This is a genomic window from Peribacillus sp. NPDC101480 (assembly GCF_050277335.1).
GTDB lineage: Bacteria > Bacillota > Bacilli > Bacillales > DSM-1321 > Peribacillus.
This window is the reverse complement of sequence record NZ_JBNNSB010000002.1, coordinates 519,045-576,715: the sequence shown is the minus strand read 5'-3', so window position 1 is coordinate 576,715 and position 57,671 is coordinate 519,045. Positions and strand designations below refer to the sequence as shown.

Here is a 57,671-nt window from a genome sequence, read left to right as displayed (position 1 = left end):
CAGAAGGTAATGACGTCACTCCTCAAAAGATAAAAAATATAAAAGAAAAAAGAAACTTACATTAATGCTTGGATCCTTCTGATAAAACATTCCGCTTGAGTATCCTGTTAGCATTTAGGAGTAAAAAGGGAGTGCATGCATGTATGTATTCTCCTATTTAGTTTAATCTAAATAGGGGACTTCTGTTATTATAGAAAATTGTAATATTGAGGCAGTAAATAGTGATTTTAGTTGTGATATTATGCTTGTCACTATAATATAAAGAGGTACATTACAGGAAGGGATGTTTTTACAATATGTTAGATAAATTAGATGCACTTTCTATCAATACGATTCGTACATTATCAATTGATGCAATTGAAAAGGCTAATTCCGGCCATCCAGGTATGCCAATGGGTGCTGCGCCGATGGCGTATAAACTATGGACCGAATATATGAACCATAACCCGAAAAATCCCGATTGGTTTAATAGAGATCGCTTTGTTCTTTCAGCTGGACATGGTTCTATGCTGTTATACAGCCTTCTTCATTTATCGGGCTATGGCTTATCTATCGATGATTTGAAAAGCTTCCGTCAATGGGGCAGTAAAACTCCAGGACATCCTGAATACGGTCATACGGCTGGTGTTGATGCAACAACCGGGCCGCTTGGACAAGGTATCGCAATGGCAGTAGGAATGGCAATGGCTGAACGTCACTTGGCAGAAAGCTATAACCGCGATTCTTATAATGTGGTCGATCACTATACATATGGCATTTGTGGAGATGGAGATTTAATGGAAGGTGTTTCTGCAGAAGCCGCTTCATTAGCTGGACATCTACAACTCGGAAGACTCGTTGTTTTATATGATTCTAATGATATTTCTCTTGACGGCGACTTAAGCCAATCATTTAGTGAAAGCGTAGCAGACCGGTTCAAATCTTATGGATGGCAATATATCCGCGTTGAGGATGGGAATGATCTTCAGGAAATTGCTAAAGCGATTGAAGAAGCGAAAACCGACGATGCACACCCAACATTAATCGAAGTGAAAACGGTTATTGGTTACGGTTCACCAAACCGTTCAGGTAAATCTGCTGTTCACGGCGCTCCGCTTGGTGCAGATGAGCTGAAATTGACAAAAGAAGCATATAAATGGACATTTGAAGAGGACTTCCATGTTCCGGAAGAAGTGTATTCACACTTTAATGAATCTGTTGTTAATGCAGGCGCTCAAAAAGAAGAAGCTTGGAATGAATTGTTCAAAAATTACAAAGAAGCACATCCTGAGTTAGCACAGCAATTGGAGTTGGCCATCAAAGGTGAACTGCCTGCTGATTGGGATCAGGAAATTCCGGTCTATGAAGAAGGTAAAACATTAGCTTCCCGTGCTTCAAGTGGGGAAGTGCTAAATGCTATTGCCAAAAGGGTCCCTAGCTTCATTGGGGGTTCTGCGGATTTAGCCGGATCTAATAATACTGCCATCAAAGGTGAGACTGATCTATTACCTGGTAATTACAGTGGCCGTAATATATGGTTCGGTGTACGTGAATTCGCTATGGGTGCGGCTTTAAATGGAATGGCACTTCATGGTGGATTAAAAGTATACGGAGGAACATTCTTCGTATTCTCTGATTATCTACGTCCTGCCATTAGAATGGCAGCACTAATGGGACTGCCTGTAAACTATGTATTCACTCATGACAGCATTGCTGTAGGAGAAGACGGACCGACTCATGAGCCAATCGAACAATTGGCATCATTGCGTGCAATGCCTAACCTAGGGGTAATCCGTCCAGCTGATGGCAATGAAACGGCAGCAGCCTGGAAAGTGGCTATGGAGTCTACAAATAAACCAACTGCCCTTGTACTGACTCGTCAAGGATTGCCAACAATTAAAGATACTTCCGAAACTGCGTATGAAGGTGTTTCAAAAGGAGCTTACATCATCTCTGCTTCTAAGAAAGAAGTAGCCGATGCATTACTTCTTGCGACTGGTTCCGAAGTGAACTTGGCTGTGGAAGCACAGAAAGCTTTGGCGAACGAAGGAATTGATGTTTCTGTTATCAGCATGCCATCATGGGATCGATTTGAAACTCAATCTAAAGAATATAAACAAAGCGTAATCAATCCGGCAGTGAAAAAACGTCTAGCTATCGAAGTGGCTTCACCGTTTGGTTGGGATCGTTATGCAGGTGATGAGGGTGAAATATTGGCCATCAATCATTTTGGAGCTTCTGCACCAGGCGGAAAGATCATGGAGGAATTCGGTTTTACTGTAGAAAATGTAGTTGCTCGTGTTAAGGAAATGCTTAACTAATAGTAATGGAGAACTGACACCAACTAGTTTGGTGTCAGTTTTTTTATCAAAAACAATCCTGATTTATATTGTGTGCTTCTATTCTAAGGGAAATCTTCCATTCGACAAAAAAAGAAGAAAATTTCTCCAGCAAACAACATATCTTTTTAGTTTGTCAATATATAATGAGAATAAATAAATTTCGTTTAAATGTGTCAGTTAAAGGGGAAAGTTATTAATAGTGGAAAATAGTGGAGAATGTCCTGGTGGTTAGTTATTTTCGTGACCAAAATAGGAAAGCTAGGAGGCATTGGCTGATGAGAACCTATCAAATTTATTTAATCGAAGATGAATTTGCCCATCATTATTATGGAAGAGAAAGGCTATTTTTCAATTTGTTTTTGGAGTATATTCAAGCAAAGGGCAGACTGAAGAGTATTTTGCAAAAACAAATCGAATATGTCACCAAAACAGTCCCGATTATCCAGTTGCAGTTAGCCATTGAACAACGTTTGCAAAAAAAGATGAATTATTGGACTCAAAATGGAAAATACTATTTAGAAAAAACAAACGGATCAAGTAAGGCCGTTTTAATCATTCAGCATGATTCCATTATTCTAAAAGCTGAAGGAGACTATGAAGCGGAGACGGCTTTCTTTGAAAGTATTCGAAAATATGAAGCGAGCTTTCTGGCCATTGATTTTGAACATGAAAAATACGGTTGGTTAAAACCGATAAAAGAAAGAAAATTTGTCTAAATGGGGGACTTTTCAGTAGCGGGTATTGTATAATAACCTTTGGTCTAGTACACTGATGTTAGACAACACGAAGGAGGAAATAGTATGTGGGTTTACATTCTAGTTGGCGTACTGGCATTGATTGCTGGAGTAGTGCTGGGATTTTTCATCGCTCGTAAATACATGATGGATTACTTAAAGAAAAATCCGCCAATTAACGAACAGATGCTGAAAATGATGATGATGCAAATGGGTATGAAACCATCCCAAAAGAAAATTAATCAAATGATGAGCGCCATGAATAAACAACAAACAAAATAAGATAGCAATTATAAGATAAGCAAATCATAACTACCGTGAAGAGTGAATCTTTCATCATAAATTTTTCTTGTTTTTGCTTTATCTTTCGTTACTAATCCGAAACTTCTTTCTCTGGTGGAAACTAAATCAGAGAGAGGGGTTTTTTGTGTTGTAAGGAGATAAGCAAGAGGGCAATCATGGGCTTGAAAGGTTTCATATAGAGGGAATCTAGTTCATGTGACTTTCAAACTACTACACAGGATTCATCAAATTCAGAAACTTACTATAATTCATGTATCGTTTCTGAATTTGAATGCCTGGCCATTCAATTTTCTATATAATACTTACGGTTTTAACACCACTTTAATGCATCCGTCTGTCCTTGTATCGAATACTTGGTAACCATGTTTAGCTTGATCAAATGGTAGTACGTGGGTTACGACATCGCCAGAATCAACTTTTCCTTCAGATATTAGATTATAGAGATATGGAATATAATGGATAACGGGAGCTTGTCCGGTCTTGATATCCACGTTTCTTTGAAATATATCTCCTAGCGGAAAGCCATTATAACGCCCTCCGTAAGCACCAGTTATTTGAATGGTTCCTGCTTTACGGACCGCTTGTGAGGAGATTACAATACCACCCATTGCACCGCCATGAAGCTTCAGCCCCGTTGCAAGATATTCCATGGGAGTCATTTTACCACTCATGCCTGAACAGTCAATTACAATATCGGCTCCGCCTTTAGTTATGTCTTTGAGATAATCCCCTACGTTTTCATATTGTTCGAAATTTACGATTTCGACTTTATTTGTCCTTTTTGCATGTTCCAGACGATAGTTGAGATGATCGACGGCAATGACCCTTTTCGCTCCTTTGAACCAAGCGAAATTTTTGTACGAGTAATCCAACGGGACCGCAGCCTAAGACGATTACAGTATCACCTGGTTTTACTCCTGCATGATCAACGCTCCAAAATGCGGTTGAAGCTGCATCGGCGAGTAATATCAATTTTTCATCTTCAATCTCACAGTCTTCTGGAATCTTAAAAGGAGTGAAATTCCCATAAGGGACCCGCATATATTCTGCTTGTCCTCCAGCATAACCGCCAGTTGTTTCTGAATATCCAAAAAACCCGCCCATTTCTCCATGTGACTACATGTTGTTTTCCAAATGGTTTTAACCTTCTAAAAAAATGAAAAGGAATGAATAAGAGCTTTTGAACAACGAAAGATAAGTAAGTGATTGTTACTGAAAGGAGAGATACTTCTTGTGGAAAAGTTGGGACTGCATGAAACGTTAGAACTGCATGAAATATTGAACTTCAAAAGCCTTTGTCTATCAAAAGCTTCTACAATGAATGGGTTAGTCCAAGACACGGAATTAAAAAACATTCTTTTACAAGACATGAGCAGCGGAAGAGAGCATATTAAAAAATTACAGGAAATCCTGGTAAACCAAGGCGAGGGAAGACAATGACTAACTTTTTGCAAAATATGGCGGGGATGGGTGGTATGACCGATCAGGTTATTGCTACTGACTTTCTGAATTCTGCCAAATCAGGAATAAGAAATACGACTTTCGCCATAACAGAAACAGCTTCCCCTGAATTGAGGGCTGCATTACGGGAACAGCTGAGGTATGCTGTAGAAACACATGGGCTAATAAGTGATTACATGGTTTCAAAAGGTTATTATCATCCTCAGGATATAATTGAGCAATCGAAAGTTAATCTAAAAGCGGCTAGTACGGCTTTGAATCTTTCTCAACGATGATATTATCGGTTTGTAAAATTAGCTGAATGAAATTCCCTCTATCCTTTGTGTATAGGAGGGAATTTCATAGCAATCATAAAGTAATCAACAAAGTTGAGAACTCTGTTGAGTTTTTTGAGTTGACTTTACCAACTGTAAACATTAAAATTACAGTAATCTCCTTGAGGAGGATGCGAAAAGTGAATAGTGATTTTACAATAGCTGTGCATAGTTTGGTCTATTTAGCTTATCTACCAGATCATATGGCAAGCAGTGAGTCTATCGCAGAAAACGTTTGTACAAACTCGGCAAGGATTCGGAAAATGATGAGTTGCTTAAGAAAAAAGGGATTTGTTAAAACGAAAGAAGGTGTGGGCGGAGGTTATATTCTAGACTGTAATCCTGAAGAGGTAAGTTTGGCAGATATTTATATAACGGTCTCACATGGAACCTTGAAACCGAAATGGTGTACAGGCGATCCGGAGAAAAAATGTGTCATATCCTCCAATACCCAGGTAGTCATGGATCAAATATTCGATGAAGCAGAATTGTATTTTGAAAAATATTTGGAAGATATAACTCTCAGCACTTTTTTGGAAAAAATTAAACAATGTCCGTGATATTGATTTAGTTTTTTCTTTGCACAAAATGTATATTTTATTAATACAGTTAATAACTATAGTTTTAATATTAAATGAATATAAAAGGGGTGTTAAGGAAATGGTTGAAAACAATCTGTTCAAAAATGGGGATTGGGTACAGGGAAAATCAAGAGATGGAGAACTTATCCATGGTTTCGTTGAAAACGTGAGCGATAATCGTGAAATTGTTAAAGTGAATGTGGTGGAAAGTGACAATGAAAAAGCGGTTGGGAAATCTATTTGGATTCCAAGTAGATGGACTGAAAAGCTGCCGGATCTAGAAATCAGTAACGAAACACATCTTTTGGCCTTAATTGATTTGGCTTTACTTTCTAAAGATGAAACATGGTTCATGGAGTTATCCGGTAAATTGGAATCCATCAAAATCCATCCGAAAATAAATGCCAGGAAATCAGAGGCTTTTATCCCGGGAAATAGAATCGCAAAACTTGATTTTAAATAGATGGTGAGTAAAGACCATAAATATTTCGGATAATACAAGGAGGAAATGATCATGACAATAGAACATGTTACAGATGATAATTTTGCTAGTGAAATCAAGGAAGGTTTAGTATTGGTTGATTTTTGGGCACCGTGGTGCGGTCCGTGCAAAATGATTGCCCCAGTTCTTAATGAAATCGATGAGGAAATGGGTGATCAGGTTAAGATCGTAAAACTTAATGTGGATGAAAATTCAAATACGACAAGCGAATATGGAGTGATGGGAATTCCAGCACTTATTCTATTCAAAGATGGAGAAAAGGTAGATCAAGCTATTGGCTTCCAGCCAAAAGAAGCCATTTCGGCATTAATCGTAAAGTATGCATGATATTTAAATTAGTTTGCGGATTTGATTTATTATACAAACCAGTGGGTTACAAAATGGAGGATTACTAAATGAATTCTAAATATACACCATTATTTGAATCGTTCAATTTAGGAAAGGGAATGGAATTGAAAAATCGATTGGTGATGGCACCTATGACAAATTTCTCTTCTAATTCTGACGGTACCGTTACCGACGCAGAAGTTAATTATTATGAACGCCGGTCAAGCGGTGTAGGCATGGTTATAACGGCTTGTACTTACGTGTCGGCTAATGGAAAAGGTTTTCATGGGGAATTTGGCGGAGATAAGGATGAATTGATACCTAGTCTAAATCGATTGGCATCAGCGATTAAAGCGAAAGGGGCAAAGGCAATTCTCCAGATTTTTCATGGCGGCCGAGAGGTTCCACCGGAATTAGTAGATGGTGATGTAGTCAGCGCAAGCAATATCCCGTCGGAAGGCGAAGGGAAAGCAGTTCCGCGTCCACTTTCTGAAAAGGAAATAGAATCGATCATTCTCGACTTTGGTGAAACCACCCGACGTGCCATTGAAGCGGGATTTGACGGTGTAGAAATTCACGGTGCTAATGGGTACTTGCTTCAGCAATTCTTTTCTCCTCATTCAAACCGTCGTGAAGACAAGTGGGGCGGTTCCCTTGAAAAGCGCCTGACTTTTCCATTATCGGTTGTGGATGAAGTGAAAAAGGCTGTTGCTGAACATGCAAAGGATCCCTTCATCGTAGGATATCGTTTTTCACCGGAGGAGCCGGAAACTCCAGGAATAACCATGGATGATACACTTGCATTGATTGATGGACTTGTAACAAAGGATTTGGATTATCTTCATGTTTCATTAATGGAATTCTGGTCGAAAGCAAGACGGGGAGCCGACGTTGACCGACCTCGGATAGAAATTATAAAAGAACGTATCGGAGATCAAGTTCCCGTCATTGGAGTTGGTTCCATCTATACAGCGGATGATGCGATTAAAGCACTGCAATCCGGGATTCCATTAATCGCATTAGGCCGTGAAATCATAATCGATCCTGAATGGGTACAAAAAGTGGAGCAAGGCAGGGAAGCAGAAATCGTGACAAAAATAAACAAAGATAATCAGCTGCAACTAGATATTCCAGATCCATTATGGCAAGCGATCATCCACTCTCCAGGATGGTTCCCAGGGGTAGAATAAAGTAAAAAATGCATTCTGGTTTTCAATAACCCCTGATAAGGATAAAAGTGTTCCTTATCAGGGGTTTTTATGTTTATGGAGATACCACTTATAGGAGTGAGAATCTATTAAGTGAATTTCAAATTGAATCCTTAAACTGAGTATTCTATTTCTAAGCTGTTTCGGAAAATAAAACAGGGGAAAGATTTAGAATTTTCATTGACTAGAAATTAAGTCTCATCGGCAGATGCATTCGGAAATTTTGGTGAGGAAAGGGGCTTTCTTTACGGAACACTTGAAAAAGGTTAGGAAGGACGTTAGGTAACACCAGAAGAGCAACCATTAATTAATGGTTGCTCTTCTGGTGTTACATTCTTTTTAACAGAATAGCTAATATCAAAGATATTTGCAGAGAAATGATAAGTAAAAGAGACAATATAAAATGTTCATCTAAAGAAGCATCATAGCTAAAGATAAAAAATAAAATCACTGATATTATTAGAATGCAAATGAAATTAATAATGACTTGCCTCATGGGGCCCCCATTCTAACAACAGATTAATAACACCCGGAGATAAAAGAACATGAGGTTATGATCATTCTCATTATTACTGTACTCTATTTTTCCTGATTATGAGTCTTGGTTTTTAGACATGATATTTCAAATTAGGAACAATTGTTTGCAGGAACATAAAGAATAGGATTCGAATTTAATGGCATTATTCCAACTCATTTGTAAAAATTACTGTACAGCAGTGATTTCACAGGTAGTTTGCATTTCAATATTGAAACCATCTTATTTAAATATGGGACAACCTATGTTCCTATTTCCTCAACACAATAATCGAAGTATCCATTACTCGATTTTTAAGCTTTAATAACCAAGATGAAAATTTCTGAGCAATGGGGAAAAAGAAAAAACACGGAGTGGATTAAACCCACTCCGTGTTATCCGTAATGTAGGGATTTAGCAAACCCACCGATTTCCTTAAAATAGAAAGGAATCAAGTGAGTATGGGCCAGCTCCCGTTAACGCTATGCCAATCGCCACTGCAAGGATGGCAAGATTATATTCATAACCGTTTTGAGTTGCCCAATAGCCATTTGCTCCATGGACTTTAACGATCGCAACGAGCATTGTAAGTGCAATCAATATACCTGCAAAGGGTGTAAAGAGACCTAATGCAAACAAAGCTCCGCCAATAAGCTCTGATAGACCAGCAAATAGGGCCATGGTAACTCCTGGCTTCATGCCAATCGAATCAAACCAGCCTCCTGTACCTTTCAAGCCATGACCGCCAAACCAACCAAATAATTTTTGTGCCCCATGACCTACAAACGATAAACCGATAACTACACGTATAACTAATAAGCCTATACCAATCATTTATGATTCCTCCTGGAATTTAATTTGAATTTAGATATCTTTAATTCGAGATTTGTGATTTTAAAAAAAGATGTTATCTCGAATTAATTTATCTTTAATTAAAGATAATCTTATTTTAGTGATTTGTCAAACATAATTTAATCTCTTATGGCTTATTTCAACAGGAGGGTTTTTGGAAAACAGATGAACTTAGCCTGGAGCAAAACAATAAGTCAGAACCGTAACACATTCCTTTTTCCTACTGTAGGTTAGCTTCAGTTTGAATTTCATAGTCGCAATAAAGGTCTTCAAACGGATACCCTACTGCTATATCTATCTTACTCGTAAATTTCACACTTTTACTCGTGAGGTTTGCTCATTTACTCGAGAATTTTGCTGATTTACTCGTGAGTTTGGCTCGTTTACTCGTGAATTACACTTTACTCATGCGTTTTACGCAATTACTCGTGAATTTTGCTGATTTACTCGTGAAATATGTTGATTTACTCTTAAGTTTTATACTTTTACTCGTAAATTACTCAATTTTCCTCATGATTAGTATATGAAATTCAATTTCAATTTTATTTAATTTAGGAATCGTTTAGGAACAGGCCGCTCATTTAAATAATGAACATTTGCAAAATGATTGGTGTACCTTTTATTGGGATATCAATCGTATTCAATTTAAGTTTTCCTTTTTCAACGGTGTAATTATCGTGGGGCTGCAATACACCATTTATGAATAAATTCATATAGGATACATTTGATGGATCAAGTATTGTCTATGTCAGCTATTCCGTCTTTTTCTTTCATAAATCCGTTGGCACCCATTTGCAATAGCATAAAATTCATAAGAAATGATTCTTTTTGGGATCCTCGTGCGAACTTCGTTGGGAGAGCACTTAGGGAAAAACAACAAAGGTCTCGGGATAGCTGTATCTTCTTTAATGAAACGGAAATATTTACTGTGCATTTCTAAAACTCTCCCCTTTTTCTTATCTCCTTATACATTTATATAAAGTACAGTTTATCGTGAGGACCATTTTTGGAAATTGTCTATACAATTCCTTTTGCAAAAGTCATAGCATGGAGAGAAGAGAGGTGAATTTTTTGCCGTTAAAAATAATGAAATTAGCGATAGCGGCTACCTCGGTGATCAATGTGAATCCATTGGTCACCCGATTATTTTATGAGGTGCCGTGCCTGCCGCATCGACTGGTCCAACCACGCTTTCAATTGATCCAGCAAGCTTTTTCTCGGATACTGGTGACCCTGCGACTGTACTGCCTGTATTAAGTACTGAAAACAGTTCATATGAGGTGTTTATTAATGGGGTGCTGCAAATGGAGGATTTAACAACATACACACCAGGTGCCACTGGGGTAGGAAGTCTTGTGATCACTGTTCCGGACGGTTCTTCCATCTTAGCTGGATCTCCTATCGTTCTTGTTGTGACAAACTATGCACCGACATCCGATGTTGATATTGCTACATGATTTTTAAGCATTATTTTAAATGAAAAAACAGGAAAACAGGCAGCGCCCATAGTGCTTGCCTGTTTTTTAATATAGCAAATGTCATGCCTATGTATTCAAATTGTGAAAGAATGAAAAAGGGGAGATTGACAGCAAAATAAATCATATAATAATATATGTGGTTATCAATGGGAGAGGTACTGGGTTAAAAATTTGTACCTGTTTTATAAAAAAGTTCATTATATTTATTTAATAATTGATCAAGTTGCTGGCTGTATTCAACGGCAACATTTGAGTTCAAACCATCTTTAGCGACAATCTTGATAAGTTCATTTCTCTTCAATTCAATCTGTTCGAGAAATTCATTCTTTTTAGCCATTATATTTCCTTTCTGGCCCAACATTTTTTCATGGTACCATTAATTTATGTGTTCGTTGTAAAATCTGTATGAATATAACAATTATATCGGCTTGGACTAATGAATTCAAATAAGTTATCTTATTGAAAATTAAACCGTCGCCCCATTCTGTTTTTAGGCAATTGGCTGTCATGAAATATTCACAGTTCCATAAATGTATTTTTTTATCTTATTTGTTACAATGTTTATAGGTTGACATACATAGGAGTGAGCTTATTTGAATGATATTAATATGTTTTTAGCATTTGGGGCGGGATTCCTGAGTTTTATTTCGCCATGCTGCTTACCGTTATATCCGGCCTTTTTATCTTATATCACTGGTATGAGTGTTGGTGAAATCAAATCCGAGAACGCCATGCTCCAAAGAAGGAGCATGCTGCATACCTTATTCTTCCTGCTTGGGTTTTCTCTGGTTTTTATCGCAATAGGTTTTAGCACATCATACCTAGGTTCTTTTTTCGCGGATTACAAAGAATTAATTCGTCAGATTGGCGCCATCCTGATAATCATTTTTGGTTTATTCATTGTAGGAATCTTTCAGCCGAAATCTTTGATGAAAGACAGCCGCTTTGAATTCAAGAACCGACCTAGCGGATATATAGGTTCCATTCTTATCGGACTGGCCTTTGCCGCTGGATGGACCCCTTGTGCAGGTCCGCTATTAGGCGCTGTCATTTCACTGGGTGCAACAAATCCTAGTGCCGCCATGAGCTATATGACTGCCTATATTTTAGGATTTGCCATACCGTTTTTCATATTATCCTTCTTTGTCGGAAAATTGAAATGGATCAAAAAGTACAGCCAATACATCATGAAGATTGGCGGATATTTAATGATTGTAATGGGTGTGATTTTGTTTTTTAATTGGATGACCAAAATAATTGCAGTCCTGTCTAGACTATTCGGTGGCTTCACGGGTTTTTAGTCCATAATAAGTTATTTTTTCAATATTCTAGTTGATTGCCTGCTATTAGGTCTTATGGTATCAATTTCGTTTATTTTGGGTCTAAGGTCATTCACTGAATTGTCGGTATATCAAAATTAAATCCTGACCTAAGAAATTAAAAAGGAATTTCATGCCGCAAAGGTTATAATAAGCTCTGCTATAGGTGGTCAGCAAAAATATGGTTATCAAAGGCTATAGTAAGCCAGGGTGCAAGATTTTTTTCTTCAAGCCTTTGGACGAAGGCGGGGCATTGGAAGCATCAAATGATAGCTTATTCAATAACACCTCCTTGTTTATCTCAAATAGGTAATATATACTTTGTTTATAAATTGAAGTCATATATAATTTTTAATGGTACTTACCTATTTTTAGTTTAAAGGGATGGTTAAGAGATGATATATATATCAACAGGTATAGCGATCGTGATGGCTATAGGTGTTTTCATATTACGGATGAAGGAAACGAAAAAACCAGTGAATGAAAAGAAAATCATCTTACCGCCGCTGTTTATGAGTACGGGTGCTTTAATGTTTATTTTCCCGATGTTCCGTGTAACTCGATACGAATTGCTGGAGGCTATTGTTGCAGGGATGTTATTTTCCATCTTATTGATTAAAACATCTAAATTTGAAGTAAGAGATGAAAAAATTTATATTCTGCGCTCTAAAGCGTTCATATTCATATTGATTGGTCTCATGGTGATTCGACTGGTGGCAAAACTGATGCTTGGAAGCACGATTGAAATCGGTGTATTGAGCGGAATGTTTTTCTTACTTGCTTTCGCGATGATCGTTCCGTGGAGAATTGCCATGCTTTACCAATATAAAAAAGTTAAAGCAGCCAGTTTCGGCAGAAGCAGTATGGTGTGATAATCAAAAAAACCTGAGTCGATATTCATGATGACTCGGGTTTTTCATTTGCCTGGAACTTTTCATGAGTAAAAAAAATAATCCAAAAACCTAGTAATTTCATCCGGATTATATTATATTAGTATTATTATTATTATTATTATTTTACTTAAGGAGGAAACGGTACATGTTACAAATGATTGTGTTCGGGATTATTTGTGGTTTATTGCTTGGATTTGTGCTTCAAAGAGGCCGTTTCTGTGTTGTTGGTGCATATCGTGATTTGATTTTAGCTAAAGATGGACGGATGTTTTTGGCTACATTTGTTGTTATAGCGATACAAAGTATTGGTGTTTATGCATTGAATGATACAGGGGTCATTCAGTTTGGAAATGATGGTTTTCCATGGTTGGGAACAATCGTGGGTGGCTTTATTTTTGGTATTGGTATGGTTCTGGCAGGAGGTTGCGCCACTGGAACATGGTATCGTGCCGGAGAGGGCATGATCGGAAGTTGGGTTGCCCTTTTTGGATATATGCTAGGGGCAGCAATGACGAAATATGGTATATGGAAAGTGGCTGGAGATAATCTATTATCATATCGTACAAATGATACGTATATTCATGAAACGTTAAATGTTTCGCCTTGGGTGCTTGTGATTATTGTGACACTCTTGGTTGGCATATTGGTGATTCGTGAATTGAGAAAGCCGAAACTGCCAATTTTTAAAATGAAGCCGAAAAAGACGGGATTGGCCCACATCTTATTCGAGAAACGTTGGCATCCTTTTGTTACAGCATTATTGGTTGGCCTTATTGCAATCATGGCATGGCCGCTAAGTGCAATGACAGGCCGAATGTTCGGACTGGGAATTACAGCGCCTTCCGCGAACATTTTAACTTTCCTTATAACCGGAGATGATGCGTTAATCGATTGGGGTACGTTTTTAGTATTGGGCATTTTCCTTGGTGCTTTCATTGCAGCCAAAGGGAGCGGGGAATTCCGTTGGCGTTTGCCTGATATGAAAACGTTACGTAACAATGCAATTGGCGGTGTAACCATGGGATTCGGCGCAAGTGTTGCCGGAGGATGCACAATCGGAAATGGTCTGGTGAACTCGGCGTTATTTGCTTGGCAAGGTTGGATCGCGATTGTCTTTTTCCTGCTGGGTACATGGGTAGCAACTTATTTCACGATTATCCGTAAGCAAAAGCAGACAGCTGCTGCATCCAAAGCGGCTTAAGATACGAGCCGAAAATTTTTGATCAAGGAGTGGAATATAAATGGCAAAGGTATTGGAAACGACTGGGATGGTATGTCCATTCCCTTTAGTGGAAGCGAAAGAAGCAATAGTGGACATGGCAAAAGGAGAGGAATTGATCATTAATTTCGATTGCACACAAGCAACGGAGAGCATTCCCCGTTGGGCTGCTACCGAAGGTCATGAGATCACGGAGTTTGAGCAAATCGATGATGCTAAATGGAGAATAATCGTCAAAAAGGGAAAGTAAATTGATTGGAAAAAAACGTGCGCGGGTTTCCTGTGCACGTTTTTTCATTTTTTCAAGGTTGAATGATTGGCGCTGAAAGCTCCTAGTGATAACATGTCTTTAACCACTTTTTTAAGGAGATGTTGATAATGGTAGACGAGGTCATTTTAAACGATGTTCCAATTCATGTTACTGATTTTCATGCTGAAAATGTAAAGGATTCTGAAGGTAAGGAAATCAGGAAAATCAGTTTTAACTTTAAGGTTACACATAGTGAATATCATGATATTACAACATTGCTTTATCAAATGGTATTTGATATAAAGATTCCACAGTCAAACGAGGAGTTTCGTGCAGAGATCTTTAACTATGCAACTTCGGTCACGAATCTATATGAAGAAAATGCGGTGGGGGATTTTTCGCTTGTCTTGCTGGAAGTGAACGGTCAAGAATGATTGCATTGCCAGTCTTGTAAAGATATGGGTTACTGTCTATAATAATAGTGACGATCATTCTATACATATGAGGTGGTACTTTGCTTAGCGGATGGTTTTTATGGTTTATTCTATTTTGGGTAGCCCTTTTAATTATATTGATGAGCATAGGTGGCTTTTTCATGTTTCGAAAGTTCCTGAAAAGATTTCCCAAAGAAGATGGGAAATCCGATATGGATTGGGAAGAATACTATTTGGAACAAACAAAGCACTTATGGTCAAAGCAGCAAAAGGAATTACTAGAAGATTTAGTGAGCCCTGTGCCAGAACTTTTTCGTGATGTTGCACGACATAAAATCGCAGGGAAAATCGGAGAGTTGGCGTTAAAGGAAAAAGCGGGCGATATTACGGAAGATTTAGTGATACGCGGCTATATCATTGCCACACCAAAACGTGATCATAAATTTTTACAAAAAAAATTAGCTGAAAGAAAGGTGAATATGGGTCCATATGAACACTTATTCAGCTAATGATGAAAAAAGCAGACTCTTTTGGAGTTTGCTTTTTTTATTCTGAATAATTCAAAAGAATGGTGCGGTGTGGTAAAAATTAGAACGTCTGTACCCAAACCATGCTATTCGTAAAATTTTTGATATAATAATAGTAAGTAAAAATTAGGACGGAGTGAAACTATGAAATTTATCCATACGGCTGATTGGCATTTAGGGAAAATCGTTCACGGGGTACATATGACAGATGACCAAAGGCATGCGCTCTTGCAATTCATAGAAATTGTCGAAGAGGAAAAACCGGATGCGGTTGTGATCGCCGGTGATCTATATGATCGTTCCGTTCCGCCGACTGAAGCGGTGGAGCTGCTTGATGAAATCCTTTATACGATTAATGTGAAAATGAATACACCGATCGTTGCGATATCGGGAAACCATGATTCTGCGGAAAGACTGGCATTCGGTTCATCATGGTATCGTCATAGCCAGTTATACATTCATGGGAAATTGACGAAAACATGTGAGCCGGTTCGCATCAAGGGAGTGAACTTTTATTGTGTTCCATATGCAGAACCCGGGACGGTTCGCCATCTTTTTGAAGATGATAGTATCCATTCCCATCAAGAAGCTATGAAGCGGATAACCGGAACGATTGCTGAGAATTTCAATAAGGATGAGCCGAATGTCTTCGTAGGACATGCTTTTGTATTAGGCGGAAAAACGAGCGATTCGGAAAGGATCTTGTCGGTAGGTGGTTCTGGTTGTGTTTCATCCGACTTATTCGATGCGTTCGATTATACGGCACTTGGGCATTTACATAGTCCAGACGCGATACGTCATCCTAAGGTGTTTTACTCTGGATCACTATTAAAATATTCTTTTTCCGAGGCCAAGCAGAATAAGTCGCTTTCGATCGTCGATATGCAAGAAGATGGAAGCTTTGATATTCGCTATCGTTCTTTGGCACCCAAGTTCGATATGAGGGAAATATCCGGATCGATGGAAGAGTTGCTTGATCCCGTTTTTTATCAATCGCAAAAAAAGGATGACTATTTAAAAATAACACTAAATGATGAGGGGGCACTCATCGATCCCATAAATCGCTTGCGCCAGATTTATCCGAACGTACTACATTTAGAACGTAAATGGGATTTGACCGACCTTAGGAGAAAAAATTCCTTCTCTTCAGTAAAAGATGAACGGAAATCGGAATTGGACCTGTTCGAGACGTTTTATCAAGAAATGACAGATCGGGCCTTTGATTCCAAAAAGCAGGATTTGATGGTTTCGGTAATTGAAGCTGTTAAGAAAGAGGAGGCTTTGAAATGAGACCGGATATTTTAACGATGCAGGCATTCGGACCATATGCAGGAAGGGAAACCATTGATTTTAATTCCCTAGGAGAACGGACCATGTTTGTCATTTCTGGAAAGACAGGCGCAGGGAAAACAACGATATTTGATGGGATTAGTTTTGCGATATATGGTAAAGCCAGCGGTGAAGATCGCAGCGGGCAAGATTTGCGAAGTCAGTTTGCAGAAGATGATATGTTGACGGAAGTTTCATTACAATTTACCCTGCGAGGAAAAACGTATTTGGTGACCCGGTCGCCGCAGCAGGAACGCAAGAAAAAAGCAGGTGAAGGAACAACAACGGTTGGAGCAAAGGCTGAGTTATATGAGATATTGGCCGAAGGAAAAAAATTGCTGGGTGCAAATGTACGAGAAGTTGAAGAAAAAATAAAAGTGCTCATTGGACTTGATGCGAATCAATTTCGGCAAATCCTGATGATTCCTCAAAATGAATTCCGAAAACTGTTAACTTCCGACAGCAAGGATAAGGAACAGATTCTTCAGAAATTATTTCATACTGAACTTTATAAACGAATAGAAGAAAAGTTAAAAGAAGAGGCTTCGATCCTAAGAAAGCAAAGTGAAAAAAGTGCTCAGCGGAGAATCGAATTAATGAAAGGCATCCAGCCTGGCAATCATGAAAAATTGCAGGCGCAATTACAAGGGGAAGAGCCTAATGAACAGCAGGTCTTGCCCTTGTTACAGGAAGTCATTTTGCAAGCAACAGAAAAAAATGAGTATATAAATAAACAAATACAGGAAAAGCAAAAAGCCCGTGATCAAGTAAATCAAGAACTTTCAAAAGCTGTCGATTTATTAAATCGATTTTCGGAAAAAGAAACACTGCGAAAAGAAAAGGAAAACCTTGAAGCAAAGCTGCCAGAAATGGAACTAGTGAAAGTCCAAATAAAAATGGCACACAAAGCGGCATCGCTTGAAAAGCAGGAACAATACTATTTGCGTATCGGCAAACAAGTACAAGATGCTAGTACCGAACTTCAAAAGTTAAGTGAGCAATCCGAGAAGTTACGGGCTGAGCGCATTGAGAAGCAGGATTCCTATGATAAGGAAATGTTGAAGGGAAATGAAAGAGAGCAGGCAGTCCGAACTGTTCATCAGCTTGAGCAGGTAAAAGAGGCTGTCAGGACTTTTGCAAGCTTAAAAGCACAGGTTACTTTAGACGAAAAAGAGTGGCAAACGAGTAAACGACTTCGTGAAAATACTGTTTCGGAACATCTGGCGATTGAAGCGGAAGCAGAGAAAGTCGCTCAAGAAAAAACAGAAGCGGAAAAAGCAGCTGCCCTTTATCGTGATCAGGAAATTGAAGCAGAAAGAAATAATTCTTCGTTATCGAAAATTAAAAAGCTTCAAGAAGTTCTTAATGAAATAACTAATACGAAACGGGTTCTGGATGAAAAGAATATTCGGTTCCATGAGTTACAAAGAATACAAACTCAGGAGAAGGAAAAACTGGAAACCCTGAATCGGAAATGGAGATCAGGCCAAGCGGGTATGCTTGCCTCCATGCTGCACTCAGGAGAAAATTGTCCTGTTTGCGGTTCGCAAAGCCATCCAAAACCTGCGCAAATGCATGAGCATATGCCGACGGATTTGGAACTGAAAGAGCAAGAAAACAAACTGAAATCTGCGGAACAACAAAAAAGCCAAGCGGAAAGTGAATATTATCAAGCGAAATCCAAATATGATGCACTGGCAGAGTCTTCACAAGATAAGCTTTGTGACTTACAAAATGACTTGCCGGAGTTTAGGTTTGAGGATATTGAAGAGCATTTGACACAGTTTGTACAAAACGGCAAAGTGATGCAAGAGCAGCTAAAAGAATTGATGCGGAAAAAGTCTGTATTCAATGATCTGGAAAAAAGGTTACTTGATTTAAAAGACCAGGCAACCCAGCTAAAGGAGAATCTGATCTCTTTAGAAAGAAAAGAGGACGAAGGGAAAACCAGGTATATTGAAAACTCTACAAAACTAACAGGATTAACCGATTCCCTGCCTGACGGAATAAGGACAGAGGAAGAATATAATGCTGTTTATCAAATGGCTGTAAAAACACAGAAACGCTTACAATCGGCCTTGGAAGATGCACAAAAAAACCTTCAACTGGTGAAGGAAAGAGAATCGGCCATCATTGCAAAAACAGAATCCTTAAGTGGAAATATAGAGGCTTTCAAGACAGAATTGAAAGAGGAGCGGGAAAAGTTAATTACGGAAATGACCAATCAGGGCTTTTCCAATTATAAAGAATATACGGCGGCAAAAAAATCGGAAGCTGCTCTTGGAAATATGGAAGATCAAGTTCAGCAGTATAATCAAAATTGGCAAAGTGTTTTAAGTCTGTTTCATGACTTGGAAATGAAATTAAAAGATGTGACCAAACCGGATCTTGAAGGATTGAAAAAGACTTTCGATTTCATAGATGGAGAATTGGAGTCTTTACGCCTAAATCAGAATGAGTTGCAGGCTGAAAAACGGACTAATGAAGAAATCGATAGGAAATTGGCGCAAATCAGGGAAGAACAGAAAAGTTTGGATGAAAGGTACAGTATCGTCGGTCATCTGTCTGAGATTTCCAAAGGTCAAAACTCCTTCAAAATAACTTTTGAACGTTATGTATTGGCAGCCTTTTTAGATGATATTCTAAAAGAAGCCAATTCAAGGCTGCTGAAAATGACAAGCGGAAGATATCAGTTATTGCGAAAGCTTGATCCTACACGCAGGAATATCCAGAGCGGTCTGGAGTTATCTGTGTATGATCAATATACAGGACAAGAGAGGCATGTCAAAACCCTTTCGGGAGGAGAGAGCTTTAAGGCTTCCCTTGCACTTGCCTTGGGTCTTGCGGATGTTGTCCAGCAGAATGCTGGCGGAATTTCACTTGAAACGATGTTCATCGATGAAGGTTTCGGTACGCTCGACCCTGAATCTCTTGATCATGCAATTGAAGCATTAATGGATATACAAAGCACCGGGAGATTGGTCGGGATAATATCCCATGTCCCGGAATTGAAAGAAAGAATCGATGCCCAGCTTCAAGTCATTTCGACACAAAAAGGAAGTCGGACGTCCTTTTATTTTGCTGGGTAATCAAGAAAAAAGAATGGCTAAGGGGAATTCCCCTGGCCATTCTTTTTATTTTTAATGAACGGACTACTCAATGTTAATATCTTCTGCTGTTTTTCCGGGGGAAAACTTATGGATGCGAATCACCAAGATCGGATTCGAGAATTCAGCGGTAATTCTGCGTGAGCAAATCGAAAAGGGGAAAGGGATTTTTCTCTGTGTGGGTAGTTTATCTTCTTTTTTATCAAGAAATGGCTTATGGGTATCGTCAACGATGATCGATAGCTCATTATCACTTAGGCATACTTTAATATCTTTCACATCATGATCTTCCAAAACCGCCTCCACCATATACTCATCGTCACTTTCGTATATATCAATTGAAAAAAGTTGATGATCCAACGCACAAGTTTCCGGATCCAGAAAAAAACTTTTTACCCATTCATCAAACTTTTCAACCTCATTCATTTGCGATCCATGTTGATTGTCTTGCATGTTGATACCCCCGGTTTTCCTTTGAGGTATTATATGTTGGGGCATGAGGAATGGTGAATGAAAAAGTGAAATTGATGATGATAATAAGTTCTCCGAAAACGTGGTTGAAAAAAAGGAAAAAGCACCCAATGCAAAGGAACGATGGGTATGTGGGTATAAAAGAGAATCAAAAAGTAGAAGGAATTCAATAAAAAAGTGATGACCAATTTTAATTGAGTTGGTGATTTTTTTATAAACAATCAAGTTGATCGATCATGCTATTAAAGTTAATACAACTACAAATGTCATATTAAATGTATTTTTTATATAATTTACCAAAAATAATTGCGATTCTGAAGATACTCGATCTGTTTCCTCTTAAGCAATCTATGTTATAAATTCAGCAGAAACGTATATTTCAGTTGAAACTTAGTTTATTATGGATTCACTAGATATATAGTTAGAATGTAATGATAATGGCAAAAAAATCAACGAGATCCTTCCTGTAAATAGTAATCTAGTGATTCGCGTCGTAACTTTTAGGGGAATTTTGCTTTGAAAAAAGGATTACACAAATTAGTCCTGACTAATTTGTGTAATCCTTTTACATCTTTTCAATAAACACGCCTTATATTCAGTAGCAGCTACAAGATTTTGATAGAATGCTTTTATTCTTGTGTATGTACATTCTGCGTATATTTGTGTTGCAGTGAAATGGAAGATATTTGTTTCAATCAAGCTCTTATAAGGACTTTTTTTCTATATCGGCAATGCCCCGGTTAATGTATAAACAACTAGGTATATAAGTATGATGGGCCAAGCATAAATTACATACTTTATTTGAAAGTCTATAAAGTTTGTCTCCGTAGAATCAACTAACATATATAGAGCTGGAATAACTGGTGAAATTAGACGGAATGCTTGTCCCACCATGGAAGCTACAGCTGCTTCGCTAGCAGAAATTCCATATTGGCCCATAACATCTGACATAACGCCGGCAATCCCAAAATAGAAAGCATCTTGCGGTAAAAATGTAATTGCAGGTGCTGCAATTAATGCGTAGATTGGTGCCATATTTGAGCCTAGTGATTCTGGGATCATAGCTGTAATAGATGTTGCTAAAGCGGTTGACATCCCGCTACCTGTTAAAACGCCAGAGAAAACCCCGGCAGCCAAAGTTGCCAAAGCTGGTGCTAAAGCATCTGCCGCTAAGTCATCAATTCGTTTATTAATAAGACTTGTAGACTTATAGTTTACCGTAAGGGCAATTGCTGCACCTATACCAAATAAAACACCGCCATGTGCAACATCCATCACCAGCATAACTAAAATAGCAAGCGTTAAAATCAAATTAAAAGCATATAGTTTAGGTCGCTTTAATTCAGGATCTTTTAGACGAATAGCGTTTAACATACTTTCCAATTGCTCTGGAGAAATATCTTTAGCTGTCTTAGGATCAAAGTTTAAGCGTTTTCTTTCTTTTATTCCGATAAAATAAGCCATAAAAATTGCAAATACTTCAGCAACTAGCATTCCTGGCAATAAATCTTTAAACAATTCGCTAATACTTACACCCATTGCCGTGCTTGCAGCAATTGTTGGGCCTCCCCATGGTAACTGATTAAAAATTCCAATAGGGGTAACGATAATTACTGCTAAATAAATTAGCTTAATATTCATTTGTTTATAAAGTTGAAGGAAAGCAGCAACACAAATGATAATGGTTGTAGTAGTATCACCATTCATAGTGACTACTGTCGCAGTTAAAACGGTTGCCATTGTAACTTTCAATGGGTCCCCTTTTGCTTTTTTTATAAAGAATTCACATAAAGGGTCAAACAAACCGACATTAAGCATTAAACCAAAATACAACACCGCAAATAAGATAACGATAGCAGGTGAAATAACCCCAGTAGAAACCTTTCCTGTTTCTTCATCTACACTAAATAAAATACCTTCTTTAATCCATTCAAACAGATCCAAAAAGGAAGCGCCCGTTACAAAGGTTGCAATTGCTCCAAAGACAAATGGAATAATTGTTAATGCCCCGAAAACAGATAATTTATTTTTTGAGAGAAGTACAATGAATACAATGATCATTAATAATGCTAGGAATGTTAACATACAAACCAGCTCCTGTATAAAGTATGAACCTAAGTTTTTTGTAATTTTAAATAGTTAAGTATATGACTACGAAATTAAGCTTTGAATATATTTATCTTTTATCCAGAACCTTATCATAAGGGCCAACTTTAAATGAGGTTCTAGGTTCTTTTTCATTTATTTGATGAAACTAACTCGCTAGCAATGGAAGCGTATACAAAAATGTTCATCACATATGATAATACGAAAAAACAAATTGTGGATGTAGGAGAATACATTGGTAGGGCAATGTTATTAAACGTTCTCTTTTTTTACTTACACCCCCATTTCTTTAATCTTTGAGTGACAGGACTTTTTTCTAAAATCTAAGTTCTCCAGATTAAGAATGATTACAAATGGAAATTTTGTTTAAAAGCGCAACCAATAATATCACTCTTGTATTTCTAAATTTGATTGTATGTTAATGTATACGTTAATGTCAACTTAATTTTTGAATATTCAACCTTTTTAATATGAGATTTATAAAATAATGTAGAAAATACATAATGTAGTGAAGAAGTTACGTTTTTACCCGGAAATTAATTTTAATAATATGAAATAAAACCATTGACTTTAATGTATACGTTATTTAATAATTAGCTCATAAGATATTTACATTACTCTGGTTCACATGCAAGAGATGTGAATAGTGGTAGGAGAGCTAGTAATGAAGGAAAAATCTTTTTTTGCATCTATCCCTGATGAAGAAATTTGATTCCTCCCTTTAAGGTTGTGGGTATATCGAAAATGGGCATATGGTGGATGCTAAGGGATTTAGAAAAGCTTTACTTAGCAATTGATATAGCTGAAGCCGGAGTTTTGATGTCGGAATATTCTTACATTGATCTTTGAAGACAGTTACCAATTTTCTTCTCTTTCTACACAAAATATTAAAGATAAAAAAAGGAGAGTTATTATGAGTGCTATTATGGAAAAGTTACAGCAAAAAGAAAAGATGACTGATTTGATGGCAAGGTTTGTCTCCCTTGTCAGCTACAAACTTCCCGATGATGTGGAAAATAAACTGAAAGAACTAAGTGAAGAGGAAGATAATAAGCTTGCAAAAATCATTTACAAAACCATGTTTGATAATCAAAAGCTGGCTTATGAGTTAAAGAGACCTTCATGTCAGGATACAGGTGTTCTCCAGTTTTTTGTTAAGTGCGGACAGAACTTCCCCCTGATTGGACAGTTAGATAGTATTCTGAGGGATAGTGTGTATAAGTCAACTCAAGAAACTCCATTGCGACACAATTCTGTAGAAACATTTGATGAGTACAATACAGGAAAGAACATCGGTGACGGTTCACCAAGCATCTTCTGGGAAATTGCAGAAGACAGTGATAAAGTGGAAATCTATACTTATATGGCAGGAGGAGGTTGTACCCTTCCTGGAGTGGCGACGGTTTTAATGCCGGGTGAAGGCTATGAAGGTGTGGTAAAGTTTGTTCTCGATCGGATGACTAGTTATGGAATTAATGCCTGTCCTCCACTTCTTGTTGGTGTGGGCGTCGGTACTTCTGTAGAAACAGCAGCTATGAACTCTAAAAAAGCTCTTATGAGACCTGTTGGAAGTCGTAATGAAAATGAAAATGCTGCTAAGATGGAAAAGCTTCTTGAAGATGGAATTAACGCTATTGGCCTTGGACCTCAGGGGCTTAAGGGATCTAAATCTGTCATGGGTGTAAATGTTGTGAATACGGCAAGGCATCCTTCTACTATTGGTGTGGCAATTAATACAGGGTGCTGGTCCCATAGAAGAGGAAAGATCACCTTTGACAGTAATTTGAACTATGAAATTAGTACTCACGAGGGGGTAACACTATGAGTAAAAAAGTATTAACCACACCTATAAAAGATGAGGATCTTAAGGACATAAGAATTGGAGACATTATCTACCTATCAGGTACACTGGTTACTTGCAGAGATGTTGCCCACAGGAGACTTATAGAAGAGAAGATCCCTTTACCTGTAGATCTTAAGGGCAAAGCCATATTTCACGCAGGTCCCATTGTTAGAGACCTTGGAAAGGAACAGTACGAAATTGTTTCTATTGGTCCAACAACGAGTATGAGAATGGAAAAATTCGAAAAGGAATTTATAGAAGAAACAGGTGTTAAACTTATTGTTGGAAAAGGTGGAATGGGGAAGAATACTGAAGAAGGATGCAAGAATAATAAAGCGCTGCATCTCGTCTATCCAGCCGGAAATGCAGTTTATGCGGCAACAAAGGTTGAACAGATCAGAGAAGTACACTGGAAAGACCTTGGGATGCCAGAATCTCTTTGGGTATGTGAAGTGAATGAGTTCGGTCCTCTTATCGTTTCCATTGATACAGAAGGAAATAACATCTTTGAAGAAAATAAGGTGGAGTTCAATAAAAAGAAGGAAGAACAATATGAGTTAATCAGTAAACAAGTGAGATTCATCAAGTAAGTTATGGAGTAAGAATCTATCATTAATAAATTAAGGCTGTAGAGATTTCACAGAAATCAACTACAGCCTTTTTTAATATTATGGAATTTCCATAATGGGTTAGTTTATGATGATAAACCAAATATCAAAACTGATTTATCAATATTAAGTACGACTGTCTAAATCATGGAAAAGTCTCGTTATTTCCCGTTTCTTCCGGTAATGAAGGCATAGATTGAAGAGCATCTAGAATTTCGTTACGCGCTCTATAGCGATGAGATTGCAACATAGTTCTTACAGCTTCAGGCTCGCCTGCTCGCATGACTGCTAAAATCGCCTTATGTTCAGTCACTGATCGTGTTGGCTTTGGTCGAAGCCCAATTGTGTATAAGCGTGCGCGATAGAGTTGGTCAGACTGACTATCAACAATACCTCTTAGGCGTGGGTTTTGAGCTAGATCAACAATATAATTATGAAATTGATCATCGAGTTCTGTCCATGCAAGTAGATCGTTTAGTTCTAGTGCCTTTTCTTGTTCTTCAATCAGATGTTCAAGTTGGTTTAACTCTTGGTGAGTAGCACGACCGGTAGCGAGTCTGCCAGCAACACCATCGAGCGCTTCCACCACTTCATAAATCTGTTGAAGATCATCTGCTATAAGTGGTGCAACAATAAAACCACGACGCGGTATGAGCCGTACCCAGCCTTCCGTTTCCAAACGGACAAGTGATTCACGTACAGGTGTCCTGCTCATGCCCAGGATTTCTGCCATCTCCCTCTCTAGTACAGTCTGTCCAGGCGGCAATTGAAGGTGGCGAATCGCATGTCGAACAGCTAGATAAGCACGTTGTGGCAATCGTGACTCTCCATTTACATCTAAATTAGATAAAAATGAACGAACAGCTAGAGAAAGGTCAGACTGATCTAGTCTTTTAACATTAGAATCAGGTGTTTGAGGTGTTTTTTGATTATTCATTTCCTTATCACTCATCCCGACAAATTTCAAATTTTATGTAATACATAACCAAATAATGTTGAGTAGGTTATGGTTAACAAGGTTATATTATGACTTTACAAGTAAATCATAACAGAAAAACAATCACTCTCTCAATTGGTAAAATTGAAAAACAGATAATCTTGGTAAAGGTCATAAGTGATGATTATCTTATTATTCACAAAAAAACACTCTATATCCAGAGGATTTGAGGGGGCTTTCGTTAAACAACGGGGTTGCTGCGGCAGCCCCTTTTCTTAATCGACACATAGTTTATATGAATTGTTCATCAAACAAACGCTAAGAGAGATACTAAAAAGTGAAAGAACGAGATATTAGGTCTTAACAGGATGGTCCGATCGATTGAACCAGTTATGTGGCTTGGGTGAATCTTGGATTCAGCGCTGGAAAAATCAGTCTGCGAATGCGCCTACGCTAAAAAATCCTGGAATGGAGATTGAGCTCTTTATTTAATACACTCGTAAGCCAAGTTTCATTAAATATTACACTTGCCCATCCTTAGCTGGATGGGCTTTTCAAATTTCTTTATACACCATGATAAACTCAAAATCATGATTTGTGAGTAGATGTAATCTATAATATGGAAAAAACCTACTTTTTAAAATCGTTAGAAAACCAATCGGAGTTTGTTTGAAATTCAAAAATGAATTATGGGCATTTCGATGAATCCTCTACAGAAAGGCATTATTTGTGTATAAAATTCATAAATGAATTGAGTTGTACGTAAAATCTTGCTGTTTTACTCCTTTATAGGACTTGGCATGCAAGTTGCATAATCATATAAGTATAAAATAAACATGCACGATATGAAATTCGTTTATGTGTGGAGGGATAATGGTGCGAAAAACGATAAATAAACCATGGGAGCAATGGTATGTTGAAAGTATGAAATCTATGAAGCTACCGGAAATATCCGTCTATTCACTGCTTGATATAACAGCAAGTAAGTTTCCACACCATACAGCCATCATTTATGAAGACCAGTCAATGGATTATAAGAATTTAAAATTGCAGGTAGACAAACTTGCTGGTAAATGGAGGGAAATGGGCTTTGTTAAAGGTGAACGAATTGGTCTGATGATGGCCAACCATCCTTATTTCATTATCAGTTATTACGCTGCCCAGGCACTAGGCCTGTTGGTTGTACAAATTAATCCCATGTATAAACCGCGGGAACTATTGCAAATTTTAATAGACTCAAATACAAAGAATATCGTATTTGACAATACGGCCGCAGTTACAATCGAAGAAACGAAAGCGATATTTGAATTTGATGTTTGCATTGATACGGAAAAAGATCAAAACGGCTCTTATTCCCTTCAAACGATGATTAAGACCGGTGACCCCATTAAGAAGCCCGTAATGATAAGCCCGCATGAAGATACTGCAGTCATCCAATATACTGGCGGCACCACTGGGAAAATGAAGGGTGTCATGCTCACTCACCATAATTTAACCTCCAATGTCGTGCAGAGCTTTGAAATGTATGGGGATTCCTTGAAACCTGGCGAAGAAATCGTTTTGGCAGCTACGCCCCTTTATCATGTTTATGCCATGACAAGTGCAATGAATCTAGGTATCTATATTGGAGCTGCCATCCTCTTATTTCCTAAATTCGAACTTGAAGAAGTACTTGCAAAAATAAAAAAGCATCGTCCGACATTCTTTCCAGGAGTTCCAAAAATGTATAATGCATTTGTCAATCATCCTGGAATTGAAAACTATGGACTGAATTGTTTAAAAAGTTGTTCTTGTGGATCGGCGCCCCTGCCAGTTGAAGTAATTAAGCGATTCGAGGAGCTGACCGGTGCCAAAATCGGAGAGGGTTTCGGTTTGTCGGAGGCCTCACCATCCACTCATCGTAATCCGCCTTTCGGAAAAAGGAAAATAGGAAGCATTGGCATCCCTTTTCCAGGCACTGACTGTATGATCATTGACGATGAAAATAATGAAGTGCCTAACACATGCGTTGGGGAGTTGCTCATAAAAGGTCCGCAAATCATGAAGGGTTATTGGAATAACGAAGCCGAAACCAAAAAGGCCTTACAGAATGACTGGCTATATACTGGCGATCTTGCTGTGATGGATGACGAAGGTTATTTCTATATCGTCGGCAGGAAAAAAGAAATGATCATCGTCGGCGGATTCAATATTTACCCGCAGGAGGTAGAAGGGGTTCTGTATGAACATCCGGCAGTTAAAGAGGCAGCTGTGGTGGGCATCCCCCATAAAGAAAAAGGCGAAATAGTAAAAGCATTCATCGTACCTAAAGAAAGCGCTTCCGTGGATCTTGAAGAAATAGAAGGATATTGTTATTCCCAATTGACGCCTTATAAGGTACCAAAAGTATTTGAATTGAGACAAGAACTTCCGCGAAATACAGTGGGAAAACTTTTAAAAAGATTGTTAGTTAAAGAGGAATTAGAAAAGGAGTGAAAGAGGGGGAATGTGGTTCCAACATATAAGTTGAAGCTTACGTTGGAAGGCATGCCAGATTGTGAACAAAAATAATGAAGAGGAGGGATTCATATGCGTTGGGTTGTTCTCATTCTATTATTCTTTGGAGCCGTCATCAATTTTGCAGATAAATCGATCGTAGGTCTCGCAGCTGTTCCCATCATGAAGGAATTCGATCTTACCTATGCGGAGTGGGGTCTTGTTGGAAGCAGTTATTATTGGCTCTACCCAGTAACAGGGATTTTTGGGGCAGCATGGGCCGATCGGCTGGGGGCTAAAAAGGTACTGGGATTCATCATGCTGACATGGACCGTTTTGCAATTTGGGGTCTTAGCCATCACCGCTCTTCCATTATTAATTCTATACAGGATTTTGCTGGGAGCATTCGAAGGGCCTTATAGCCCGATTGCTTACAGTCATGCCGATAAGTGGTTTCCGCCGAAACTGAAAGGCTTTGCCAATTCGGTGGTGGTTGGCGGAGGGACCGTTGGTGCGATGATCGTGGCACCGATCCTCGTTTCCTTAATTACGATATTCGGCTGGAAGGTTGCCTTTGCAGCACTTGGTGCAGCAAGCCTTGTTTGGTTCTTCCTCTTTCAATTTTTAACAAAGGAAAATCCAGTTGAAGTATATGAAAACGTACAAAAGAAAAAGAAACAAAAACTTGAAAAAATAAAAGTGAAAGACTTTTTGCTGCTACTGGCCTCACCTACTGCTTTGTTTACTACACTAGCTTATTTTTCAACATATATTTTAGTTGTTTGGTTTTCAGTTTGGCTCCCGATTTATTTAGTGGAAGCCGTAAAAATGACTCCAGGTCAAATGGGAACAAGTGTTGCGATAATCGGAATCGTTTCCGTATGTATTTATATGGGTGTTTCGATGGCGTCCGATCATTTATTCAAGAAGAATCAGAATTGGCGATCATCAAGGGTATTCGTCGTCGCGGGCGCCATGATTCTTGGTGCATTGTTCTTTTCCTCAATCATGGTATTTCAAAATCCAATCTGGGTGATAGTCGCCATGTGTTTAGCAAAGGGCCTTACATATGCCATTTTACCGATCGGACCAACGATCATGATCAATGAAATGCAGGAGCGGGGGGGATTGATGACAAGCATCTTAACATCATCAGGAAATCTAGCGGGAATTGTTGCACCTCTATTAACTGGCTATATCATAAGTCTAGCTGGAGGAAATCAACTATTGGGTTATAATCTATCGATATTGTTCATGGCCATCCTTGTCCTGGCTTTTGGCATCCTGTTTGCCATATTCGTTAAACCGGCCGGGAAACTTAAAAATAAAAGTTCTGATAATTTTGACCTTAAGTCCTCATAAGCAGGGTCGAACCTGCTTACATTCAATGAAACTAGTGAAGAGAAGGAATGCCTTCAAATAATGGAGTGAATAAAAGGAAAAGGAGCGGATGGGACATGAATAGAGAAGCCGTCATAGTTTCTGCAGTTCGAACAGCAATTGGAAAGCAGGGAGGTGCACTTGCATCTGTTCCTGCCCATGTATTTGGAGCAGAAGTGATGAAAGAAGCCTTGAAACGAGCGAATGTCGAACCTCGAATGATAGATGATGTAATCATGGGGAATGTGTTAAGCGGGGGTGGAAACATTGCCAGGTTAACTGCTCTGGAAACTGGCCTCTCAATTCATCTTCCGGGACTGACTGTCGATCGTCAATGCGGCTCGGGAATAAATGCTGTCAACTTGGCTGCACAAGCGATCCGGGCTGGCGAAGGAGATGTCTATATCGCCGGTGGGGTCGAGAGCATGAGCAGGGCGCCATACTTGATGGATCGTCCGGAAAAAGCATACAGTGCAAAGCCGCCACAGTTCAGAAAGTCACGGTTGTCCCCGAAGGTGATCGGCGATCCCCCGATGGGAATCACTGCTGAAAACTTAGCGGAAAAATATGAGGTCAGCAGGGAAGAACAAGATGAATTCGCTCTACAAAGCCAAAAAAATATGGCCAGAGCCGTGGAAGAGGGCCGTTTCAATGAGCAAATTGCGCCTATTTACATTCCCGTCAGAAAAGGTGACGATATTGAATTTAAATTGGATGAACATCCACGACCGCAAATAACGAAAGAAGGGCTAGCCAAATTATCGCCTGCGTTTTTAGAAGGCGGGTCCGTGACTGCAGGCAATAGTTCGGGATTGAATGATGCAGCATCAGCATTGGTCATCATGTCGAGGGAAAAAGCGGTGGAATTGGGGATTAAGCCTTTAGCGACGATCAGGGCACAGGCCGTTGCAGGGGTAGATCCAAATTATATGGGAATAGGACCTGTTCCCGCTATAAGAAAGGTAATGGAGAAATTAGGGCTTTCCTTAAATGAAATGGACATCATTGAAATTAATGAAGCATTCGCCGCTCAAGTCATTGCTTGCAATCGGGAGCTTGATATGAATCCCGCCAGAGTGAATGTGAATGGGGGAGCCATAGCACATGGACACCCACTAGGTGCGACGGGTGCCATCCTCATTACGAAAGCGGTTTATGAATTGAAGCGTTCTGCCGGAAGGTTTGCTCTTATTACGGCTTGCATTGGAGGCGGACAGGGAATTGCTACGATAATTGAACGTGAAGCTTGATTTTGTAAGTGTGTTTAGCAGAATACATTGAATTCCGTTAAATGGTTAGATGACACAGCATTCAGCTCTTCTATATGCCCTATTAAGAAAACTTGTACAATGGCTGCTATACATGAACAGACCTAAGGAGGAATAAACTCATGACAATCACTTTAACCAAGGAAATGCAGCAAATGAAGGAAATGATCCGTAATTTTGTTGAAAGGGAAGTGGAGCCCTACGCCTTACAAATTGAAGAAGAAGATGCCATCCCTGAGCATTTGGTGGAAAAAGCAAAAGACCTTGGCTTATTCGGGATAAGCATTCCCGAACAATACGGTGGTATTGGCTTAAATTCGGTGGGAAAAGCTACCGTATTAGAGCAGTTAGGAAGGACACATAATGGTTTTGTTTCTTTAATAAGCGCTCACACCGGGATTGGAAGTACAGGTCTTGTTAAGCTTGCATCCGAACATTTGAAAAATAAATACTTGCCAGAAATGGCAGCAGGCACTAAAATTGGTGCCTTTGCTTTATCTGAACCAGGAGCGGGATCGGATGCAACCAATTTGGCAACAAGTGCAGAAAAGAAGGGTGATTACTGGGTGATGAACGGGACGAAACATTTCATCACGAATGGGCCGATTGCTGATGTGTATACAGTATTCGCTCTAACGGATAAAGATAAAGGGGCAAAGGGGGGGATTACCGCTTTTTTAGTAGAAAGAGATTTTCCCGGTTTGACTGTCGGCAAAAAGGACAAAAAAATGGGGTTGAGGGGATCATATACCTCACAGGTCATTTTCGAGGATTGTATCATACCTGAAGAAAATGTTATCGGCGAAGTCGGAATGGGATATATCTCTGCCCTGAAAATTTTAGGTGAAGGGCGTGTAGGTTTGGCTGCAAGAGCAGTGGGGTCAAGCGGTAAATTGATTGAATTATCAGCCAAATATGCAAAAGAGCGCATTCAATTCGGTAAACCAATCGCAGACAACCAAGCGATCCAATGGATGCTTGCTGATATGGCAACCGAAACGGAAGCCGCAAGGGCATTGACGATGATGGCGGCACAAAAGATTGATGAAGGAAAAAAAGTGATCAAGGAAGCATCAATGGCAAAATTGTTCGCTTCAGACGTTTTTAATCGGGTGGCGGATAAAGCGGTTCAAATTCATGGCGGAATGGGATATATGGCCGAATATCCAGTTGAACGTTTTTATCGGGATGCCCGCATAACGAAGATATATGAAGGAACGAATGAAATCCAACGTTTAATCATTGCTAGGAATGTCTTGGAAGAGTGTTAAGTGTTTACTGTTTTTTTCGGGCAGGTTCTCTTTTGCCCAGGTATCCGGATTTTAAGGGGGAGGAACGAAATGGGAGAAGATATCGTGATCGTGAGTGCTGTACGAACACCAATTGGAAGGTACGGTGGAGCATTTAAAGAAATCAGTTCCGGTCATTTGGCGAGCATTGCCATTAAAGAAGCGATCAGGCGGGCGAATATTGCAGCTGAACAAGTGGATGAAGTCATTTTCGGGGAGGTTAGGCAAACGACCGAATCCTCGAATGTAGCCAGAGTTGCAGCACTGCGCTCAGGAATTCCCGATTCGGCACCGGCTTTTACGGTAAACCGCTTATGTGCATCCGGAATGCAGGCCATCACCTCAGCAGCACAGCAAATAAGCTCAGGTCAAGCAAATATAGTCGTTGCCGGCGGTACGGAAAGCATGAGCCGCGCACCGCTTTATTTAAGAAGTGCCCGTTTTGGGGGAGACCGGACAAGGCTAGTGGATTCTAATACTGAAGCTGGACAGCAGCCTCAAGAAATTTATGGAAAAAGTTTAGGGATGGGAATTACCGCTGAAAATGTCGCACAGCGATACAACATTTCCAGGGAAGAACAAGATGCCTTTTCAGTGGAAAGTCAACGAAGAGCGGCGCAAGCGATAAAAGAAGGAAAGTTCAAGGATGAGATCGTTCCTGTCCAGGTCTCTGACAGGAAGAGTACGGTTACAATTGAAACGGATGAATATCCACGCCCCGATACCACAATGGAAAAGCTTGCAAGCTTAAAACCGGCATTCAGGGAAAACGGAACCGTCACTGCAGGGAATGCTTGTGGCCGTAATGACGGGGCAGCTGCATTGGTATTAATGAAGGCCAGTGAAGCGGAACGGTTGCAAGTACAGCCAATCGCAAAGATCGTCGATTGGGCGACTGCCGGAGTTTCTCCTGAAGTGATGGGAATTGGTCCAGTACCAGCCGTTGGAAAACTTATGGAGCGCACCGGGAAAAAAGTTGAAGAAATTGGGCTGTTCGAATTAAATGAAGCGTTCGCTTCACAAGCATTGGCAGTAATCAGGGATTTATCGCTAGATGAAAACAAGGTGAATGTAAACGGAGGCGCCATTGCACTTGGGCACCCAGTCGGATCGACGGGCGCAAGGATCGTGACAACGCTAATTCATGAACTGATTCGCAGGAAAGAAAGATATGGAGTTGCTACACTTTGTGTTGGCGGCGGACAGGGAATGGCTATCATGATTGAAACGATTTAGGCCAAAGATAAAGGAGTGGAAACCCTATACGTTTCTGCTCCTTTCCGTATATAAGTTGAATCGCGCATAAGTGAGGGGGAGAAAGATTGCCAGTTGAAGTGGAGGATATTCGGAATCAATTCGAAAGTAGTGCATTCTTTTCACATATAGGGTTTGAAATCATTCGGTTTGAAGAAGGGAATGTAACAATAAAGCTAAACATTGAAGAACATTTACTTAATGTTAATGGCTCACTGCACGGGGGCATTCATGCCACCATGCTGGATACCATTCTAGGAATGGTGACTCGTTCCGTTACCAAATCTAAAGTTGTGACGACAAGCTTAACTGTACATTATTTAGCCAGCATATCAAGCGGGGAACTATTCGCGGAAGCAAAAGTCCTTCAAAAAGGATACAAAATTGCCTTTACCGAAGGAGAAATAAAAGATACTGAAGGCAACATCATTGCAAAGGGCACAGGAATTTTTAAAATCATTCGTGATAAATGAGGCAAGGATATCAAGTCGGCTGACAAGTGACTATGCTCCATTTTACTAGAAAAGAATGAGGTGTGAAAAAATTGACTAGAGCTTGGCATGGATTTTATCCGAAAGAAACTCCTGCTGAAATTGATATTCCAACATTGTCATTATATGGACTCCTTGAACGTTCAGCCCAACTTTACCCAACCTGCAAAGCCGTAATAGATGGGGATCGGGAAATGACATATATGGAATTAAAGGATGCCTCAGATCGCTTTGCTGTGAATTTAGACAACCGAGGATTTCAAAAAGACGATCGCATAGCAATCATGCTGCCAAATTGTCTAGAATATATCATTGCCTATTATGCCATTCATCGTTTGGGAGGTATGGTCGTTCAAGTGAACCCGCTATATCGGTCTAGTGAATTGGATTATATATTACGGGATTCAGAAGCCAATTGGTTCATTGGGCGTGAGGAACAAAGGGGAAAATTAGTGCTAACAAGTTTTTCTGATAGATTAACGTTCATATCTGCCGAGGAATTAATAGAATCTGGAACGGATTTATCAAGGAAAGTTAAGGAACTTCCTGCCCTGGCTATCGACCCCAAGGAGACTGTGGCTGTTCTTCAATATACAGGAGGGACTACAGGGAAATCAAAAGGGGTCATGCTTACGCATTTTAATTTGATCTCGAATGTATTCCAAGACTTTGCCTTCACGGCGAATGCACTTCATCTCCAAAGGCCTGGCGAACGGATGCTTGGCTTGACCCCATTATTCCATGTGTTTGGTAATGGACGATTGAATAGTGCCATATATGCCGGATCAACTTATATCACATTAGAGAGATTTGAAATAGATAAGGTAGTGGATTTGATTCGAACACATAGGCCAACCATTTTTCCTGGTGTCCCGACCATGTATATTGCTTTGCTGAATCACCCGGATATAACGGCTGACGATTTAAGTTGCTTTAAGTACTGCAGCTGTGGCTCTGCGCCGCTCCCGATAGAAATCATTCATCAGTTCGAAAAAAAATTCCGGGTTACATTATTGGAAGGTTTTGGAATGTCAGAAACATCTCCCACTACCCACCGCAATCCAGTCATAGGACAGAAAAAACCAGGAAGTATCGGAATTCCGTATCCCAATACCGATGCTAAAATCGTCGATCTGAAATCAGGTGTTGATGAATTGCCAGCAGGAGAAACAGGCGAACTGATCATTAAAGGTCCGCAAGTAATGAGGGGATATTGGAAAAATCCAGAGGAAACGGCAACAGCTTTGCGAGATGGATGGCTTTACACTGGGGATATCGCGACGATGGATGAAGACGGATATTTTTATATCGTAGGCAGGAAGAAAGATATGATCATTGCAAGTGGTTATAATGTTTATCCAATTGAAGTCGAGGATATTATTTATCAGCATCCAGCCGTAAAAGAGACTTGTGTGTATGGAGTGCCGGATTCATACCGTGGGGAAACGATAAAAGCGGTTATAGTCTTAAAGAAAGGAAAGTCAGTCTCGGAGCAGGAAATCAGGGAGTTTTGCATGCAACGATTGGCCAGATATAAAGTGCCGCGAAGTTTTGAGTTCAGGGAGCAACTGCCAAAATCAGCTGTCGGGAAAATATTGCGCAGAATATTAATGGAGGAAGCAACGCAGAGTCCTATTGCCGGGGAGAGATAAGCATATCAGTTATCAGTGAGCTCAGATGAAACCTTAAATAAGTGAAACCTTTTTTCGAGGTTCCCCTTATTAAGGGTTTATAGACTATAAAACTACTTTTCTTTTAGGGGAATTTCAAATGAAGTCCCATCCACCAGTAATTCATGAGACTCACCATCCGCTATATCATCGGTAGTGAATGAAAAGGAATCGAGCCGATCTAATTTTGCCTCTGGATCGACCAATAAACCAATTGTGCCTTTTCTCAATTCTCCTGGTTGGTAATCTGATCGACTTACTTTTTTTGTCCCTATAAAAGTATCCCCGGAATGGATGAAACTTTTAGAAGGCACATCATATGTAAGATCATCATTGAAAGTAACATTTTCCATGCTGAAGAACTGAAGTTCCTTCGAATCTTTATTTTCAATAGAATAAGTTATCTCTAGATAAGAAACCTCTTCATCGATATCCGTTTTAGACAACGCCGCCTGTTGATCGATTTCCTCCATGGATAAATTCTCTTTATAATATATCGAATAGGCCTCTTCAAAACTCAATCCTGTATAGGACTTGAGCTCCTCCTTTGCTTCATCTGTGAGTGATGATAATTGAATCCTGCGGATATCCTTGACTGTGATGACCATCGGTGCCAATTCAAATGACTCATTAATAGACTTCGATTCTAGTAATGTGAATGATCCCCAATTTTTTTGGCGAACCTTATCGCCGACTTCTTTAAGATGGATCCCGCCATATTCCTCCACCTCAGGAATTTTGGATTCCTTGGCTTCCGCATTTTTCCCTTTTTCAGTTTGATCGCTCTCAAAATAATTGTAGGCAATTACACTTATACAAATAAGCAATAACCCAACAATTGTTGAAATGATCAATCTTTTACGGATACTTCATCACTCCTTATCTTAAACCGTTGATGTCAAAGTATAATATACCATTTTCTTTGCAAAAGAAGGAAAGGGGAGTGCCTGAAGATTGATCCTTATGATTACTAGAACAAGTTCCGTGTTCATCCAAATGATTCGAAGTTCCCTGTCCATGATAATGATTTCTCAGCTACAGTACAAGCCGTTTTATAAAAGATTCATATCATATATATAACGAAGGGGAAATCTTGAAAAACTGAGAACATGCTTTTATTCTTTTATAGTTTTCTCATCCCTGGAGACCTCTCTAGTAACAAATTTTAAAAAAGGAGACGTTTAAGGAATGTTGTGGCCAATTAACAATGGTAAGGAAAAGTTACATCAGCCGAATAAAAGTGCAATGCTGTCCATGCAAGAGATAAAAGCCATTGAGTCCTGGATATCTCAAATAGGGATATTCCAAATATATATAACCGCTGGACAATTAGTATCTACCGCCAGAAAAACGCTCAAGTTCGAGTATAAAATGATCGGGCATGGTTTTAACCGGGTCGTCTATGATTTAAATAATGGCTATATTTTAAAAATTGCATTGTCACAAGTAGGACTAATAAGCAATGCAAATGAAGCCTATATATACAATAACTGTAATGAGGAAGTCAAAAAGTTTTTATGTCCAGTTAAGGAGTATGGGACGGGTTGGATAATCATGAAGAAGGTGGACACGAAAGTGCCGTTTGCAATCAAGGAATATACCAAACTGATCAGTTTGGAATTAAAATTCCTCAGGTACGGTATTATCCCAATAGATTTGCGTTTGGATAATGTCGGATATAACGAGAATGATGAAATGGTCGTCATTGATTACGGTCTATTCACCATGGATCTCCAAAGCCCTGTGCTGCGATGGCTTGTTTGATGAGGTGTCTATCCAAAGAAAATATAAAATTGATTTACAATGAAGTGATTAGGCGAAGCGGTAAATGTTCTTGATTTACCGGATTATCTGGATGAAAGAAGCATGTTACGAAGGGCCTTTTTGTGCAACATGCTTTTTTTATGGTTTAAAGGATCATAACTGATGACACAACGCTTGCCACTTTTTTATCATTTTGAAATAAATCTGCAAGTACATAAGCTGTTTTTTTTCCGATTCGGTCTACTTTTGCTTCGACTTGTACGTCTCCTAATCTTACTGGTCGATGAAAGGTAGTATGTAAATCAATCGATGCGAAGGATTGTCCGATGCTTAATTTAGATGATATCGCATAAGCCATCATAATATCTGCAGCAGAAGTGACAAATCCACCCATTGCTACACCAATTCCGTTAATAAACTTTTCATCTACTTTCCATACACCTCTCGCAATTCCATCCTGGGCATAATTTGCTTCAATTTGTAACGTTAAATCACAATTCGGAGGCTGTTTCCCTTCCGTTATAACTTGTAAAAGTTCGTGTCCTTTAGATGATTCCCCCATTAAATAGCCCCCTTGAATAAGTTGAAACTACTGAATATTCTAACATATATCTTGATGTCAATGAAGTTATTGATTTTACATATAAAGTAATTAGAGACCCGAACCAAGAAATGTAATTTGGTGGTGGATTTGATTTCCACTTCAGGTACTCGCTTTCCGCGGGCGTCTGGGGAGCCTCCTTGACTTCCGCCTGCGGGGTCTCCCCTAGACACGTTTTTCCCGCAGGAGTCTCGCACCTTCCGTTCGAATCACTTGTATAAAAAATTCAGATGAAACCCTTTTGTCTAAAAAAGTGGTTCGGGAATGGTCACACCACCAACCAAGAAATGTAATATGGTGGTGGATTTGATTTCCACTTCAGGTACTCGCTTTCCGCGGGCGGTCTGGGGAGCCTCCTCGGCTTCCGCCTGCGGGGTCTTCCCTAGACACGCTTTTCCCGCAGGAGTCTCGCACCTTCCGTTCCAATCACCGGGAACGTTTTTTAAATAAAAACTGTCAGGCTGGTCCATTCCGAACCAAGTTTAAGACTGGATTATCCTTCATGTTTTTGTACTGTAATCCATATTAGGTTGAAGAAATTTGCGACACTCCTGCCGAAAAACTGGCTAGCCTAGACCCCACAGACGCTTGCGTCGAGGAGGCTTGGCAGACAGTCGGCGGAAAGGGAGCGGATTTCTGAAATCTACGGGAATATTATTTTATAAAAAACTGTAGGGAAGTTCGAAGTTAATAATTATCAAAAAAATCAAAAACTTCTTCTTTTTCTAATTAAATTGTGATAGTGTATAAAACAAAGAAGTATTACCTTCATCATTTTATTGAAAAGAAGTATTTGATTCACCAGAAAGGAGTGATAATGTGGAAAATCTACCATTTAAATTATTAGTGAAAGAAAGATTTGACCATCTATCGACAGGTCAAAAAAAGGTTGCCGCTTACCTGATTGAAAATTTGGATCAAGCTGCCTTTAAAACGGCTTTTCAAATTGGGCGGGAAGCTGAGGTTAGTGAAACAACGGTCATTCGGTTTTCCTATTCATTGGGATTTGAAGGGTTTAGTAAAATGCAGGATAGAATTCAAAAACAGCTGCTGCACCAAAACCAAACGGATATATCCAATAGTGATTCCACTCTTAGCATTGATGACAAGCAAGATCCATTTACCAAAGTGATAGAAAACGAAGTTCATATTTTAAGACATCTATTAGATCATACGAACGTTCAGGATATATGGAAAGCGGTCGATGTCTTGATCAAGGCTGACCAAATATTAATTGCAGGGCATCGTATTTCCCATGCCGCCGCCTATTGGTTCTCCTATACGTTAAGTTCATTAAGGGAAAATGTAAGTTTATGTTCACCAACAGGCGACTTCTATGAAAAGTTTTGTAACCTCACTAACAAATCTGTGATAGTTGTTTTTTCCCTTCCAAGATATGCGAATGAAACATTAAAAGTTGCGGAGTGTGCAAAAGAACAAGGAGTTTGTTTAATTTCAGTTACAGACCGCCTCCTGTCACCTGTTGGCCGTATCTCTGATATTGCACTGACAACTGAAGAAAACGCAGAAACCGGAACGAATTCAATCGCTTCCGTCATTAGCTTATTGGACTTGGTTATTGCAGGCATACATCAAAAAGACGCAAAACGGATATATACCCATCAGCAAAAATTAGAAAGGCTATATTCAAGTTATGAAGTGTTTAATGAATGAGTTTAAATTCATGTAAAGGGGGAGGTGCATCATTATGAACCCGATTCAATATATTGATCAGCATCAAGAATTATTGTTGAAGTCCTATCTTGACCTGCATTCCTTGGCTGAGCCAAGCTGGCAGGAGAAAAGAACGTCTAGCTATATTTTAAAATGTCTTAGGGAAGCGGGAATAACCGTAAAAACATTTCAGAGCAATTATGGAATCATTGCCGAGATTCCAGGCATCTCAAAAAAGGTTGTGGCATTAAGGGCTGATATGGATGCGCTAGTTCAGGAAGTAGATGGAGTTGTAAAGGCAAATCATTCATGTGGACATGACGCACATAGCACAATGGTTTTATATACAGCATTGGCCATTGCCTCCTGCGGAATCCGGCCTAAACACACTCTCCGATTTATATTTCAGCCTGCGGAAGAAAAAGGGGAAGGCGCTCTTCAAATGATCAATGATGGCGCGTTGGAGAATGTTACATATTTATTCGGGATTCATGTAAGGCCCAGTACGGAAGTTCCTTATATGAAGGCTTCCCCCGTCATTGTCCATGGCTCAGCCGAAACAATAAGGGGAACAATCAAAGGCATTCAGGCCCATGCTTCCCGTCCGCAAGATGGAATAAATGTAATCGAGGCAGCAGCTTTGCTTGTCCAAAAATTACAGCAGCTTAATCTGGAAACCGAAACTCCTTATTCCATCAAAATGACTCAATTTGAAACAAACAACAAAGCATCAAACGTCATCCCGGAAACAGCTTTCTTTGCTATTGATGCCAGAGCGCAGTCTAATGATGTAATGAATGAACTGAATCGCTTAACGAAGGATGCTATTGACCAGACAATGGAACAAACTGAAACATCCATCTCCTGGTCAGCCGAAGAATATGTCCCCGCTGCAACCTTGCATGAAAAAGCGATAAAGCTGGCTGAGGCCGCAATAGAAGATATCCTTGGGGCGGAAAATGTCGTTCCGGTCTGTGTTTCTCAAGGAGGCGAGGATTTTCATTTTTATACAGCCAAAAATCCTGAATTAACAGCAACCATGATAGGGTTAGGCTGCGATCTAACGCCTGGTCTGCACCATCCGGATATGATGTTCAATTTAAAAGCACTTATTTATGGAACGAAAATTTTAATTAACACAGTAATGATGACGGCAGGAGAATAACTTAGAAAATTAATGAAGGGGTGTTTTATGGAAAATACCGCACTAACATCACAAACCGGGGACCAAACAGCTGCTGAAGAAAAACAACTGGAGCGAAAACTCAAACCAAGGCATCTTTCAATGATCGCAATCGGCGGAACCATTGGAACAGGGCTATTTTTAGCAAGCGGTTCCATTATTCATACTGCGGGTCCGGGAGGAGCTGTAGCTGCCTATATAATTGCCGGAATCATGGTTTTCTTCCTGATGACAAGCTTAGCCGAAATGGCTGCCCTTATTCCTATTACAGGCTCTTTTAGTACATATACATCAAGGTTTGTCGATCCGGCTTTAGGATTTGCGATCGGCTGGAACTATTGGTATAACAATGCAATCGTAGTCGCATTGGAATTAGCAGCTTCCTCCCTTATTATGAAATATTGGCTGCCTTCTGTTCCGGGCATCATTTGGAGCGCATTATTTCTTGCACTCATATTTGGCCTTAATATTTTATCGGTAAAAGGATATGGAGAATCAGAATTCTGGTTTGCCATTATAAAGGTTTTGACTATTATCATCTTTATCGCAGTAGGGTTATTAATGATTGTAGGAATCATGGGAGGGGATGCTGTAGGTTTTGAAAATATCACCAAAGGGGAGGCACCGTTTAAAGGAGGCTTTTTATCCGTTATAAGTGTCTTTATGGTGGTCGGGTTTGCCTTTCAAGGCACCGAGTTAGTAGGAATTGCAGCCGGCGAGAGTGAAAACCCAAGAAAAAATATACCAAAGGCCATTAAGCAAATCTTCTGGAGACTGCTCTTGTTTTATGTATTGGCAATAATCGTGATTGGATTTTTAATAAGCTATAATGATCCGCGTTTGTTAAGCTCGAATATTGAAGATATTGCGGTAAGTCCCTTTACACTAGTTTTTCAAAACGCAGGGCTAGCCATCGCTGCCTCTGTTATGAATGTTGTCATTCTTACTTCCGTTCTTTCTGCGGGCAATTCGGCCATGTACGGAGCTTCTCGCGTGCTTTGGGTGCTGGCGAAAGAAGGCAAAGCTCCTTCGTTTCTAAAAAAGGTGAATTCAGGCGGCATTCCAGTGAATGCTGTGTACTTTTCTACCATCGTTGGGATGGCAGCTTTCCTGACCTCTTTCTTCGGTGAAGGTACGATTTACAATTGGTTATTGAATGCTGCAGGTTTATCCGGCTTTTTATCCTGGTTAGGAATTTCGATTACACATTATCGATTCCGGAAGGCATATATAGCACAAGGAAGAGATTTAAAAGATTTGCCGTATGTATCAAAATGGTATCCATTTGGTCCGATATTAGCGACATTTTTATGTGTTACGGCTATCCTGGGGCAAAATTACTCTGCATTTTTCGGTTCTGAGATTGACTGGTATGGAATTTTAATTTCTTATATCGGGCTTCCTTTATTTTTCCTGGCTTTTCTAGGTTATAAAATCGTAAAGAGGACAAAAGTGATTCCATTGCAAGAGGCTGATTTCAGTAAAGTGGAATAACAAATAAGAGAGTATTTCGTAAACATAAAGTATTTAAAAGATAGCTCCAGCGCCTTGCAAGATAAGCCGTCAGCTGTGGAACTTACTTGTCCATCTTATGTTGGGCCGATCAAGGCGCTTGTGCTTTTCATAGGAGGTTTACCATGACTAATACACATGAAATTGCAATTCGTTCTCTTCATCGAATTGAAGAGCTAGAGGAAGTAAGAAAACTAGAATCCGCCATTTGGGGAGAAACCGACTCAATCCCTTCACACCAAACCATAACTGCTGTGAAAAACGGAGGTTTGGTTATAGGAGCTTATTGCGAGGAGAAGCTGATTGGATTTCAATACAGCTTTCCGGGATTCAATGGGCAATCAGCCTATCTTTGTTCACATATTCTAGGAATTGATGAGCAATTTCGCAACAAAGGTATAGGGGAAAAGTTAAAGTCAGCACAACGTGACGAGGCGATAAAGCTCGGCTATTCCCTTATTACCTGGACATACGATCCATTAGAAAGTGTTAATGGGTATTTAAATATAGCCAAGCTTGGCGGGGTATGTTCCACATATATACCAAACTGCTATGGTGAAATGGAAGATCTATTAAACAGCGGAATTCCTTCTGACCGCTTTCTTGTCGAATGGCATATTGGTAAAAAGGAGAAAACGGATTCTAACGGACAAGGATTACCGTTGGACTTTGTGATAGAAAACTCGCTTATCCAATGGGATGCCATTGATGAGGGAGTGCCTGTTCCTTCTTTCACTCTTCCGCTGCCTGAACAAGAATGTGATACAGCTTTTGTGGCCATTCCAAAGGACTTCCGAACAATAAGAGCCACAAATATTCAAGCGGCTAATGAATGGCGGATGAAAACGAGGGACATTTTTAGTGATTTATTTCAGCAAGGATGGCAGGTAACAGATTTTATGAAGAATTCCATGACGGAAATTCCCGTTCAGTTTTATGTGCTATCAAGGAAATAAGCAGGTTTATATTTAACTATGAATTAACAATATGCTGCTGTCAGCTATTAAAAAGACTGGGGCAAACAGTTTTATCCCCAAAAGGAGAATCCACTAGTGAAAATTAAACAAGTTATTTTAAGGCATCTGAAGCTTGACTTGCTTCACCCCTTTACAACTAGCTTTGGGACGGAATACAATCGGGATTTTATCCTTGTGGAAGCAAAAAGTGATGATGGCATTTCCGGTTGGGCTGAATCGGTTGCGATGCTCGACCCTTTGTATAATGAAGAGACCTTAAAAACGAACTGGCATATACTCGAAGATTATCTAATTCCAATTATCCTTAAAAATGAAATCAAGCATCCTGATGAAATCTCCGAAAAATATTTCACCCATATTCGTGGCAATTACATGGCAAAAGCCGCTTTAGAGGGTGCTGTTTGGGATCTGTATGCTAAAAAACAGGGTGCTTCTCTTTCAAATGCGTTAGGTGGAACAAAAAAGAAAATTGAAGTGGGGGTAAGCATCGGTATACAGGATTCGATTGATTCGACACTAGATATAATAGAAGCTCGACTCGGTGAAGGCTATAAACGCTTTAAACTAAAAATCAAACCCGGCTGGGATGTTGAATTAATAGACAAGGTCAGAAAAGTATATCCTGATATCCCGCTCATGGCAGATGCAAATTCAGCTTATACCTTACAAGATATAGACGGGTTATTAGCCTTGGATGATTTTAATTTAATGATGATTGAACAGCCGCTTGCCTATAATGATATCATTGACCATGCAGATTTACAGTCAAGGCTAAAAACACCTATTTGCCTGGATGAAAGCATTCACTCATTAGCGGATGCCAGGAAAGCTATTAAATTGGGCAGCTGTAAAATTATTAATATCAAAATTGGCCGTGTCGGAGGTTTGACTGAATCCAGGAAAATCCATGATTTATGTCTTGAACATGAAATTCCGCTTTGGTGTGGGGGTATGCTGGAATCAGGCATCGGAAGAGCACATAATATTGCAATCACTTCACTGCCTAACTTCACGCTTCCCGGCGATACCGCAGCTTCCTCCCTCTATTGGGCAGAAGATATTACTGACCCTGAAGTAACAGTGGAAAACGGAATAATCAGTGTTCCAGAATTGCCCGGTATTGGCTTTGAACCAAGCATGGAAAAAATCAATAAGTATACTATACAAAGTCAAACCTATCATTTAATTTAGAATGTTGATAGAAATGGCTAGGGTAGTTACTTCCTGCAACATCTATTTTCCTTACATAAAGGCATGACTCCCGAAAAAGGGAGCATGCCTTTTTTTAACACATAATGATTGGAATTACTTGCAATACTTCGATAAAGGTAAAGACAACGTTTCGATAAACAACTATCCTAGAGGAGTAATGCTGATCTTAAATAGATAATGGTTAATGAAATGGCTATCAATCGTAAGAATTCAAGAGCAAATCGTGATTAGTTTTTTGAGGGAGGTTAGTGTAAATCCTATTTGTTATAATGGAATTAAATTCTTAACTATAATTAGGAGATAAAATGTTTAAGAAAATTAAGACTTGGACGGGAAATTTAAAAAGACAGATTTTTATCCTTTACTTTGCTTGTAAAGATGAACGGGTGCCTTGGCATGCAAAAGTTTTTACGGCTTGTGTTGTAGCTTATGCATTCAGTCCGATAGACCTAATACCTGATTTCATACCTATTCTTGGTTACTTAGACGATGTAATTCTTGTTCCATTAGGAATAATTATTGCATTAAAGATGATACCAAAGTCAGTATTAACCGACTGTGAAAGTAAGGCAGGAGAAATGATGAAAAACGGTAAGCCAAAGAATTGGATAGTCGGATCAATAATAGTATTGATTTGGGGCTTAATTTTAATATGGGCATTTATTAATATTTATCGCTTACTTAATTAACGGTTGCTAGAAAAGAAACATTCCTAGAGTTAGTGTGTTTACGGTTTTTTGAAACAAAGGAAAATCCTCTTAGAAAATTTGTCGGGGTATTTGGCTTGGTCAAAAATAGTATCAAATTGGAACTGAAAATTTTAGAGATAGATCTATTAACTGGATTCTTTTTATAATAAGGCTGCCAATTAGCGGCCTTTTATAAAAAGAAAAAGGAGCCTAAAGGAAAATTTCTTATTCTATTAATGTTGATTCAGCCCCTGACATAATAATGCGGTGCGGTATTGAGCGAGTCAGGACTCGTTCTGCATCATAGGCACAGACTAACAATCATCCCATTTCTCTTGCCATGCCATTCCAACTGCTCCGTTTAAAATTTCTTCAAGAAGACTCTTTAATGCACCAGCCTGATCACCCCACTGTTGATTCCCCCAAACCTTTACAACTTTAATAAACATATCGGATTATTTACAGTGAAAAATAACAGGATATTAATTACTAATTAATCTGAGCTGTCCTTAGACGGCTTTTTCTTTTTGAAATAATAGGTTTAGATTAGTTTGTGTTAGTTGTTTTATTCACTACCGAGATAAAGAGGTATCCAAAGAAAAATTATTTTGATATACCCAACCATATAATTATTTGAGAATATTTGGTGTTTGAAATCAGAAATAAAGCACTTACATTTCCTATTATCTGTGTACATTTACCTGAAAATATCAAATTATCTCTAAATTTAGACTATTCAATGTTATTATTTTATAAGAATATTCAAACTATTAATTTGGAAGGTGAGGGAACTCATATGTCACAGATGTTGGCTTTGGTTATTGTTATTCTGATTTTATTTGTAGGGGACATAGTGGCGGTTCGAACAAAAGCCTGGGTACCTTCCGTTTTCATTTCGGCGATCCTATTTCTATGTGGTTATTGGACATTCTTTCCGCAAGACATCGTTTCAATAGCAGGTGTTCCACCGGTAGTGGCAACCATGATGATGTACTTATTGATCACGAATATGGGGACATTGCTTTCAATAAGGGAATTGGTGAATCAATGGAAGACGATTGTCATCTCCTTATCTGGCATTCTTGGCATTGTTGCACTATTATTCGGAATTGGCATCTTTATTTTTGATCTGCAAACTGTCCTTGTAGCGGTTCCACCTTTAGTGGGAGGTATGGTTTCTTCAATAATCATGTCAGAAGGAGCGGCAGATGCAGGACTTACGAGCTTGTCCGTTTTTGCCATTGTTATTTATGTAATGCAAGGCTTCGCTGGATATCCTTTAACTTCAATTGTCTTGAAGAAAGAAGGGAAGAAGCTTTTGGGGCAATACCGCAATGGAAAGTTAACGGTAAAAAAGGATGAAACTGCATCCGCTGCAGAAGGTATGACGGAACTTAAGCTGTTCAAGAAACTTCCTGAAAAATATAATACGGAATATTTCAAATTTTTAAGACTTGCAGTTGTTGCTTTACTTGCTTACCTAGTTTCGAGTGGATTAGAGCCGATTATATCTATAAATGCATTTGTTCTTTGCTTACTATTCGGGGTTATCGGAAAAAGTGTCGGTTTCTTGGAAAGACAGACACTGCAAAAAGCAAATGGATTTGGATTTGCGATCATGGCCCTTATGCTTTTCGTCTTTGATGGATTGAAAAATGCAACACCAAGTATGATGATGGAGATTCTTTACCCACTTGTTGTTTGCATTATCTTAGCTGTGATAGGTATGTATATATTCTCATTCATAGCAGGGAAATTGTTAAAAGTCAGCAAAGAAATGGCCTTTGCTGTATCTTTAACAGCATTATACGGATTTCCAGCTGATTACATTATCACCAATGAAGTCGTAAATTCATTAACAAAAGATGAAAATGAAAAAGAAGCATTGCTAAGCCATATGCTGCCGCCGATGCTTGTTGGCGGATTTATATCGGTAACAATCGTGTCGGTTATTTTGGCAGGAATATTCGTACAATTCTTGTAAAATAGGAGGGATTCTAAGTGAGTCTTAGCGAACGTATAGAAAAGCAAATAAGTGATTTGGGCGAATTTACATCAACACCCGGAGAAGGGACTACCCGGCTTACGTATAGCAAGGAAGACTTGCTTACACGTAATTATATAAAAAATAAAATGATGGATTACGGCCTGACAGTACAGGAAGATGGATTTGGAAATATTTTTGGAAAGCTTGGGGGTACTTTAAAAGATGCACCAAGCGTTCTGTTAGGTTCACATTTTGATTCCGTACCAAATGGCGGTGCGTATGACGGACCAGCAGGTGTAATTGTCGCACTTGAAGTGGCTGCCCTATTTTCAGAAAATCAATTAACACCTAAATATCCATTGGAAATCGTTGCCCTGATTGAAGAAGAAGGAGCTCGTTTTGGCGGAGGGCTAATGGGGTCGAGAGGAATAGTGGGAACGCTTAGTGAGGAAAGTTTTAAAAATTTAAAGGATAAAGATGGTATCACAACCATTGAAGCGATGTCAAAAGTTGGACTGGATTTCTCTCTTCCGAAAAGAAGAAATCCCAATAGCATTAAAGCATTTCTCGAATTGCATATAGAACAAGGACCAATCCTTGAAGAGAAGAATATCCCCATTGGTGTTGTAGAAGCTATTGTTGGTTTAACTCAATTTGAAGTAACCAGTGAAGGAAAGGCAGGACATGCAGGCACAACCCCAATGGATCGCCGTACGGACGCATTGGTTGCTGCCGCTCAAATTATTTCTCAATTACCGAGCTTTGCAATTGAGGAAGGAGAAGGAACGGTTATAACGACAGGACGACTAGATGTTTTACCAAATGGAGCAAACGTCATACCGAATAAAGTGGTATTTTCGGTAGATATTCGATCAAGCAAGGAAGAACATATTAACAATGTCATCAGGCGGATGAAAGAATTAATCGAATCCTATCAGGTACAGGGGATCCATACAACGGCGGAACAGCTGTTGTATATGCCGCCAAAGATATTGAGTAATGAGATTAAGGATTTATTAAAAGATAAAAGTTCTGATTTGGAAATTCCATACTGTTCCATTGATAGTGGAGCAGGTCATGATGCGATGGTTTTTTCAGATGTGACTGATGTTGGCATGCTTTTTGTTCCAAGTAAAGCAGGACTAAGTCATTGTCCAGAGGAATGGTCTGATGCACGTCATTTGGCAAATGGAGTGCAAATATTTTACGAAGTGGCTAAATGTTTAACGGAGGTAGAATAAGAATGATTAATCAAACGATAAAAGAAGCGATTCAAAATTATAGTGATGAATTAACAGAAATACGCAGAAAACTTCATAGCGAACCTGAGTTATCATGGGAAGAAGAAAATACAACTGCCTTTGTTTGTGACTACCTTGAAAAATTAGGGATTACTTATCGAAAAGCGGAACCAACAGGTGTCATTGCAGAAATTAAAGGCGGTAAGGCAGGAAAGACGGTAGCATTAAGAGCAGATATGGACGCCCTTTCTGTTGAAGAATTAAATAAAGACTTGCCGTATGCTTCAAAAGAAGAAGGGAAAATGCATGCATGTGGACATGATGCGCACACATCAATGCTATTAATTGCAGCTAAGGCACTAAACGTAATAAAAGAAGAATTACCTGGGAATGTGCGATTAATATTTCAACCAGCTGAAGAAGTGGCAACAGGTGCAAGGGAAATGGTTAAACAAGGGGCTGTTGAGGGTGTTGATAATGTTTTTGGCATACATATTTGGTCGCAAATGCCAACAAACACGGTTGCTTGTACTCAAGGACCTTCATTCGCTTCAGCAGATATCTTTACAGTAACGTTTAAAGGAAGAGGGGGACATGGTGCAATGCCACAGGATTGTATCGATGCTACTATTGTTGCCTCTTCATTCGTCATGAACGTACAGTCTGTCGTATCAAGAACGGTCGACCCCCAAAATCCCGCTGTTTTGACAGTTGGAAAAATGGTCGTTGGCACACGATTTAATGTCATTGCAGAAAATGCCGTCATTGAAGGGACTGTCCGTTGCTTTGATCCTAAAACACGTGACCATATTGAAAAGCAGCTCCAGATTTATGCTGAAAATGTTGCGAACATTTACGGTGCGACCGCAAAGGTTGAGTACTACCGCGGAACACAAGCTGTCATCAATGATGAATACAGTGCAAAATTAGTGCAAAAAGTTGCCTCAAATGCGTTTGGCGATGACGCAATATATAATGAAAAGCCAACAATGGGTGGCGAAGACTTTAGCTTCTATTTAGATGAAGTACCTGGAAGCTTCGCTTTAGTTGGATCAGGAAATCCTGAAAAAGATACGGAATGGGCACACCATCACGGAAAATTCAACATCGACGAAGAAGCGCTTGCTACCGGTGCAGAACTTTATGCCCAATATGCATGGGCATATTTGAACGAATAATGGTCTGAATAAAAGAGGGAATCCGGTATTACTAAAGGGTGTTTGAACGTCAGAAGGCCGCCAATTGGCGGCCTTCTGGCGTTAAGGGTTAAATTTCACTTATGCATCATATCAAGTGATCCGTCTAGAGGCAAAGAGAAGGATAATGTGTGATTGGAAATTCCTTAAGATCTTGTTCTGGACTCTCATTAATTTTTTAAAAAATTGTTATATTAAGAAAAAGTATGTTTCCCATTGAACTTGAAATCCTGATTATGGTGATCAGCAGAATGAGCTTTTGTTAGAGAAAGAACAATATTAGGGAACAAATATAATAAATAAACAATGATATGATTGTATATCTGTATAAGTGCGAAGCGAGCCCAGGAAAATGACTATAAGTCTAAATTCCTGGGTTATTTGCGATACGGAACATTCGAAAGTTGATATTTCCATCAAAACCTCCTTTATTATTTCTCACAAGTATTGTTGTCTTGAGTTGGGCTTAGGAATAGATTCTATATCCAATCTCTATTTGCAAAGGAATCGATTTACTGACTGAACACTAAATTGTCCATTGTAAAGTATTACTGTCTCCAAATAGATACAGTTGTATTGTGTTTTTTCGATTGTATGTATGTAGAAACAATCAAGGGAATCGCTTTAGCATGTGATTTCCTTAGTGGAATATAAATTGGCACAATAATTGCATTGTAAATTAGTAAGAGAAATACTTCTTTACATAAAAATAATGAAGGGGTGGGTGGGAATATTATACAAATATATGCTTTTTTAACCTTTATGGATTCTTGATAAATCATGAAGGATGAGGGGATAAGAATGCTTTAGGGGATTTTACTGTTTGATTTAAGAATCAAAAAAAAATTTAAGCTAGTAAGCAAGCTTTATAAAACAATAAATTCTATAAAATGGGGAGAAATAACAATGAATATTTATGTCCTATTAAAAAGAACGTTTGATACTGAGGAAAAAATAAACATAACAAATGGAGTAATTGATGAGGGAGGGGCAGAATTCATCATAAATCCGTATGATGAGTATGCAATCGAAGAGGCGATTCTATTAAAAGATAAACATGGTGGAACTGTTACAGTTGCCACAATTGGCAATGAAGAGGCTGAGAAACAATTGCGGACAGCACTTGCCATGGGGTGTGACCAAGCTGTTTTAATCAATACAGAAGATGACCTTGAAGAAAGTGATCCAGTTACAACCTCTAGCATTCTATCAAAATATTTTAATGAAAATGAATTTGACTTAATTTTAGGAGGAAATGCTTCAATTGATAAAAGTTCCGGTCAGGTCGGTCCGCGTCTGGCTGAATTGCTAGACATTCCGTTTGTAACAACCATTACGAAAATTAATATTGATGGCAAAACAGTTGTCATCGAGCGTGATGTAGAAGGAGATAGTGAAATAATTGAAACTGCGCTCCCATTACTTGTGACAGCACAACAAGGATTAAATGAACCACGTTATCCATCATTGCCTGGCATTATGAAGGCGAAGAAAAAGCCACTTGAAGAATTGGAACTAGATGACCTTGATCTTGAAGAAGCCGATGTAGCTCCTAAATCTAAAACGATTGAGGTTTATCTACCACCGAAAAAGGAAGCAGGAAAAATTCTGGTAGGCGAGCTTGAAAATCAAATAAAAGAACTAATAAATCTACTTCATATAGAAGCTAAAGTAATTTAAGGGGAGGAATCATAATGACTAGAAAACTTTTAGTAATAGGTGAAATTCGTGATGGTATTCTTCGAAATGTATCATTTGAAGCGATTGCAGCAGCAAAAACAGTTTCTGAAGGCGGTGAAGTTGTCGGTGTGCTTCTAAATGCTAATGTCTCAGACCTTGCACATGAAATGATCGCATATGGTGCTGATCGAGTAGTTTTAGTTGAAAATGAAAAGTTGAAATCTTATACATCTGATGGCTTTGGACAGGCATTGCTTCAGGTCATTGAGGCTGAAAAGCCTGAAGGAATAATCATGGGGCATACGGCTTTTGGAAAAGATCTTTCACCAAAAATTGCCGCAAAAATCGAATCGGGATTAATTTCCGACACAATTGCTGTTGAAGTAATAGGTGATCAAGTCGTATTTACTCGCCCGATTTACTCCGGAAAAGCATTTGAGAAGAACGTCATTACCGATGGAATTACATTTGCAACCATTCGCCCAAACAATATTGCTGCACTCGAAAAAGACGAGAAGCGCTCTGGTGAAGTAAGCTCGTTTGAAGCTGAAATAAAAGACCTTCGTACTGTAATTAAAGAGATCGTACGCAAAACCTCTGAAGGAGTGGATTTATCAGAAGCAAAAGTTATTGTTGCCGGGGGTCGAGGTGTTAAGAGCGAAGATGGATTCAAGCCTTTACAGGAACTTGCAAACGTATTGGGTGGTGCCGTAGGAGCATCACGTGGTGCTTGCGATGCTGATTATTGTGATTATTCACTGCAAATCGGTCAAACTGGAAAGGTTGTGACACCTGATTTATACATTGCTTGCGGAATTTCTGGAGCCATTCAACATTTGGCAGGAATGTCAAATTCAAAAGTCATTGTTGCCATTAACAAAGACCCAGAGGCTAACATTTTCCAAGTTGCAGACTATGGTATTGTGGGAGATTTATTTGAGGTAGTTCCTCTTTTAACAGAAGAATTTAAAAAAGTTCTGGTTTCTGTTTAATATAGAATACTGAATTATTCACAATGGAGGAGGAACAAGATGCTATCACTGTTAAATTTACTAGCTTTTTTAGCACTGTCAGGATATGCAGTTTTCTTGTTTGTCCAGCTTGTATACACCCGCTATTTGTTTGTGAAACTGGGCAAAAAAGTTGAATTTGAACCAAGCTTTAAAGAGCGCATCAATGCTGTGTTAGTGAATGGATTCGGACAGCGAAAGTTGTTTAAAGACAAGAAAAGCGGGCTGATGCACTTAATATTATTTTACACCTTCTTTATCATTCAAGTAGGACTTATTGAACTCATCATAAAAGGGTTTATTAAAGGGTATGAATTTCCTTTTGGTGATGGGCATAAATATTTTAGTCTTCTGCAGGAGTGGGCGACATTCCTTATGCTGTTGGCGGTCGTATATGGATTCTTCCGTCGCTATGGGGAAAAGTTAAATCGATTACAATGGAAGCGTGATGGCAAAGCTGCCTTTGTCTATATAGCTTTATGTACTTTAACTTTATCAATCCTGGTTACATTAGGATTCGAAGCGATTATGTTAGATCATGAACCTAATCTGACCTACGCCCCATTTTCTGGTGCTATTACGTTATTGTTTTCCGGTATTGGATCAACGGTAGGGACTGTGTTGTTCTATATATTTTGGTGGGTGCATATGATAATCGTCTTTTCTTTCATGGTATTTGTGCCACAGTCTAAACAAGCACACGAGCTATTCGCTATGTTCAATATCTTTTTTAAGAAAGTTGGTCCTATTGGGAAATTAAAGAAAATTGATTTTGAGGAAGAAGAAGTAGAGGAATATGGCGTCGGGAAAATACAAGATTTTAGCCAGCAGCAGCTGATTGATTTATATGCATGTGCAGAATGTGGACGATGTACAAATATGTGTCCGGCTTCGGTAACGGGGAAGATGCTTTCTCCGATGGATTTGATTGTTAAGCTAGAGACCATTTAACGAATACAGGGGCTGCGGTTACGTCCAAATCGCCATGGGTGCCAGGATTTGCGTTTGCTGGCAAACAAGGGAATCAACTTGCAATGATGTCGAGATCTAGTGGTGCCAAAGAAGTTGCGGCAACTCTTGATTCTCCAAGTCTTATTGGCGATGTGATCACAGAAGAGGAAATTTGGGCATGTACAACTTGCCGTAATTGTGAAGATCAGTGTCCGGTTATGAATGAGCATGTGGACAAAATCATTGATCTTCGTCGTTACCTCGTATTAACAGAAGGTAAGCTGGATGCAGATGCACAGCGTGCGATGCAAAATATTGAACGCCAAGGAAATCCATGGGGGCTTAACCGTAAAGAGAGAGAAAATTGGCGTGAGATACGAGAAGATGTCTCTATTCCTACTGTAAAGGAATTAAAGAAACAAGGAGAGGAATTTGACTATTTATTTTGGGTGGGCTCTATGGGTTCCTATGATAATCGAAGTCAAAAAATTGCCTTATCTTTTGCAAAACTTTTAAATGAAGCAGGCGTAAAGTTTGCCATTTTAGGAAGCAAAGAAAAGAACTCGGGGGATACAGCAAGGCGTCTAGGAAATGAATTTCTATTCCAAGAACTTGCAACGAAGAACATTGAAGAATTTGAAAAAAATGACGTGAAGAAAATTGTAACGATTGATCCTCATGCTTATAATACTTTCAAAAATGAGTATCCAGACTTTGGCTTTGAAGCGGAAGTGTACCATCATACTGAACTCCTTGCAGAGCTTATTAAAGAAGGTAGACTAGTGCCGAAAAACGAAGTGAATGAGACCATTACATTCCATGATTCATGCTATTTAGGAAGGTACAATGAGGTATATGATCCACCAAGGGAAATCTTAAAATCGATTACAGGTGTAAAGCTTATTGAAATGGAACGCAGCCGTGATACGGCGATGTGCTGTGGTGCTGTTGGTGGGCGTATGTGGATGGAAGAAGATACGGGGACCCGCGTCAACGTGGCAAGAACTGAACAGGCCATTGCAACTAAGTCCTCTACCATCTCAAGTGGATGTCCATACTGTTTAACCATGCTTAGTGACGGAACGAAAGCAATGGAAGTGGAAGGTGACATTGAGACCATGGACATCGCCGAAATTTTAGAATTAGCGATCTAATTAAGAATTTTACAGTGAAGCTTATTAATGATAATGGATAGGGTTAAGAAAGGAGAAATTATTAATGCTTGAAGGAATGCGTGTCATTGACTTTTCCCAATATCTCCCTGCACCCCATGCAACATTACGTTTAGCCGATTTAGGAGCCGAGGTTATAAAAGTAGAATCACCAATGGGGGATCCCTCGCGTGTATCATATAGAAAAGAAATGATGGGATTTGTTTTTCAAGCCCAGAACCGTAATAAAAAAAGTATAGTACTTAATTTAAAGAAACCAACAGATAAGCAGACTGCTTTAGAATTAATTGCCTCTGCTGACATAGTGATTGAAAGTTACCGACCTGGTGTAGCAAATCGTCTAGGCATAGGTTATGAAGAAGCCGCTAAAGAAAAACAAGACATCATTTATTGTTCGCTTTCAGGTTATGGGCAAACAGAAGCTATGCGCCATTTAGGAGGGCATGACCTCAACTATATGTCAATTAGCGGTTTACTTTCTCAATTAAAAGATGAGAAGGGGCGACCTATTCATCCTAGCGCACAAATTGCTGATTTTATCGGTGGAATAACAGCAAGTGAAGCGATATTAGGAGCGGTGGTGAAGAGAGAAAGAACTGGAGAAGGGACATTCCTTGATGTCTCAATTACGGATTCACTATTGCCATTAATGTCTAACCATATTCTAATTGAGGGTATCACAGGGGAGCAGTATGGTAAAGCAAAGTTACAAAGTAAGCACGTTTGCTATTTTATTTATGAAACCAAAGATAGCCGGTTTGTGAGTTTAGGAGCATTAGAGCCGAAGTTTTGGAGGAATTTCTGCAATGCATTAAAAAGGGAAAATTGGATTTCAGAACATTTTTCGCTTGCTCAGAATGAAAATCCAGTTTTCTTAGAAATGAAAGAGTTATTTGCTAGCCGAACAATGGCAGATTGGACTCAGTTTTCGTTGGAAATTGACTGCTGTCTAGCTCCCGTACTTGAAACAGGTGAATTGTTTAATCATCCATTAATTAAGAATAGAGGTTACATTATTGAAAAAGAAGGTATCCGCTACACAGCAACAAGGTATGATGATAATATCCAAAGTTGTATCGAACCCCCACCAGAACTTGGACAACATTCGAATGTATTCAAGCAACTAAAATGAAAAACTATTTTTAGGAAAGAGTACTTAATTTGGAAAATCTTTTCTAACTAATTATATAAATATGAATCTGGTTTCATCAAAAATGGCTTGTTACATCATAATGATTGAAATTGAGAGGAGGAAAAAGTATGAAAGGAATTATTTCTTACGGAGCTTATATTCCATATAATCGGCTCCAAAGAAAAAAAATCGGAGAGTTTTTTGGCAAACCTACATTTGGTGGTGAAAAAGCTGTTGTTGGGTATGATGAAGACAGTGTTTCTATGGGAGTTGAAGCAGCACTTGATTGCTTACAAGGAGTTAATACCCAAAATGTTGATGCTATTTATTTTGCTACAACAAGCGCTCCATACAAAGAAAAAGGATCGGTTCCAACGATAGCCACAGCATTAAATTTAAATGAAAGTGTACGGGGAATCGAAGCAACCTCTTCACTAAGAAGCGGAACCTCCGCTATTTTAGCTGCTAACGAAAAGGAACAAACACTTATCATTACCTCAGATTGTCGGACGGGTGCGCCAACTGGACAAAATGAACAATGGTTTGGTGATGGGGCGGCTTCTATCTTAGTCGGCAGCGGAGCGGATGTCATTGCAAATATCATTGATGGAGGAAGTGTCCAGGGTGAAATCCTCAGTCATTGGCGTAGCCAATCTGACCTATTCACTCAAAACTGGGATGAACGATTTGGATCCTCTGTATTTATAAAACAAGTAAAGAATGCAATTGCTCCTTTTCTGGAAAAAAATGATTGTACTGCTGACTCGATTACTAAGGTTATTATTTCGGGACTTGGAACACGTTCCCATTTAGAAGCTGCCCGTTTACTAGGATTCCAAAGTAATCAAGTGCAAAATCCTTTGTTTGATATGGTTGGTTCAACAGGAACTGCTCATGCACCCATGATGCTCGTGTCTGCGTTGGAAGATGCCAAACCTGGAGATCGATTACTAGTCGCTGCGTTTGCAGAAGGGGTAGATTTCATGTTGTTTGAAGTAACAGAGGCAATTTCCGAACTTGGTAAACGCAAAGGAGTTCAGGGCTATTTGAATGTAAAAAACGATCAAATTTCTTACAGTGACTATCTGAAATGGAGAAATTTAATAAAAACTGAAGCGCCAAGAAGACCAGATACAGATCGACCATCAGCTCCTGCATTATATAGAAACTATCATCAAAACCTTGGATTTACTGGTTCAAAATGCCGTAATTGTGGCACTCCCCAATTTCCAAAACAACGTGTATGTGTACAGTGTCAAGCCAAAGATGAGATGGATGATTATCGCTTTGTTGGTCAATCTGCCAAAGTGACTACCTTTACACTAGATTATCTAGCAGCATCTCCTGCGCCTCCAATGATTGTAGCTGTTGTTGACTTTGAAGAAGGAGGACGAATTATATGTGAGGTAACCGATTGTAATATGAAGGAAATTGAGATTGGCATGAATGTAGAAATGACATTCAGACGCCTGTATGAAGCAGGGGGCATCAGTAATTATTTCTGGAAAGCGCGGCCTATTAGGGACAAGGAGAGTGACTGATTTGAGCAAAAAAGGAATTTGTGATCAAGTTGCCGTTATTGGAATGGGATGTACAAGGTTTACTGAGCATTGGGATAAAAGTGTAGATGATTTATTAGTAGACGCAGCCTATGAAGCATTCGCTGATGCAGGGATTGAACCAACGGATGTTGAAGCTGCTTGGCTTGGAACGATGATTTCCGGGTATGCAGGTATCACGTTATCAGGTCCGTTAAAAACACAGTTTATTCCAGTCACAAGAGTCGAGAATATGTGTGCGACAGGATCTGAAGCATTTCGTAACGCCTGTTATGCAGTGGCTTCAGGTGCCTATGATATTGTCCTTGCAATTGGAGTGGAAAAACTAAAGGATTCAGGATTTAGTGGTCTAAATTCACCAAAACCACCAAGTGATGGGACAGCACCAAATTATTCTGCACCCGCTTCCTTTTCATTCCTGGCACCGGCATACTATAAAAAATATGGATTAACCCCTGAACAAGGAAGAGAAGTACTATCACGAATCGCCTGGAAAAATCACTATAATGGCTCTTTGAATCCAAAAGCCCAATATCGAAGTGAAGTTTCAATGGATAAGATTTCTAAATCTCCAATGGTAGCAGCACCGCTTGGAATCATGGATTGTTCAGGAGTCGCAGATGGGGCAGCAGCTGCAATTATTGTGCGTACAGAAGATGCTCATAA

52 protein-coding genes and 2 pseudogenes (2 of these 54 cut by a window edge) are annotated in these 57,671 nt (G+C 39.2%); 45 read left to right on the top strand and 9 right to left on the bottom strand.

Features of this window, described 5'->3' with window-relative positions:
* From ACQKMF_RS10280 to ACQKMF_RS10265, 4 genes are all read left to right on the top strand, one after another.
* A protein-coding gene (locus ACQKMF_RS10280; protein ID WP_063592970.1) for a DUF896 domain-containing protein crosses the window boundary here: on the top strand, positions 1–65 show its end. Its footprint begins 169 nt before the window's first position; the window shows 65 of its 234 coding nt (coding positions 170–234); its start codon lies beyond the left edge, outside the window; the stop codon is at positions 63–65.
* Between the two features lie 231 nt (positions 66–296).
* Positions 297–2,300 (top strand): transketolase, encoded by a 2,004-nt coding sequence (gene tkt / locus ACQKMF_RS10275; protein WP_101221646.1) that lies wholly within the window; start codon positions 297–299, stop codon positions 2,298–2,300.
* Positions 2,301–2,596: 296 nt separating this feature from the next.
* The gene (gene sirA / locus ACQKMF_RS10270; protein ID WP_101221647.1) at positions 2,597–3,037 is read left to right on the top strand and encodes a sporulation inhibitor of replication protein SirA; all 441 of its coding nucleotides are present in this window, start codon (positions 2,597–2,599) and stop codon (positions 3,035–3,037) included.
* Positions 3,038–3,121: 84 nt separating this feature from the next.
* Positions 3,122–3,337 carry a YneF family protein gene (locus ACQKMF_RS10265; protein WP_034312934.1) on the top strand — a complete coding sequence of 72 codons (216 nt, stop codon included), beginning with the start codon at positions 3,122–3,124 and terminating at the stop codon, positions 3,335–3,337.
* A 323-nt stretch (positions 3,338–3,660) separates the two neighbouring features.
* Here the strand turns inward: ACQKMF_RS10265 and ACQKMF_RS10260 are convergent.
* Positions 3,661–4,471, bottom strand: a pseudogene (locus ACQKMF_RS10260) (zinc-binding dehydrogenase); the annotation flags it as partial.
* Positions 4,472–4,591: 120 nt separating this feature from the next.
* Between ACQKMF_RS10260 and ACQKMF_RS10255 the strand changes: the two are divergent.
* From ACQKMF_RS10255 to ACQKMF_RS10230, 6 genes are all read left to right on the top strand, one after another.
* Positions 4,592–4,798 carry a hypothetical protein gene (locus ACQKMF_RS10255; RefSeq protein ID WP_427572911.1) on the top strand — a complete coding sequence of 69 codons (207 nt, stop codon included), beginning with the start codon at positions 4,592–4,594 and terminating at the stop codon, positions 4,796–4,798.
* Positions 4,795–5,094, top strand: a complete 300-nt coding sequence (locus tag ACQKMF_RS10250) for a spore coat protein (RefSeq protein ID WP_427572907.1) — start codon at positions 4,795–4,797, stop codon at positions 5,092–5,094. The genes ACQKMF_RS10255 and ACQKMF_RS10250 overlap by 4 nt, the downstream gene beginning before the upstream one ends.
* Before the next feature lie 179 nt (positions 5,095–5,273).
* The gene (locus tag ACQKMF_RS10245; RefSeq protein WP_101221650.1) at positions 5,274–5,693 is read left to right on the top strand and encodes an RrF2 family transcriptional regulator; all 420 of its coding nucleotides are present in this window, start codon (positions 5,274–5,276) and stop codon (positions 5,691–5,693) included.
* A 100-nt stretch (positions 5,694–5,793) separates the two neighbouring features.
* Positions 5,794–6,177, top strand: a complete 384-nt coding sequence (locus ACQKMF_RS10240; RefSeq protein WP_230176529.1) for an IDEAL domain-containing protein — start codon at positions 5,794–5,796, stop codon at positions 6,175–6,177.
* 51 nt (positions 6,178–6,228) lie between these two features.
* Entirely contained in the window at positions 6,229–6,543 is a 315-nt protein-coding gene (gene trxA / locus ACQKMF_RS10235) for a thioredoxin (protein WP_230176528.1), read from the top strand.
* A 68-nt stretch (positions 6,544–6,611) separates the two neighbouring features.
* Positions 6,612–7,733, top strand: a complete 1,122-nt coding sequence (locus ACQKMF_RS10230) for an NADH-dependent flavin oxidoreductase (RefSeq protein ID WP_402942116.1) — start codon at positions 6,612–6,614, stop codon at positions 7,731–7,733.
* 967 nt (positions 7,734–8,700) lie between these two features.
* Here ACQKMF_RS10230 and ACQKMF_RS10225 read toward each other — a convergent pair.
* On the bottom strand, positions 8,701–9,099 hold the full coding sequence (locus tag ACQKMF_RS10225; RefSeq protein ID WP_101221655.1) for a DoxX family protein: 399 nt from the start codon (positions 9,097–9,099) through the stop codon (positions 8,701–8,703).
* Between the two features lie 599 nt (positions 9,100–9,698).
* Entirely contained in the window at positions 9,699–9,830 is a 132-nt protein-coding gene (locus ACQKMF_RS10220; protein WP_241665114.1) for a DUF4183 domain-containing protein, read from the bottom strand.
* Between the two features lie 447 nt (positions 9,831–10,277).
* Between ACQKMF_RS10220 and ACQKMF_RS10215 the strand changes: the two genes are divergently transcribed.
* Positions 10,278–10,574 carry a DUF4183 domain-containing protein gene (locus ACQKMF_RS10215; protein WP_427572904.1) on the top strand — a complete coding sequence of 99 codons (297 nt, stop codon included), beginning with the start codon at positions 10,278–10,280 and terminating at the stop codon, positions 10,572–10,574.
* Positions 10,575–10,758: 184 nt separating this feature from the next.
* Here the strand turns inward: ACQKMF_RS10215 and ACQKMF_RS10210 are convergent, their stop codons facing one another.
* The gene (locus ACQKMF_RS10210; RefSeq protein ID WP_101221656.1) at positions 10,759–10,932 is read right to left on the bottom strand and encodes an aspartyl-phosphate phosphatase Spo0E family protein; all 174 of its coding nucleotides are present in this window, start codon (positions 10,930–10,932) and stop codon (positions 10,759–10,761) included.
* A gap of 256 nt (positions 10,933–11,188) precedes the next feature.
* Between ACQKMF_RS10210 and ACQKMF_RS10205 the strand changes: the two genes are divergently transcribed.
* The 8 genes from ACQKMF_RS10205 (at position 11,189) to ACQKMF_RS10170 (ending at position 19,655) form a co-directional block, all read left to right on the top strand.
* Positions 11,189–11,896, top strand: coding sequence for a cytochrome c biogenesis protein CcdA (locus ACQKMF_RS10205; RefSeq protein ID WP_101221657.1), 708 nt, complete (start codon positions 11,189–11,191; stop codon positions 11,894–11,896).
* A 413-nt stretch (positions 11,897–12,309) separates the two neighbouring features.
* Positions 12,310–12,786 carry a CcdC family protein gene (locus ACQKMF_RS10200; protein ID WP_101221658.1) on the top strand — a complete coding sequence of 159 codons (477 nt, stop codon included), beginning with the start codon at positions 12,310–12,312 and terminating at the stop codon, positions 12,784–12,786.
* A 166-nt stretch (positions 12,787–12,952) separates the two neighbouring features.
* Positions 12,953–14,008, top strand: a complete 1,056-nt coding sequence (locus ACQKMF_RS10195; protein ID WP_202190537.1) for a YeeE/YedE family protein — start codon at positions 12,953–12,955, stop codon at positions 14,006–14,008.
* 40 nt (positions 14,009–14,048) lie between these two features.
* Complete coding sequence (locus ACQKMF_RS10190) at positions 14,049–14,276, top strand: sulfurtransferase TusA family protein (protein WP_048685981.1); 228 nt, start codon at positions 14,049–14,051, stop codon at positions 14,274–14,276.
* A gap of 128 nt (positions 14,277–14,404) precedes the next feature.
* A complete protein-coding gene (locus ACQKMF_RS10185) occupies positions 14,405–14,710 on the top strand; it encodes a DUF3219 family protein (RefSeq protein ID WP_101221659.1) in 306 nt (101 codons plus the stop codon).
* 80 nt (positions 14,711–14,790) lie between these two features.
* The gene (locus ACQKMF_RS10180) at positions 14,791–15,219 is read left to right on the top strand and encodes a DUF2621 domain-containing protein (RefSeq protein WP_137018029.1); all 429 of its coding nucleotides are present in this window, start codon (positions 14,791–14,793) and stop codon (positions 15,217–15,219) included.
* Between the two features lie 162 nt (positions 15,220–15,381).
* Entirely contained in the window at positions 15,382–16,527 is a 1,146-nt protein-coding gene (locus tag ACQKMF_RS10175; protein ID WP_101221661.1) for an exonuclease SbcCD subunit D, read from the top strand.
* A complete protein-coding gene (locus ACQKMF_RS10170; RefSeq protein ID WP_427572899.1) occupies positions 16,524–19,655 on the top strand; it encodes an AAA family ATPase in 3,132 nt (1,043 codons plus the stop codon). Before ACQKMF_RS10175 ends, ACQKMF_RS10170 begins: the two co-directional genes overlap by 4 nt.
* A 63-nt stretch (positions 19,656–19,718) precedes the next feature.
* Here the strand turns inward: ACQKMF_RS10170 and ACQKMF_RS10165 are convergent, their stop codons facing one another.
* On the bottom strand, positions 19,719–20,126 hold the full coding sequence (locus ACQKMF_RS10165) for an Hsp20/alpha crystallin family protein (protein ID WP_101221663.1): 408 nt from the start codon (positions 20,124–20,126) through the stop codon (positions 19,719–19,721).
* 50 nt (positions 20,127–20,176) lie between these two features.
* Here ACQKMF_RS10165 and ACQKMF_RS10160 point away from each other — a divergent pair, with 50 nt between their 5' ends.
* The gene (locus tag ACQKMF_RS10160; protein WP_402942132.1) at positions 20,177–20,317 is read left to right on the top strand and encodes a hypothetical protein; all 141 of its coding nucleotides are present in this window, start codon (positions 20,177–20,179) and stop codon (positions 20,315–20,317) included.
* A gap of 547 nt (positions 20,318–20,864) precedes the next feature.
* On the opposite strand, the gene ACQKMF_RS10155 is transcribed toward ACQKMF_RS10160, so the two are convergent.
* On the bottom strand, positions 20,865–22,229 hold the full coding sequence (locus ACQKMF_RS10155; protein ID WP_402942134.1) for a citrate:proton symporter: 1,365 nt from the start codon (positions 22,227–22,229) through the stop codon (positions 20,865–20,867).
* A 934-nt stretch (positions 22,230–23,163) separates the two neighbouring features.
* Between ACQKMF_RS10155 and ttdA the strand changes: the two genes are divergently transcribed.
* Together ttdA and ttdB are read left to right on the top strand one after the other, a co-directional pair.
* On the top strand, positions 23,164–24,075 hold the full coding sequence (gene ttdA / locus ACQKMF_RS10150) for a L(+)-tartrate dehydratase subunit alpha (RefSeq protein WP_402942136.1): 912 nt from the start codon (positions 23,164–23,166) through the stop codon (positions 24,073–24,075).
* A complete protein-coding gene (gene ttdB, locus ACQKMF_RS10145; RefSeq protein WP_133345379.1) occupies positions 24,072–24,683 on the top strand; it encodes a L(+)-tartrate dehydratase subunit beta in 612 nt (203 codons plus the stop codon). Before ttdA ends, ttdB begins: the two co-directional genes overlap by 4 nt.
* A 163-nt stretch (positions 24,684–24,846) precedes the next feature.
* Here ttdB and ACQKMF_RS10140 read toward each other — a convergent pair whose 3' ends face one another.
* Positions 24,847–25,638 carry a GntR family transcriptional regulator gene (locus ACQKMF_RS10140; protein ID WP_402942139.1) on the bottom strand — a complete coding sequence of 264 codons (792 nt, stop codon included), beginning with the start codon at positions 25,636–25,638 and terminating at the stop codon, positions 24,847–24,849.
* An 876-nt stretch (positions 25,639–26,514) separates the two neighbouring features.
* Between ACQKMF_RS10140 and ACQKMF_RS10135 the strand changes: the two genes are divergently transcribed.
* The 7 genes from ACQKMF_RS10135 (at position 26,515) to ACQKMF_RS10105 (ending at position 35,447) form a co-directional block, all read left to right on the top strand.
* Positions 26,515–28,113, top strand: a complete 1,599-nt coding sequence (locus ACQKMF_RS10135) for a long-chain-fatty-acid--CoA ligase (RefSeq protein ID WP_427572895.1) — start codon at positions 26,515–26,517, stop codon at positions 28,111–28,113.
* Between the two features lie 93 nt (positions 28,114–28,206).
* Entirely contained in the window at positions 28,207–29,475 is a 1,269-nt protein-coding gene (locus ACQKMF_RS10130) for an MFS transporter (RefSeq protein WP_101221668.1), read from the top strand.
* A 95-nt stretch (positions 29,476–29,570) separates the two neighbouring features.
* Positions 29,571–30,743 (top strand): thiolase family protein, encoded by a 1,173-nt coding sequence (locus ACQKMF_RS10125; protein ID WP_427572893.1) that lies wholly within the window; start codon positions 29,571–29,573, stop codon positions 30,741–30,743.
* 140 nt (positions 30,744–30,883) lie between these two features.
* Positions 30,884–32,032, top strand: a complete 1,149-nt coding sequence (locus tag ACQKMF_RS10120) for an acyl-CoA dehydrogenase family protein (RefSeq protein ID WP_230176518.1) — start codon at positions 30,884–30,886, stop codon at positions 32,030–32,032.
* Positions 32,033–32,101: 69 nt separating this feature from the next.
* A complete protein-coding gene (locus ACQKMF_RS10115; RefSeq protein ID WP_427572891.1) occupies positions 32,102–33,286 on the top strand; it encodes a thiolase family protein in 1,185 nt (394 codons plus the stop codon).
* An 86-nt stretch (positions 33,287–33,372) separates the two neighbouring features.
* Positions 33,373–33,777: a PaaI family thioesterase gene (locus tag ACQKMF_RS10110; protein ID WP_101221671.1), complete on the top strand. Its 405-nt coding sequence runs from the start codon at positions 33,373–33,375 to the stop codon at positions 33,775–33,777.
* A gap of 62 nt (positions 33,778–33,839) precedes the next feature.
* Complete coding sequence (locus ACQKMF_RS10105; RefSeq protein ID WP_427572888.1) at positions 33,840–35,447, top strand: long-chain-fatty-acid--CoA ligase; 1,608 nt, start codon at positions 33,840–33,842, stop codon at positions 35,445–35,447.
* A gap of 92 nt (positions 35,448–35,539) precedes the next feature.
* Here ACQKMF_RS10105 and ACQKMF_RS10100 read toward each other — a convergent pair whose 3' ends face one another.
* Positions 35,540–36,319 carry a hypothetical protein gene (locus ACQKMF_RS10100; protein ID WP_427572886.1) on the bottom strand — a complete coding sequence of 260 codons (780 nt, stop codon included), beginning with the start codon at positions 36,317–36,319 and terminating at the stop codon, positions 35,540–35,542.
* A gap of 334 nt (positions 36,320–36,653) precedes the next feature.
* Between ACQKMF_RS10100 and ACQKMF_RS10095 the strand changes: the two genes are divergently transcribed.
* Positions 36,654–37,229: a hypothetical protein gene (locus tag ACQKMF_RS10095; protein WP_402942162.1), complete on the top strand. Its 576-nt coding sequence runs from the start codon at positions 36,654–36,656 to the stop codon at positions 37,227–37,229.
* Positions 37,230–37,374: 145 nt separating this feature from the next.
* On the opposite strand, the gene ACQKMF_RS10090 is transcribed toward ACQKMF_RS10095, so the two are convergent.
* Positions 37,375–37,791 carry a PaaI family thioesterase gene (locus tag ACQKMF_RS10090; RefSeq protein ID WP_137018010.1) on the bottom strand — a complete coding sequence of 139 codons (417 nt, stop codon included), beginning with the start codon at positions 37,789–37,791 and terminating at the stop codon, positions 37,375–37,377.
* An 858-nt stretch (positions 37,792–38,649) separates the two neighbouring features.
* On the opposite strand from ACQKMF_RS10090, the gene ACQKMF_RS10085 reads away from it, so the two are divergent.
* The 15 genes and pseudogenes from ACQKMF_RS10085 to ACQKMF_RS10015 all read left to right on the top strand — a co-directional run.
* A complete protein-coding gene (locus ACQKMF_RS10085) occupies positions 38,650–39,504 on the top strand; it encodes a MurR/RpiR family transcriptional regulator (RefSeq protein WP_427572883.1) in 855 nt (284 codons plus the stop codon).
* A 34-nt stretch (positions 39,505–39,538) separates the two neighbouring features.
* The gene (locus tag ACQKMF_RS10080; protein ID WP_427572881.1) at positions 39,539–40,669 is read left to right on the top strand and encodes an amidohydrolase; all 1,131 of its coding nucleotides are present in this window, start codon (positions 39,539–39,541) and stop codon (positions 40,667–40,669) included.
* A 27-nt stretch (positions 40,670–40,696) separates the two neighbouring features.
* On the top strand, positions 40,697–42,181 hold the full coding sequence (locus tag ACQKMF_RS10075; protein WP_427572879.1) for an amino acid permease: 1,485 nt from the start codon (positions 40,697–40,699) through the stop codon (positions 42,179–42,181).
* Positions 42,182–42,324: 143 nt separating this feature from the next.
* Complete coding sequence (locus ACQKMF_RS10070) at positions 42,325–43,155, top strand: GNAT family N-acetyltransferase (RefSeq protein ID WP_260357294.1); 831 nt, start codon at positions 42,325–42,327, stop codon at positions 43,153–43,155.
* A gap of 96 nt (positions 43,156–43,251) precedes the next feature.
* Positions 43,252–44,367, top strand: coding sequence for an o-succinylbenzoate synthase (gene menC / locus ACQKMF_RS10065; RefSeq protein ID WP_427572876.1), 1,116 nt, complete (start codon positions 43,252–43,254; stop codon positions 44,365–44,367).
* A 326-nt stretch (positions 44,368–44,693) separates the two neighbouring features.
* Positions 44,694–45,077 (top strand): YkvA family protein, encoded by a 384-nt coding sequence (locus ACQKMF_RS10060; protein ID WP_427572874.1) that lies wholly within the window; start codon positions 44,694–44,696, stop codon positions 45,075–45,077.
* A gap of 796 nt (positions 45,078–45,873) precedes the next feature.
* Entirely contained in the window at positions 45,874–47,061 is a 1,188-nt protein-coding gene (locus ACQKMF_RS10055) for a hypothetical protein (protein WP_427572872.1), read from the top strand.
* 17 nt (positions 47,062–47,078) lie between these two features.
* Positions 47,079–48,305, top strand: coding sequence for a Zn-dependent hydrolase (locus ACQKMF_RS10050; protein ID WP_427572870.1), 1,227 nt, complete (start codon positions 47,079–47,081; stop codon positions 48,303–48,305).
* A gap of 2 nt (positions 48,306–48,307) precedes the next feature.
* Positions 48,308–49,483 carry a M20 family metallopeptidase gene (locus ACQKMF_RS10045; protein WP_101221700.1) on the top strand — a complete coding sequence of 392 codons (1,176 nt, stop codon included), beginning with the start codon at positions 48,308–48,310 and terminating at the stop codon, positions 49,481–49,483.
* Positions 49,484–50,407: 924 nt separating this feature from the next.
* The gene (locus ACQKMF_RS10040) at positions 50,408–51,181 is read left to right on the top strand and encodes an electron transfer flavoprotein subunit beta/FixA family protein (RefSeq protein WP_427572868.1); all 774 of its coding nucleotides are present in this window, start codon (positions 50,408–50,410) and stop codon (positions 51,179–51,181) included.
* Positions 51,182–51,195: 14 nt separating this feature from the next.
* Positions 51,196–52,173: an electron transfer flavoprotein subunit alpha/FixB family protein gene (locus ACQKMF_RS10035; RefSeq protein ID WP_427572866.1), complete on the top strand. Its 978-nt coding sequence runs from the start codon at positions 51,196–51,198 to the stop codon at positions 52,171–52,173.
* Between the two features lie 39 nt (positions 52,174–52,212).
* A pseudogene (locus ACQKMF_RS10030) lies at positions 52,213–54,296 on the top strand ((Fe-S)-binding protein).
* Between the two features lie 64 nt (positions 54,297–54,360).
* Positions 54,361–55,446 (top strand): CaiB/BaiF CoA transferase family protein, encoded by a 1,086-nt coding sequence (locus tag ACQKMF_RS10025; RefSeq protein ID WP_427572864.1) that lies wholly within the window; start codon positions 54,361–54,363, stop codon positions 55,444–55,446.
* A 128-nt stretch (positions 55,447–55,574) separates the two neighbouring features.
* On the top strand, positions 55,575–56,987 hold the full coding sequence (locus tag ACQKMF_RS10020) for an OB-fold domain-containing protein (protein ID WP_427572862.1): 1,413 nt from the start codon (positions 55,575–55,577) through the stop codon (positions 56,985–56,987).
* 1 nt (position 56,988) lies between these two features.
* A protein-coding gene (locus tag ACQKMF_RS10015; RefSeq protein ID WP_101221706.1) for an acetyl-CoA acetyltransferase crosses the window boundary here: on the top strand, positions 56,989–57,671 show its 5' portion. It continues 502 nt past the right edge of the window; only the first 683 of its 1,185 coding nucleotides appear in the window; it begins with the start codon at positions 56,989–56,991; its stop codon lies beyond the right edge, outside the window.

Coding starts and splice junctions, on each gene's coding strand:
- sirA (WP_101221647.1), top strand. CDS start 2,597: ATGAGAACCTATCAAATTTATTTAATCGAAGATGAATTTGCCCATCAT.
- ACQKMF_RS10125 (WP_427572893.1), top strand. CDS start 29,571: ATGAATAGAGAAGCCGTCATAGTTTCTGCAGTTCGAACAGCAATTGGA.
- ACQKMF_RS10160 (WP_402942132.1), top strand. CDS start 20,177: ATGGTGAATGAAAAAGTGAAATTGATGATGATAATAAGTTCTCCGAAA.
- ACQKMF_RS10195 (WP_202190537.1), top strand. CDS start 12,953: ATGTTACAAATGATTGTGTTCGGGATTATTTGTGGTTTATTGCTTGGA.
- ACQKMF_RS10130 (WP_101221668.1), top strand. CDS start 28,207: ATGCGTTGGGTTGTTCTCATTCTATTATTCTTTGGAGCCGTCATCAAT.
- ACQKMF_RS10120 (WP_230176518.1), top strand. CDS start 30,884: ATGACAATCACTTTAACCAAGGAAATGCAGCAAATGAAGGAAATGATC.
- ACQKMF_RS10220 (WP_241665114.1), bottom strand. CDS start 9,830: ATGAATTTATTCATAAATGGTGTATTGCAGCCCCACGATAATTACACC.
- ACQKMF_RS10170 (WP_427572899.1), top strand. CDS start 16,524: ATGAGACCGGATATTTTAACGATGCAGGCATTCGGACCATATGCAGGA.
- ACQKMF_RS10165 (WP_101221663.1), bottom strand. CDS start 20,126: ATGCAAGACAATCAACATGGATCGCAAATGAATGAGGTTGAAAAGTTT.
- ACQKMF_RS10035 (WP_427572866.1), top strand. CDS start 51,196: ATGACTAGAAAACTTTTAGTAATAGGTGAAATTCGTGATGGTATTCTT.
- ACQKMF_RS10200 (WP_101221658.1), top strand. CDS start 12,310: ATGATATATATATCAACAGGTATAGCGATCGTGATGGCTATAGGTGTT.
- ACQKMF_RS10090 (WP_137018010.1), bottom strand. CDS start 37,791: ATGGGGGAATCATCTAAAGGACACGAACTTTTACAAGTTATAACGGAA.
- ACQKMF_RS10095 (WP_402942162.1), top strand. CDS start 36,654: ATGTTGTGGCCAATTAACAATGGTAAGGAAAAGTTACATCAGCCGAAT.
- ACQKMF_RS10140 (WP_402942139.1), bottom strand. CDS start 25,638: ATGAATAATCAAAAAACACCTCAAACACCTGATTCTAATGTTAAAAGA.
- ACQKMF_RS10225 (WP_101221655.1), bottom strand. CDS start 9,099: ATGATTGGTATAGGCTTATTAGTTATACGTGTAGTTATCGGTTTATCG.
- ACQKMF_RS10075 (WP_427572879.1), top strand. CDS start 40,697: ATGGAAAATACCGCACTAACATCACAAACCGGGGACCAAACAGCTGCT.
- ttdA (WP_402942136.1), top strand. CDS start 23,164: ATGAGTGCTATTATGGAAAAGTTACAGCAAAAAGAAAAGATGACTGAT.
- ACQKMF_RS10240 (WP_230176529.1), top strand. CDS start 5,794: ATGGTTGAAAACAATCTGTTCAAAAATGGGGATTGGGTACAGGGAAAA.
- ACQKMF_RS10175 (WP_101221661.1), top strand. CDS start 15,382: ATGAAATTTATCCATACGGCTGATTGGCATTTAGGGAAAATCGTTCAC.
- ACQKMF_RS10230 (WP_402942116.1), top strand. CDS start 6,612: ATGAATTCTAAATATACACCATTATTTGAATCGTTCAATTTAGGAAAG.
- ACQKMF_RS10115 (WP_427572891.1), top strand. CDS start 32,102: ATGGGAGAAGATATCGTGATCGTGAGTGCTGTACGAACACCAATTGGA.
- ACQKMF_RS10025 (WP_427572864.1), top strand. CDS start 54,361: ATGCTTGAAGGAATGCGTGTCATTGACTTTTCCCAATATCTCCCTGCA.
- ACQKMF_RS10070 (WP_260357294.1), top strand. CDS start 42,325: ATGACTAATACACATGAAATTGCAATTCGTTCTCTTCATCGAATTGAA.
- ACQKMF_RS10210 (WP_101221656.1), bottom strand. CDS start 10,932: ATGGCTAAAAAGAATGAATTTCTCGAACAGATTGAATTGAAGAGAAAT.
- tkt (WP_101221646.1), top strand. CDS start 297: ATGTTAGATAAATTAGATGCACTTTCTATCAATACGATTCGTACATTA.
- ACQKMF_RS10055 (WP_427572872.1), top strand. CDS start 45,874: ATGTCACAGATGTTGGCTTTGGTTATTGTTATTCTGATTTTATTTGTA.
- ACQKMF_RS10155 (WP_402942134.1), bottom strand. CDS start 22,229: ATGTTAACATTCCTAGCATTATTAATGATCATTGTATTCATTGTACTT.
- ACQKMF_RS10265 (WP_034312934.1), top strand. CDS start 3,122: ATGTGGGTTTACATTCTAGTTGGCGTACTGGCATTGATTGCTGGAGTA.
- ACQKMF_RS10040 (WP_427572868.1), top strand. CDS start 50,408: ATGAATATTTATGTCCTATTAAAAAGAACGTTTGATACTGAGGAAAAA.
- ACQKMF_RS10190 (WP_048685981.1), top strand. CDS start 14,049: ATGGCAAAGGTATTGGAAACGACTGGGATGGTATGTCCATTCCCTTTA.
- ACQKMF_RS10045 (WP_101221700.1), top strand. CDS start 48,308: ATGATTAATCAAACGATAAAAGAAGCGATTCAAAATTATAGTGATGAA.
- ACQKMF_RS10080 (WP_427572881.1), top strand. CDS start 39,539: ATGAACCCGATTCAATATATTGATCAGCATCAAGAATTATTGTTGAAG.
- ACQKMF_RS10250 (WP_427572907.1), top strand. CDS start 4,795: ATGACTAACTTTTTGCAAAATATGGCGGGGATGGGTGGTATGACCGAT.
- trxA (WP_230176528.1), top strand. CDS start 6,229: ATGACAATAGAACATGTTACAGATGATAATTTTGCTAGTGAAATCAAG.
- ACQKMF_RS10185 (WP_101221659.1), top strand. CDS start 14,405: ATGGTAGACGAGGTCATTTTAAACGATGTTCCAATTCATGTTACTGAT.
- ACQKMF_RS10020 (WP_427572862.1), top strand. CDS start 55,575: ATGAAAGGAATTATTTCTTACGGAGCTTATATTCCATATAATCGGCTC.
- ttdB (WP_133345379.1), top strand. CDS start 24,072: ATGAGTAAAAAAGTATTAACCACACCTATAAAAGATGAGGATCTTAAG.
- ACQKMF_RS10060 (WP_427572874.1), top strand. CDS start 44,694: ATGTTTAAGAAAATTAAGACTTGGACGGGAAATTTAAAAAGACAGATT.